Source organism: Chromatiaceae bacterium (assembly GCA_016714645.1).
Taxonomy (GTDB): domain Bacteria; phylum Pseudomonadota; class Gammaproteobacteria; order Chromatiales; family Chromatiaceae; genus M0108.
Map to the genome: position 1 here is coordinate 969,300 of JADKCI010000002.1, position 46,751 is coordinate 1,016,050.

Genomic DNA, 46,751 nt, shown 5'->3' on the forward strand with positions numbered 1-46,751 from the left:
CCTGGGCCGCCGCGGAATGGCGGGAAACACAACGCGAGGACAGGGCCAGGGATGAGGCGAACCCCCTCAACCTCAGCTTTGTCAGCCTGGAACGTGTGAGAGTCTAATCCCGCAGGGCCCCGATGGGGCAATCCAGGGTGATGGGCTCGATATCCTTCTTCTTGCGGATCGGGATGGCCGTGAGCGAACGGCCCCAGAGGCAGCCGGTATCCAGGGCCCAGATGTTGTCTTTGGCCATGTAGCCGAGGGTTGACCAGTGGCCGATGACGAGGCGGAAGTCGCTGTTCGCCCGCCAGGGGATGTCGAACCAGGGGATGTAGGGCTTGGACTGGGTGCCCACCGGGCCCTTTTCCCTGAGCCCCAGGGTGCCATCCGGCAGGCAGTAGCGCATCCTCGTCATGCAATTGGTAATGAAGCGTAACCGGTCCATGCCCTTCAGCGAGGGTGACCATTTATCCGGCTGGTTCCCATACATGGCATGGAGGAAGTCCCGATAGTCCGGCCCGCGCAGGACCGTTTCCACCTCCCGGGCACAGGCCAGGGCCTGCAGCAGGTCCCACTGGGGTGCCAGGCCAGCATGAACCATGGCGAAATCCTTGCTGGCGTCATAGTGCATGAGGGACTGGTGGCGCAACCAGTGCAAAAGATCCTCGCGATCCGGGGCCATCAGCACATCGTGGAGGCTGCTCATGAAGGCGGTCTTGTCATTACCCGCGCCCAGGGCGAGGAGATGAAGATCGTGGTTGCCCAGCACGATCACGGCGGACTCGCCCAGGCTCCTGACGTAACGCAAGACGCCCAGGGAATCTGGGCCCCGATTGACGAGATCGCCGACGAGCCAGAGCTGATCCTGACCAGGATTGAATTCAAGCTTGTCGAGAAGCCGGCGGAAGGGGTCGTAACAACCCTGGATGTCACCTATGGCGTAAGTGGTCATTAGTCCTGTCGGTCATGAAGGGCGGCCGCTGGGGAGCCAGCGGGCCTGTCAATGCAGACGCATCGGCGTGGAAAGGGAAAAGGGCTCGATCGGGGCGGCAAAGCGGGTGCCATCGTCGGCAATCATGCCATAGCTGCCGTGCATGGACCCCAAGGGGGTCTCCAGCAGGGTCCCGCTGGTGTAGCGGAAACTCTCCCCGGGTTCCAGGTGGGGCTGCTCGCCGACAACACCATCGCCCCGGACCTCCTGAACCCGGCCGTTGGCATCGGTGATGACCCAATGGCGGTCGAGGAGGCGGGCCGCCGTCTGGCCGGTATTCCGAAGGGTGATGGTGTAGGCAAAGGCATAACGGTTCTTTTCCGGTTGGGATTGCTCCAGGATATAGACGCTCTGGGCCCGGACGGAAATGTGGTAGCGAGGGTTTTGATCGGCTGGCATGGCTAGGAATCCCAAAAACATGGATGCAGAATAAGGGGCTCGTGCAGGAAATACAATGGCCTTCAAGGCCTGGCTTCCTGGCTGGGGGATGGCGCGGAGCCCTTGAGGATAACGGCAAATGCGTGGGGCGCGAGGGCCGGAAATGGGGGATAATTGCGCCCCGCTGGTTCGGTCGTCCTGTCCGCCCGTCTGCCTCGTCTCCGCTCCAGCCCCTTGTTTTCAAAATATCCTACCCTGGTTGTCCCCCGCCGCCTAATGAGTCTTAACTCCCGCCGTCGCAAGCGCGACCCCTTGAACATGCTGATTCTGGCCGTCGTGATTGGCATGGCCGTGACCCTCTTCTACCAGGTCCAGGTCTATTATGGGGCCGATCGCATCCCCTTTGTCCGGCAGGCGCCGGTCGATCGCGTTTTTGGGGGCTAGGGTATGGGCATCACCATCTCTTCCAGAGGGACCCAGCATGGCTGAAAAACTGCGTTTCGCCGTCATTGGCGTCGGTTACCTGGGGCGCTTTCACGCCCTGATCTATTCCCGCCTGCCCGGTGTGGAGTTGGTGGGCGTCGTTGACACGGATCCAGAACGGGCGCGGGCCGTGGCGGAGGAGGCGGGTTGCGCGGTCTTCAATCGCCTGGAGGACATCGCCGACCAGGTTGATGCCGTCTCCGTCGTGGTACCGACGACCACCCATCTGGCCGTGGCGGAGCCCCTGCTGCGCCGGGGCATCCACATGTTGCTGGAGAAACCCATCGCGGCGACGCGGGAGGACGGCAAGCGCATCGTCGATCTGGCGGATCAAGGCGGGGCCATTCTCCAGATTGGCCACCTGGAGCGCTTCAACGCCGGCGTCATGGCCCTGGCCGAGCATATCGATCATCCTCGCTTCGTGGAGATCCAGCGCATGGGGGAATTTGTCGAGCGCGCCACGGATGTGGACGTGGTCTCGGACCTCATGATCCACGACATCGATATCATCCTGTCCCTCATGGGTTCGGAGTTGCAGTCCGTGTCGGCGGTGGGCACGCCGGTGCTCACGAATCGTGTCGATATCGCCAATGCCCGCCTGGAATTCGCTAACGGCGCCGTCGCCAACGTGGTAGCGAGCCGGGTCTCGGATCGCAAAACCCGGCGCATCCGGGTCTTTCAGGAACGCAAATATCTGTCCCTCGACTTCATCGAGCAGACCATCGACATCGCCTATCCCTATCTGGCACCAGGCGCCACGCGGCCCGAGATCGTCCGCGAGCGTATCCAGGTCGTACCGGTCAAGCCCCTCGATCGCGAGATCGAGGCCTTCGTCGCCTGCGTCCGCGAGCATCGCCGGCCCCTGGTGGATGGACGGGTAGGCCTTGAGGCCTTGGACGTGGCGCTCAAGGTCAGGGATTGCATGGGGCACTAGGCCAGGCTAGTCCTTTGCGCAGCGATAGACTATTTCGATATTGTCCTCATGAGCCTGACGCTTGGTCACTTTAAGCGAATTTTGCCCCATTGACTTGCAATGTTCATTCGCCTTCTTGGCGGCCTCAATGTAGTTAGCGGCTAGGATTTGCCATTGGTCGGAATCAACCCGCGTCGGGCCACTACCAGTGGCGCAGGCGCTCATGACCAGGCAGATGGTCAGACTCGCGAACAGGGCATTATTGGGAATTTGCATGGTGGCACCGGATATTGGCATTTGAGTCAGAGGCGTAAGGGTACCCAATATCCGCCCGAAAAGCGTCAGGAATTGACGAAACACCAGCAACGACCGTTAGGAGTTCCTGGAATCGGGAGCTCTTCAGGACAACCCCCTAGGGCATGGATATATCCTGCCAAAATCTAAACTTCACTCACTATCGAGGCTAATGACATGCGCTTCCCATCTGAACTCAATGTTTCTATTGCGGCCCTGGCGGCTATCCTGACCATGCCCGTCAGCGCGAGCGCCGCCACCGAGACAACGCCGACCAGCCCTGCGGTTGCCACTCCGGCCGTCATGGTTACCCCCCCAATCGCCGTCCCGACGACCAGCGAGGTGGTCGCCACGGTCAATGGGGTGGCCATTAGCCGCATTGAAGTCGATCAGGCCTTACGGATGCTGCTTGCCCAGAGCCAAGCTCCCGTTCTGGCCGATTTTTAGCAGCAGCGAAAAGTCCAGGATGCGGCACTCAATCTATTGATAGATGAGGAATTACTATACCAGGCAGCTAAAGGCCTCTCGGTAGCTGACCTGGATAAGCGGGTCGAAGAGAAGTTCAATGCCGCTCAGACGCGGTTCGGCTCCCCCGCGGCTTTCGAGCAAGCGCTTGGCCAGGCGGGGCTGACCGGCCAGGAGTTTAAGGATCGCCTGGCCCGTGATCTCCTTATTGCCAACTACATTGACCAAGAGGTCACCGCCAAGATCACCCTCACCACGGAGCAGGCCAAGCAGTTTTATGACGCGAATCCGGACAAGTTCAAGCAACCTGAAACCGTCAAGGCGAGCCATATTCTGATCGGCGCCGATGCCAAGGCGACTCCCGAGGAAAAGCAGGCCGCTCAACAAAAGGCGAATGATCTCCTCGCCAAGATCAAGGGCGGCGCCGATTTTGCCGAACTTGCCAAGGCGGAGTCGACGTGCCCGAGCGCCAAGAAGGGAGGCGAGCTGGGTAGCTTCGGGCGAGGGCAGATGGTCAAGCCCTTCGAGGAGGTGGCATTTAGCCTCCAGGACGGCGCGGTGAGCGAAGTGGTGGAAACCCCCTTCGGATATCACATCATTAAGTCCCAGGGGAAGACCCCGAGTGAAACGGTGCCCTTCGCTCAAGTCGAGGAGAGGATCAAGACCCTGCTGAAGAATGAGGAAGCCAAAAAGCAGTTGGCGGTAAAAATCGAGGCATTGAAACAGACGGCAAAAATCGAGAAGCCATCTTCCGCCAATCCATAAACAAAATCGGACAGCTTCCGGGTGACGAGATAGATATTTTTTATATCTCTTCTCGTCAAGCCTGGCACGAAAAGGCCAAGGCCAGACTAGGTTATGGCTTTACGCATTCGTAAATATAGTTGGCGGAAAGGTTGCTTTTATCGCCTTCACGCATGAGGAAGCTGGTTTTGTTGTATTTACCACATTCCTCGTCGGCCATGGCCTTTGCCTCCTCTGGCCGTTTCAAACTGGCATCAACGACCACATTCTGGCCGTCCGAGAGGAGTATCTCCGGGGTGCAGCCCGACAAGAAAAATGCCATTACCACCAAAAGCGGTTTAATCGGATTTTTCATTGGGATTCTCGGCAGGATTCTCTTCGGACCCTATGCAGAAGAAGTAAGAAGCGGCCCATGGGCTTTCCGCATCCGGTTTACGCACCAACCTGGCAGTCTTATTGGATTTCGCGCACTCTTTGTCTGCAAGCACCTGTGCTGCTTCGGCGCTTACGGAAGGCGGGGCGTATATAACCACGTTATCCGTTGACGAACTGATGATTTCAGGCGTGGCCGTGCAGCCAACCAATAGGGCCGAGATTGCTGGCATGAGAAATTTCATGAAGGTTCTCCTGCTTGTTGCTGGGGAGTGAGAAATGGCGGGACCTTGGTTCTCGACAGGGCAGGGCACCACAGGTGTCTTGCGCTGGCTTTATATGCAATAGGACCGCCTGGAATGTCTGGGGAGATCCCGGCAGGCATCGGGTTTTATGCACCGAAAGTGATAGGTGGACAAGATATTAGTATCCACGGTTTGCCGCATTAATTTAGCCATCCTCTGTCCTTGGGCGCATTCTTGGTTGGCCATGGCCTTCGCCTCTTTCGATTGGTCGGTTCTGGCACTAACCACTACCAGATTGTCGCTCGATCGGATGATCTCGGTAGCGCAACCCGCTAACAGCAAGGAAACCACTAGAAGTAGGATTTTCATGATTTGGCCCGCATGGAGTGGGTAGAGGGCGTAGAGCGAGAGGATTGTACCGCGCTACGCCTACCCCACGCCCGGGCACTTGTAGGCACGCGTTGATCGGATTGCCACCAAGCCGCAAATGGTGGTGGACCTGGCAGGAAATATCGGGGGAACGTAGGCACGATTTCCGGCATACCGGAAAAAGAAAAAGCCGCAGAGTGCGGCTAAGTACTTGATCAATTGGCGCGCCCGGAGAGATTCGAACTCCCGACCCTCTGGTTCGTAGCCAGATACTCTATCCAACTGAGCTACGGGCGCTTGTTTAAGCGCCCTATTATCCCGAAGGGCCCCGGGGCCGTCAAGCGTGGCGTGGGTTTTCGCCGGAACCAGGAATGGACCCTGAACTCGCGCTTCGCTACCATGGCATCCTGGTGGTCAGACTTTTTGGATATTAGCGTGCAGTTACCTCTTACACCTTCCGAGCATTCCGTTGTGATCCTGGGAGCGAGCCCGAAACCAGCCCGCTATGCCTATCAGGCTTTGCGGCTGCTGGATGATATGGGCTATCGGGTATTGCCGGTGCATCCCAATTTCGACCGGATCGATGATATTCCGGTAACTTCGAACCTGAACGCGATCCAGGAGCCAGTTCACACCTTGACCCTGTATGTCGGGCCCGAACGCAGTCGCGACCTGATCGCGGACATCGTCGCCCTGGCGCCCGGTCGGGTGATCCTCAACCCGGGTACCGAATCTCCGGCACTCGAAGAGGCCCTGGGCCTGGCGGGTATCCCCAGCGAGCGGGCCTGCACCCTGGTCCTGCTGCGTACCGGGCAGTTTTAGGATCAAGCGGTGGCCGAGCGCCAAACCTATGGCCTGGATGACCTGCTGGGCATCCTGGGGCACCTGCGTGACCCCAATAAGGGCTGTCCCTGGGACCGGCAACAGGATTTTCGTAGCCTGCTGCCCTATGTCTTGGAGGAGGCCTACGAGGTGGCGGAGGCTATCGATCAGGAAGACATGGTGGCCCTGCGCGATGAGTTAGGGGATCTCCTCTTCCAGATCGCCTTTCAAGCGCACTTGGGACAAGAGAGCGGTCATTTTGATTTCCCTCAGGTGGTTGACGCCATCTGCGCCAAGATGATCCGGCGCCATCCTCATGTTTTTGGCGAAGTGGAACTGGGGGATGCGGCGGCGGTAAATGCCCATTGGGAGCGGCTCAAGGCCAGCGAGCGGGCGCGCAAATCGGCCGAGATTCCGCCAGGTCTGCTGGATGGCGTAGCCCAGGCCTTGCCAGCCCTGGTTCGGGCGGAAAAGCTACAGCGTCGCGCCTCGCGGGGCGGCTTTGACTGGGATCAGGCCACGGAAGTGCTCGATAAGGTTAGAGAAGAGGTCGATGAGTGCGCCGAGACCCTGGCCGATGGCGCCAGCCATCGGGCCCGGGTCCACGAGGTAGGGGATCTGCTCTTCGTCGCCGTTAACCTGGCCCGCCACCTGGGCGTGGATGCCGAGCAGGCGCTCCGCGCCGCCAATCATCGCTTCGAAAAACGCTTTCGATATATCGAGCAGGGCTTGCGCGCCCAGGGCCGAGCGCCTGGTATCAAGGTCAGGGCGGAAATGGAACGGCTCTGGGCGGCCGCCAAGGCGGTGGAGTAGGGGGTATTCCCCGGAGCCGGCTGAACCGCTGCTTTTATCATTATCTCAATGCCTGCAACCGGTTAGGCCGGTTTCATCATTTCCATTCCGCAGGGATTTATCCCATGAGCTACCTCGACCACATCCGCGCCTGCAACCGCTGGGAACCCAGCCAATTCGTCCCCTTCCGGGTCGAGGGTGAACAGGTGGGTCTGATCCGCCGCGACTTTGTTCCCCATCTGCGTAATTTCCCGGCTATCCTGAGCGCTGGCGAGGCGGGCGTGGATTGGGTCCATGCTGCGACAGGGCTGGAAGAACGATCCCGGCTGCTGCATGAAGTCATCCAGGACCTGCATGCCCAGGGCATCATTGGCCACCTCCATGGCGAGCGCTACCCGGTTGCCGCCAAGACCCGGCTCCAGCCGCGGCTGTTGATCGACCGCTCCGCCGCGCCCTATTTTGGCGTAAGGGCTTACGGTCAACACCTCAACGGCTTTGTGCGTTCGCGGGATGGCCTACAGTTGTGGGTCGCGCGCCGCGCCGCCGACCGCCGCGTGTTTCCCGACCATCTGGATAATCTTGCCGCGGGTGGTCTGCCCTGGGGCCTGGGTCTGACGGAGAATATCCATAAGGAATGCCAGGAAGAGGCGGGGATGCCCGAGTCCCTCTCGTCACGGGCGGTGGCCGTCGGGGCCGTGACCTATTGCGTGGCGGGGCAGCATGGCCTCAAGCCGGATGTCATGTATTGCTACGACCTGGAGTTGCCGGCGGATTTTCTTCCGGTCAACACGGATGGCGAGGTGGCGAGGTTCGAATTGCAACCCATCGAGGAGGTGATGGCCAGGGTCCGGGACACGGATGACTTCAAGATCAACTGCAATCTGGTCATCATCGACTTTCTGATCCGCCATGGCTTCATCGGCCCGGAGGAACCGGATTACCTGGACCTGATCCAGGGACTCAGGTCGCCCTTGCCCTGAGCCAGCGGCCCACTTCCAGCCCAGCCGCAGGACACAAACTCAACTTATTGCCAGGTCGGATATGTCTCCTCAACGCCATCCCACTACCGCCGTCCAGGTCGGTCCTGTCCAGATCGGGGGCGGCGCGCCCCTGGTGGTCCAGTCCATGACCAATACGGATACCGCAGATATCGCCGCCAGTGTGCGCCAGATCGCGGAACTGGCCCGCGCCGGGTCGGAATTGGTACGCCTCACGGTCAACAATGAAGAGGCCGCCCGCGCCGTCCCGGCCATTCGCGAGGCCCTGGACGCCCTGGGGCTGGATGTCCCGCTGATCGGGGATTTCCACTTTAATGGCCACCGGCTGCTCAGTGACTACCCCGAATGCGCGCAGGCCCTGGCCAAGTACCGCATCAACCCCGGCAATGTGGGCCGTGGCGAGAAGCGTGACAGCCAGTTCGCGACCCTGATCGAACTGGCCATTCGCTATGACCGGCCTGTGCGGATCGGCGTCAACTGGGGCAGCCTTGACCCGGAACTGGTGGCGCGCCTCATGGACGCCAATGCCCGATTGGCCCAGCCGGCGGCGGTGCGGGAAGTGACCTACGAGGCCATGGTCACCTCCGCCCTGGAGAGTGCCCGTCAGGCCGAGGCCATCGGGCTGGGGCGCGATCGTATCGTCCTCTCCTGCAAGATGAGCGGGGTCCAGGACCTGATTACCGTTTATCGCCGTCTGGCGGAGCGGGGCGATTATGCCTTGCACCTGGGCCTGACCGAGGCGGGCATGGGCGCCAAGGGTATCGTGGCCTCCACCGCCGCGCTGGCCGTGCTGCTCCAGGAGGGTATCGGGGATACCATTCGCGTCTCCCTGACCCCCGAGCCTGGCGCGCCGCGAAGCCGCGAGGTGGAGGTCGCCCAAGAGATCCTCCAGGCCCTGGAATTGCGGGCCTTCGCCCCCCAGGTCACCGCCTGCCCCGGCTGCGGACGCACCACCAGCACCGCCTTTCAGCAGCTTGCCCTGGATATCCAGAATCATTTGCGGCAACGCCTGCCGGAATGGCGCCGGACTTATCCCGGGGTGGTCGCCATGCGGGTGGCCGTCATGGGCTGTGTCGTCAACGGCCCGGGTGAGAGCAAGCACGCCAATATCGGCATCAGCCTCCCCGGGAATGGCGAGCGGCCCGCTGCCCCCTGTCTATATCGATGGCGAGAAGGTGGCGACCCTGAAGGGGGAGGGCATTGCCGAGGACTTCATTCGCCTGGTGGATCAGTATGTGGTGGAACATTACGCTACCCACCGAGAGGGGCCCGAGTCGGGTGCCTAGCTCGGGCCCCTGGGCCGGATAGCCGGCGCGACCTCAAGCCGGCAAAATTGACACCACCCGATGGTGAAAGCGTGGGGAATCCGGCGCCACCGTCAGGCCCTCGGCGTCAGCATACTGGCTAATGCCGATGATGAAGGGCGTCATCTGGGCGACACTGACCCGGCAGTGGGTGCCGTCCGGATCGATGGCGGGATGGCGCAGGGCCTCGGCCATTTGCGCGGCGGCGCGGGAGGGACCATCGTGCCGATAAAGGGCATCGTTCAGCAGGATGGCGGTCCGCGAGTCCACGCGTAGGATACAGCGGGTGTCCACCTCCGCCAGTTTCACCATGCCGCCGTAGGAGCGGGTCTTGCCGGTGGTGGAACCCCATTGGGGGGCCAGGTCGCTGAGAAAGGCGATCAGCCCCCGATCCACGATCAGGGCATTGGCCACGGCCAGCAGGCAGCGGGAATTGGCCACCGCCAGGCTTGCGCTATCCATGGGTCTTCCTCATCGTTGTGAGTTATTTTTTGCCCTTCTTCTCTTTACCTGGCTTGCCATTTTCCAGATTTTCTTTTTCTATCAGCCTCCTGCCACAGGCAACATAACCGCTGTTGTTACTAAAGCTGCCAGCATCGAGGGCTGTGCGCAGGGCATCCCGCAGCGTGGTCAAGATCTTGATGCGGGCAAAGGGCTTGTCGTCGCCCTCGACCAGGGTCCAGGAGGCGGATTCCGTGCTGGTATAGACCACCATGTCGTTGATGGCGGTGCGGTACTGGGGCGCCTTGTCCCGGTTGCGCCAGTCCTCGGCGGTGATCTTGTACTTTTTATAGGGTACGGCCTCCCGCTCCTTGAAGCGCCGCAACTGTTCCTCGTCACTGACCTGGAGCCAGAATTTGACCAGAACCACGCCGCTTTCGACCAGTTGTTCCTCGAACTGATTGATTTCGTCGTAGGCGCGGCGCCACTCGGCATCGGTCGCGAAGCCCTCGACGCGCTCCACCAGCACCCGGCCATACCAGGAGCGGTCAAAGATAGTGAGGTAACCGGAGCGGGGGATATGGCGCCAGAAGCGCCAGAGATAATGGTGGGCCTTTTCCTCGTCGGTGGGGGCGGCGATGGGTATGGCGCGGTAGAGACGGGCATCGATCGCGGTGGTGAAACGACGGATGGCGCCGCCCTTGCCGCCCGCGTCGGCGCCCTCGAAGACGATCACCAGGGAACGACGTTTTTTATAGGCCTCCCAACACAAACCATTCAGTTCGCTCTGTAGCTTGGCCAATTCGGTGCGGTAGATGTCACAAGCCAGCTTTTGCTCCAGATCGAGATGATCCAGGACCGTGATCCGGGCCTCGGGGCTGGCCGGCAGGTCCAGTTGGCCGGAGGTGGCGGGGGGCTCCATGGGCGGGGGTTCGCTCAAACGCTGCTTGATGGCATGGAGCAGGGTCTTGCCCATGGTCAGGTCACGGTAGCGGACGTCCCCGGCCTCGATCAGGTACCAGGGCGAGATACCCCGGTCAGTGTGGCGAATCATGCGCTCCGCCACATACTCGAAGTGGGCATAGTGTTCCCGCTCCTTGCCCTTCTGCGGCAGCATCTTCCAGCGGCTGCGGTCGTCGCGCTCCAAGTCCTTGAGCCGATCCTGCTGTTCTCGCTCGGACAGGTGAAACCAGAACTTGATGATCAGGGCCCCATCCTGGATCAGCATGCGCTCGAAATCGACGATGCGATTGAGTTCGCCGTCCAGTTCGGCATCGCTGCAAAGGTTATGGATCCGGTGCTCCAAGGGCGCCAAATACCAGCCGCCAAAGAGGATGGCCATCTCCCCGCGCGGCGGCATGGAGCGCCAGAATCGCCAATAGCGCGGACGCTGGCGTTCCTCGTCCGTCTCGTCCCAATAGGCGAAGGACTGGAGGCCGCGGGCATCGAGCCATTCGTGCAACCGGTTGACCACCCCGCCCTTGCCAGCCCCCTCAACCCCGGCGACCAGGATGATAACTGGCATGTCTGTCTGCAATAGCTCGCGCTGAACCAGGAGCAACTGGGTGCGCAGCTCTTCCTGTTCGGTGGTGAAGGTCTCCTTATCGACCCTGCGGCCAAGCTTGATGGCTTCAAACATAGCTGTCTCCTTTTAACATATTGATTTTATTATTTACTGGGTCTTGCGGGATGCGGCGATGGGCCTGGGTCGCCCATCGGCGCCTACGGCGACGTAGGTGATGTTGGCGACGGCCACATGATGACGGCTCTCGGGGTCCATTTCGCGGCGGGCCCAGGCCCGGATCTCGACGCTGACCGAGGTGGTGCCCAACCGCTGCACCCGGGCATAGATGTCCACCAGATCGCCCACGGCCACGGGGGAGACGAAGCGGAACTCATTGACCGCAATGGTGACCACCCGACCCGCCGCCGCCTGGACGGCCACCGTGGCTCCGGCGATGTCGGCCTGCGACATCAGCCAGCCCCCGAAGATATCACCCGCGGCATTGGTATCGGCGGGCATGGCCAGGACCCGGATGGCCAGGCGCCATTGGCTGGGATCACCTTCGTCGAAGAGGTTGGGATCGGGCATAGGGGTTCCCGCTGATCAGGGCCACCAGAACCGGGGCTTTGGCTGGCGGCGGTTGGGTATCGCGACTGGGCTAACATGGTAACCTCAATGTTCATGTATGGGGTCGGATTCTGGCGCCACCAGCGGTCCCGGGAAACATTCTGTTAGACTTTGCCCCGGTGGCTTCGCGGTGGAAGGTTGAAGGTCGCCAAGAAACCGATAGGTTAGAAGATGTTACCTCGCCCAACACCTGCGGTGAAGCAGGAGACCCAGATGCCCATCCCCCCCTCGCCCGGCCGAACCCCTTCACCCCAGATCGCGCTGCCCTACGATCCGTTTGATATCCTCGGGTCCACCCTGGCGTTACAACAAGCCTGGATTCGTCATCCCGAACGGTTGACCGCCAGCTTGCAAGACCTGGCCCTCGAATCCGCCCAGATTCGTGATCACCTCATCCAAACCGCCCTCAATCTTCCTAGCGAGCCCGCGCTGGATGCCCATGTCCGCGACGAACGTTTCCAAGATCCCTCTTGGACTGAGTTGCCCGGATTTTGCTTTCTCAAGGATATGTATCTTCTTTACGGTCGCTGGTTGCAGGATGCCATCTACGCTACCGAGGATATGGACCACAAACAGCGTGAGCGGGCGGCCTTCTGGTTGAGGCAATGGCTGGATGCCATGGCTCCCAGCAATTTTTTCTGGACCAACCCAGAAGCCCTGCGGCGCGCCATCGCCAGCCAGGGACTTAGCCTAGTCCATGGCCTCGATCATTGGTTGCGCGAGGCGATGGCGGGTGAGGTGCGGATGGTGGAGCCCGATGCCTTCCAGGTCGGCAAGGACCTGGCGATCACCCCCGGTCAGGTGGTGTTGCGTAACGAATTACTGGAGCTGATTCAGTACGCCCCGGCGACCCCCGCAGTGCATGCCATCCCGGTGGTGCTGGTGGCACCCTGGATCAACAAGTACTACATCATGGACCTGAGCCCTGGCATCAGCCTGGTCCGGTATCTGGTCGAGCAGGGGTTTACCGTCTTTGTCACCAGTTGGCGGAATCCCGGTCCCGAGGCCAAGGAGACGACCCTGGAAGATTATGTGCTGGGTGGCGTCCTGCCGGTGCTGGAAGCGGCGCGCGCCATCTGCGGCGTACCCCAGGTCCACGCCGCGGGATATTGTCTGGGTGGCACCGCCCTGGCCATGCTGCTGGCCTGGCTGGCGGCCGCCCCCGGGGGCCAGGAGACCCCTCCCAACCCCGTCCCCCATTGGTCCACCCTGACCACCCTGGTGGACTTCAGCGATCCCGGCGCCATCGGGGCCTTCCTGAGTCCCGGCAGCCTGGATTTCCTGCAAGAGCGCATGGCCGCCAGGGGCTACCTGGACGGGGCCGACATGGCCACCGCTTTCCGGTTGCTGAGACCCAACAGTTTGATCTGGCATTACGTGGTTCACCGCTACCTCTATGGCGAGGCCCTGGCCCCCAACGAGGTGCTCTTCTGGAACTGCGATGCCACCCGTATGCCCGCGGCCATGCACGACTTCTATTTGCGGGAGTTGTATCTTAAGAACCGGCTGGCACAGCCAGGAAGCCTGGAGATGGGCGGGCGCCCGCTGGATCTGGGGGCGATCCGGCAACCGCTCTACGCCGTCGGCGCCGAGCAGGACCATATCGCCCCCTGGCGATACACCTTCCGACTCTGCGGCCTGATCGGCGGGCCTGCCCGCTATGTGCTGGCCACCTCTGGCCATATCCTCGGGGTCATCAACCCCCCCGTGACGCCTCCCAAGCGGCGCTACTGGGTGGGCGACGCCACCGGCCCGCAGGATCCGGATAACTGGCTGGAAAGCCTGGACAAGCATCCGGGTTCCTGGTGGGAAGACTGGACCCAATGGCTGGGCGAACGCTGTGGCCCTTTGGTACCGCCACCCGCCTTGGGCAACGTCGAGTATCCGCCCCTGGAGGCCGCACCGGGGCACTACGTCCTGCAACAATAGCCTGAAACGTGCTCGTGAAGGCTTCCCATGGCGGGGACCCTCTCCCGGTGCGCCCTATTCCCTCGATGCCCAGCAAGTGATGTCCAGCATGATGACCAACCCTAAGCCCGCCCACGCCTCCTGGCGGGCCACCCTGCGTCCCTTTCTCGATAGCCGCGTCATCGCCATGTGTTTTCTCGGCTTTTCCGCCGGGATTCCGCTGCTGCTGATCTTTTCCTCTCTGTCCCTCTGGCTGCGTGAGGCGGGAGTGGATCGCGGGGCGGTGACCTTCTTCAGTTGGGCGGCCCTGGGCTACTCCTTCAAATTTGTCTGGGCACCGCTCATCGACCGCCTGCCGCTGCCGCTGCTGACGCGCTGGCTGGGTCGCCGCCGCGCCTGGCTGCTCGTCGCTCAACTGGCTATCGCCAGCGCTATCCTGCTTATGGCGGCCATAGACCCGGCACAGGGGGGCAGCAGTCTGACCCGCATGGCCCTGGCGGCGGTGCTGCTTGGATTCTCGGCGGCGACCCAGGACATCGTCATCGATGCCTATCGTATCGAGGCGGCGGAGACCAGCCTTCAGGCCATGATGTCGGCGACCTACATCGCCGGCTATCGGGTCGGCATGGTGGTCTCGGGGGCGGGCGCCCTCTATCTGGCCGCCGCCCTGGGTTCAACCGCCGAGCAGTATGTCTTCGCGGCCTGGCGCTGGACCTACATCGCCATGGCCGGGGCCATGCTGATGGGTATCGCCACCACCCTCCTGATCCCCGAGCCGGTATCCGGGCGGCTGGCTACCCGGCGCTACGGGGCCTGGGATTACTTCCGGCTGGTGATCGTCTTCGCCAGCGCGGCCACGGCCTTCGTGGCGACCTTCTTCCTGAGCGGTGGCGTCTTCGCGGCCCTCCAGGGGCCGATGGGGCAGGGGCCCTTGGCCGGCTTCCTGGTGGAAAGCCTGCATTTCCTGGTGGCGATCCTGATGGCGGGGCTGACCGGCTGGCTGCTGGTGCGGTGGGGGGTGGTGGACCAGGCCATGGCCCGGGAGACCTGGGTCGCGCCCGTCCAGGACTTCTTCGGTCGCTATGGCACCCGCGCGGCCCTGCTGCTCCTGGCCCTGATCGGCCTGTACCGCATCTCGGACATCGTGTTGGGGGTGATTTCCAATGTTTTTTATCAGGACATGGGCTTCACCAAGAACCAGATCGCCACGGCGGTCAAGACCTTTGGCGTCGTCGTCAGTATCGCGGGCGGCCTGCTTGGCGGTCTGATGGCCAACCGCTTCGGGGTCATGCGTATCCTCATGCTCGGCGCCATCCTCTCGGCGGCGACCAATCTCATTTACGTCTGGCTGGCCTGGGTGGGTAATGATGCCGCGGTCCTCTATCTGGCCGTGGCGGCGGACAATCTGGCGGCGGGACTCGCCAGCGCCGCCTTTGTCGCCTTTCTGTCGAGCCTGACCAGCGTCGCCTTTACCGCCGTCCAGTACGCCATTTTCAGCTCCCTGATGACCCTGCTACCCAAGGTATTGGGCGGCTATTCAGGCACCATGGTCGAGGCCATCGGCTATCCGGCCTTCTTTGTCTTTACCACCCTGATCGGTGTACCCGTGCTGCTGCTGGTCTGGCTGGCGGGACGGCACCTGCAGGCCAGACCAGTTCCATAACAGGCCCGGCCCTAGATAATGTGGATATTCAGGGCCTGGAGCAATAACCACCTAAAATAGCAGTAAAAATCTCGAAGGATTATCCAGAGATTAAATCGGGATTGCTGCGGCGCACCAAATATGCGATTGTTACGACGTTAAAGGCAGGCGGCGATAGGTCAGGCCAAGGAGTCCCCTAGACATGCTCTGCTCTCTTCGACTCGCGCCAGGTGGCTGACAACAGCGCCAGGCGCGGCTCGACAGTGGCACCTCGGGTGCCGCTTGCGGCTTGGGGCTGGACCAGGAAGGACAGGTCCCGAGGTTTGGTTAAAAAAACCGGAATGTAACGATGATTACCACCCAAAAACGACCTTTCTTTCTAAATTTAATGGTGATCAGGCTCCCGGTGGCGGGGGTCATGTCGATTGGTCACCGCATCAGCGGCGTGGCCATGGTCCTCACCCTGCCCTATTTCATCCATATCCTGGCCCTCTCGGTGTCCAACCCGGCGGGTTTTGACGCGGCGGCAACAATGGTTGCCAGTTGGCCCTTCAAGGCCTTTCTGTTCCTCTTCCTGTGGGCGCTGATGCACCATTTTCTGGCGGGCATCCGCTATCTGATGCTTGATATCGATGTCGGCATCGAGAAGCCTCTGTACCGGCAAACGGCCTGGGGGGTGCTGGCGGGTGGCCCGGTCCTGGCCCTCATCCTGTTGGGAGCACTGTCATGAGCCGTCAAGCCTCGGGACTGCGGGCCTGGATTTTCCAGCGCGTGACCGCGATCGCCCTGCTGCTGTACTTTCCCTATCTCCTCCTCTCCCTAGCCTTTGGGCCGCCGGCGAATCACGCCGAATGGATGGCCTGGCTGAGCCAGCCCCTGGTCGGCATAGGCTTCCTGATCTTCGTCGGCCTGCTCTTGCTCCATGCCTGGGTTGGCGTGCGTGACGCCATCATCGACTATGTGCACCCCACCGCCATCCGCGTCACGGCCCTGAGCCTGCTGGCGCTGGGACTGATTGGCTGCGGCCTCTGGGCCCTCAAAGTCATCGTCCTGGTGGGCTAGGGCCAGGCGAGAACTGAATGCGAGAATGATATGTCATTAAACAAGCGAAACTTCGACGCCCTGATCGTGGGCGCGGGCGGGGCCGGGCTCAACGCGGCGATCCAACTGGCCAACGCCGATCTGCGCGTGGCGGTGGTCTCCAAGGTGTTCCCGACCCGCTCCCATACGGTCGCCGCCCAGGGTGGGGTCAACGCCGCCCTGGCCAACGTCCTGCCGGACAACTGGCATTGGCACATGTTCGATACCGTCAAGGGATCGGACTACCTGGGTGACCAGGATGCCATCGAGTTCATGTGCCGGGAGGCCATCCCCACCGTCTACGAGCTGGAACATGCGGGGGTGCCCTTTTCCCGCACGGACAATGGCAAGATCTACCAGCGTCCCTTCGGTGGCATGACCCAAAACTTTGGCGGCGACCAGGCCGCCCGCACCTGCGCCGCAGCGGACCGTACCGGTCACGCCATCCTCCATACCCTCTATCAGCAGAACCTCCGCGCCAAGACCCACTTCTTCGATGAGTTCTTCGCCCTGGATCTGATCAAGGACGCCGAGGGCGTGATTTGCGGCGCCCTGGTCCTGGAGATCGAGACCGGCGAGCCCCTGCTGATCGAGGCCAAGACCACCCTGCTGGCCACCGGCGGCTGCGGTCAGGTGTTCCGCACCACCTCCAACGCTCACATCAACACCGGCGATGGCATGGCCATGGCCCTGCGCGCCGGCGTGCCCCTGATGGACATGGAGTTTTTCCAGTTTCATCCCACCGGTATCGCGGGCAAGGGGATGCTGATCACCGAGGGCGTCCGTGGCGAGGGCGGTTATCTTCTCAACGGGCGTGGGGAACGCTTCATGGAGCGCTATGCCCCCAAGGCCAAGGATCTCGCCAGCCGCGACGTGGTCTCCCGCTCCATTGTCACCGAGATCAAGGAGGGGCGTGGCGCTGGGCCCCAAGGCCGATCACGTCCTCCTCAAGCTGGATCACCTGGGCGAGAGCGTCATCGCCAAGCGCCTGCCGGGCATCCGCGAGAGCAGCCGTATCTTCGCCGGCGTCGATCCCGTGGTCGAGCCCATTCCGGTCTTCCCCACCGCCCACTACCTTATGGGGGGTATCCCCACCGACCGCTTTGGCCGCGTCATGACGCCGGCTGGTGCCGGCGAGGATGCGGTACCGGGGCTCTACGCCGCCGGTGAATGCGCCTGCGCCTCGGTCCATGGCGCCAACCGCCTGGGCGGCAACTCCCTGCTCGACATCCTGGTCTTTGGCCGCCTGGCGGGCAAGAACATCATTGATTACGTCAAGGAAAACCCCTTCCATCGCACCATCGATCCCGCCAGCCTGGATGGGGTCATGTCGCGGCTGTCGCGGTGGGATCAGCGGGGCAAGGGCCCGAGCGTCCACGAGACCCGCGAGAAGCTGACCCGCTGCATGGAGGATCATGCCGGCGTCTTCCGCACCGAGGAGATCATGTCCGAGGGCCTGGATAAGATGAAGGAGATCCGCGCCGCCTTCGGCGAGGTGCGGCTCACCGACCACTCCAAGGTCTTCAACACCGCCCGCATCGAGGCCCTGGAACTCGAGAATCTGCTTGATGTGGGCATGGCCATCGCCGCCTCCGCCCTCACGCGTCAGGAAAGCCGCGGCGCCCATTCGCGTCCCGACTTCCCCAAGCGCGATGATGTCAACTGGATGAAACACACCCTCTACTTCCAGGAGGGTGACCGGCTGGACTACAAGCCGGTGCGGACCAAGCCCCTGACGGTGGAGAGTTTCCCGCCGAAAGAGCGCGTCTATTGAGCCAGGTGGAGGGAAAACATGAAATTCCGTGTCTATCGCTATGATCCCGAGCTGGGCCAGAAGCCCCGCATGCAGGAATTCGAGGTCGAGACCCATCGCGGCATGATGCTGCGCGATGCCCTCAAGGCCATCAAGGCCCAGGACGAGACCTTCGCCTTCCGTCACTCCTGCGGCGAGGGTGTCTGCGGTTCCGATGGCGTCAACGTCAATGGCACCAACAAGCTCGCCTGTGTCACCGCTATCGCCGATCTCAAGGAACCGATCGAGGTGCGGCCCTTCCCGGGGCGGCCCGTCGTCCGCGACCTGGTCGTGGACATGACCCAGTTCTATGAGCAATACAAGGCCGTGGAACCCTGGCTCAAGCGCAAGGAACCCACGCCCGAGCAGGAGATTCCGCAGTCACCCGCGGACCGCGACAAGCTGGATGGCCTCTACGAGTGCATCATGTGCGGCTGTTGTTCCACCTTCTGCCCCTCCTTCTGGTGGAACCCGGATAAGTTTCTCGGTCCCCAGGCCCTGCTCACGGCCTATCGGTTCCTCGCCGACAGCCGTGACCAGGCCAGCGCCGAGCGCATGGACTTCCTGGAGGGCCCCTACAAGCTCTTCCGCTGCCATAGCATCATGAACTGCGTCGAGGTCTGCCCCAAGGGCCTCAATCCCACCAAGGCCATCGGCCACATCAAGGAAATGATGTTGAAGGACTCGGTCTGAGCACCTATTGGCTTTAAAGCTGGCGGGTTCCCGCGATCTGGCGTTGGAACCCGCCCCCCATATCATCCTGTTTGAGCCTCCCTGCTTCTTCGTGATCCCGGGGCCTGCCTGTGCGTCCGGTTCCGCAATTTTTCTCGAACAAGGGGTAAATCTGGTCTCGGATTAATGGGATCAAGGATTTTTTCGTCCCCGCCTGAGTCTTGGCTTTTGCTAAAATCGCTTCCTTCCGTCCCATGCCCCCTGGATAGCCATGACCGTCCGTACCCGTTTCGCCCCTTCCCCGACTGGCTATCTGCATGTGGGAGGCGCCCGTACCGCCTTGTTTTCCTATCTCTTTGCCCGCCGGCATGGGGGGCGCTTCATCCTGCGCATCGAGGACACGGACCTGGAGCGGTCCACGGCGGAGTCGGTCAACGCCATCCTGGAGGGCATGGCCTGGCTGGGGCTGGAGTATGACGAGGGGCCCTTCTACCAGACCCATCGCTTCGACCGCTACAACCAGGTCATCGACGAACTCCTGGCCAAGGGCCTGGCCTATCGTTGCGACTGCCCGAAAGAACGGCTGGACGCCCTGCGCGAGGAACAGATGGCGGCCAAGCTCAAACCGCGCTACGACGGCCTCTGTCGTCATCGCGACCTGGACCCGAGCCAGCCCCACGTCATCCGCTTCCGTAACCCGGATACGGGCCAGGTGGTGGTGGATGACCTGATCCGGGGGTCCATGGCCTTCGATAACCGGGAACTGGACGACCTCATCATCCGCCGCAGCGATGGCGCCCCCACCTACAACCTGACGGTGGTGGTCGATGACGCCGATATGGCCATTACCCACGTCATCCGCGGTGACGACCACATCAATAACACCCCGCGCCAGATCAATATCCTGCGCGCCCTGGGCAAGGAGCCGCCGCATTACGCCCATGTCCCCATGATCCTGGGCGACGATGGCTCGCGCCTGTCCAAGCGCCATGGCGCCGTCAGCGTGGTGGCCTACCGGGACCAGGGCTATCTGCCCGAGGCCCTGCTCAATTACCTAGTGCGCCTGGGCTGGTCCCACGGCGATCGGGAGATCTTCTCCCTGGAGGAGATGGTCGAGCTTTTTGACATCGGCCAGGTCAACAAGGCGGCCGCGGCCTTTAACACCGACAAACTGGACTGGCTCAACCAGCACTACATTCAGCACGCGGATCCCCGGCGTATCGCCCACCTGCTGCGGCCCCATCTGGGGGATCTGGGGATCGATCCCGCCGAGGGCGCCGACCTGACAAGCGTCGTCGCGGCCCAGGCCGCCCGCGCCAAGACCCTGGTGGAACTGGCGCGTATCAGCGCCTTTGTTTATCGGGATTTTGACGATTACGAGGAGGGCGCGGCCAAGAAGCACCTGGGCCCGGTGGCGGCGGAACCCCTGGAGCGCCTGCGCGACCGCCTGGACATGCTTGCCCTGGAGGACTGGGAACCGGTGACCCTGGAACATACCGTGCACCGGGTCGCCGAGGAACTGGGACTGAATCTGGGCAAGGTCGCCCAGCCTCTGCGCGTCGCCGCCGTCGGCCGGGCCGCCTCGCCGGGCATCGACATCACCCTGCACCTGGTCGGCAAGGAGGCGACCCTGCGCCGCATCGACCGGGCGCTGGCCTACATCCGCCAAGGAGCCGCGGTGGTCTGATGCCCACCCGGTCCGCCGTGCCGCTGGCATTGCCGCGTCCCCGCGCCGCCAGGTTGCCAGAATGAACTCAGTCCCCGTCCTAAGCATCCTGCTGCTGTTCCCGGTATTTGGCGCCCTGCTGGTGGGCATGCTACCGGGTGGTCGCATCGCCCTCATCCGCTGGACCGCCATCCTCGTCGCGCTCCTGACGCTGGTCCTGGCCTGGGGCCTGCTGGGGTGGTTCGACGCCCGGGCGGGGGGCGTTCAGTGGTTCGAGCACTATAGCTGGAATCCCCGCATGGGCACGGCCATTGCCCTGGGCCTCGACGGTTTTTCCCTGCCCATGGTGCTGCTGGCGACCCTCCTGTGCCTGGTCGCCCTCCTGGCCTCGCGGGGCATCCGGGAGCGAGTCAAGGGTTACTATGCCCTGATGCTGATCCTAGAATCGGCCACCCTCGGCGTCTTCATGGCCCAGGACTGGTCCATCTTCTATGTCTTCTGGGAACTGGTCCTGATCCCCCTCTTCTTTCTCATCGACGGTTGGGGCGGCAAAAACCGCCATGGCGCGGCGCTGAACTTTGTCCTCTACACCATGGGCGGTTCCGTCTTTATGCTGATCGCCCTGCTGGTGGTCTTCGATGCCGTGGGTGTCCATTCCTTCGCCATGGCGGACCTGGCCGCGGGTGGACCGGGCCTGAACCGGGAGACCCAGGTCATGATCTTTCTGGGTCTGCTCGTGGGCTTCGGGGTCAAGATGCCCATCTTCCCCATCCACGGCTGGCTGCCCCTGGCCCACGTCGAGGCCCCGAGCCCGGTCTCCATCCTGCTTTCGGGCATCCTGCTCAAGATGGGCTCCTATGGCCTAATCCGGGCCGCCCAGATGTTGCCGGAGGCCGTGCTGGCGCTCCAGACCCTGCTGGTAGTCCTGGCCATGATCAGCCTCCTTTACGGCGGCCTGCTGGCCTGGCGCCAGACGGACCTCAAGGCCATGGTGGCCTATTCCTCGGTGAGCCACATGGGGGTGGTGCTGCTGGGTATCGCCGCCCTCAACGTCGCCGGTCTCACCGGGGCCTTGTTGCAGATGGTGGCCCACGGACTGGTGGCGGGAGCCCTCTTCCTGCTCATCGGCCTCCTCTATGAGCGGACCCACACCCGGGAGATCGGCCATTACAGCTCCCTGGTGCGGGTCATGCCGCGCTTTGCTTTCTTCACCATCCTGGCTTTCGTTGCCGCCGTCGGCCTGCCGGGGACGGCGGGTTTCATCGCCGAGCTCCATGCCCTGATCGGCGGCTTCCAGGTCTGGGGGGGCTGGGTGGCGATTCTGAGCCTGGGCGTCCTCATCAGCGCCGCCTACGCCATCCGCACCGTCGGCCGCCTCTTCACGGGGCCCGTGCGCCCGGAGATGGCGGGGGTGCCAGACCTGGGACCCACGGAATTACTGGCCGCGGGGGTGCTCACCGCCGGTTTCCTGCTACTGGGCCTCTTTCCCGCCGCCATTCTGCAGCTCGTAGGGGCCAGCGTGGCCCGTTTTGGCGCGGTACTCGCGGCCTCCTGAAGGGGATCGAACCTTGTCCCATCCGAGTCTATCGCCCCCGGCGGAGCCCGAGACCGGCAACCGCGCGCGGATTCTGGCCGCCATCGAGCATTTGGATCACGTCCTCCCCGGTCAGGCCCCGCTCCGGGACTTTGTGCATCACAACACCCTCCACGGCTTCCAGCATCTGCCCTTTCCCGAGGCCCTGGCCCAGGCCCATCACCTGAACGGCGCCGCGGGCTATCTCAGTCAGGAGAAGTTTCGCGCTTACTATCGTCAGGGCCGCATCGAGCGGCGGGATTTGGTGCAAGTCCTGGACGCGGAATCGGCATTGGCCCCCGGCGAAATGCTGTTCGCGACCCCGACGGGTCCGGTATTGAGCCGCGACATCTACCTGCTGGCCCTGCTCCACCCCCTGGAGCCCATCGCCAATAATCAGTTGGCCTGGGAACTTGAGGAGATGGGTGCCCTGGATCGTTTCCAGGATGATGTCCCCCCGGAGGTGCGCGCCCGGCTGCTGGCCGCTAGTGGCTTAGGGCAGGGCGAGAGCATCGCCGATCTCTGGAGCGCCTGCCTTGAACGGCTGGACTTGAGCTGGTACCGGCTCCACCCTGAGGAACTGGTGGACCTGACCCCGGAACGTCTGGAGGCCATGCAAATGGAATTGCAGGGGGAGGGTGCCAGCGAGGGCGCCCATCACCTGCTCCAGCGGCGCATCAGCCGCCTGGTGCGTGACGAACTCAAGGCCCTGATGGAGCGGGTTGGTCAGGACCTCACCTTGACCGGACTCCTGAGGTTGCTGACGGGCCGCGATCTGCTGGACGAGATCCGTCCCTACCTCATTCGGCAATTGGCCAACTTCCTCGACCAGGGACTGGCTGCCTGGCATGCGGCCCACCGGGGCGCGGGTTTTTATGCCTGCTGGCGGGAACTGGCCCGGATCAACCCGGGCTGGCGGCTGCTGGGGCTGGAGGACTGGACCCGGGACCTCGACGACCTGCCCGAGGACCCCCTGGAGGCCCTGATAGCGGAACTGGAGCGCCTGGGACTGCCCCCAGACCGTTGGCCCGGCTATCTGGAACGCCTGGCCCTGGAGATGCCGGGCTGGTCCGGCATCTGGCTGTGGCGCCACCGGCATCCGGACTATAAGGGATGGAGTCAGCCGGTCGGCATGCTGGATTATCTGGCGGTGCGTCTCATCCTGGAGCGCCTCTATGCCCGGCGTCTCTGCGCCGAGGAGTGGGAAATCGCGCCCAACCTCGGCGCCCTGAACCAGCACTTCGGCAACCACCCAATGGAATTCCTGGTGCGTTGGTCCCTCTTTACCGGGCCCCTGCCGGAATATCTGGCCAGCCGCGCCCAGCGCCTGGTAAGGTCCCGGCAGGATACCCTGGAACAGGCCCGGCCCGAGCATTGGCACCCCTTGGCCCAACTCATCTGGGCCTGGCGCTGGAGCCCCGCGGCGGTGCGTCTGGGTCGGGATCTTTTTCAACGTGCCTGGCCCCTCTTCCGGCTGGCCCAGCATCTGGGGATGTCGGGCGCGGCCCTGCGGGATCTGGACCCGGCCCAGCTCTTGCTCATCTTCCAGTGCCTTGATCGCCTGGATAAGGGAACCGCCGGCTCCATCTGGCTGCGGGCCTTCGAGAATCATTACCGGGACCAAATCTTTAACGCCCTCGTCAATAATCAGGGCCGAGGGCGCTGGAATAGCCGGAATAGCCGTCCCTCCGCGCAACTGGTCTTCTGCATGGATGACCGGGAGGAGGGTATGCGTCGGCATTTGGAGGAAGTCGATCCGGGTGTGGAGACCCTGGGAGCCGCCGCCCATTTCGGCGTCTCCCACTGGTGGCAGGGCCTGGACGACGGGTCAGCCACCGCCCTCTGCCCCGTGGTCCTGACGCCCTCGCACCAGGTGCGGGAAGTGGCCCAAACCGGAGCGGCGGACCTGCTGGACCGTCATCGCCGCCGGCGCGGCTGGCGGTTGTGGCTACGCGACCTCCTGCATCAGGAACTCCGCCGCAACCTGGTGACCTCGACCCTGGGCATTCTGCTGGCCGCGCCGGTGGCGACCCTGGCCTTGGTGGGTAAGGTGGCCGCCCCCCGGGGTTTTGGCGAGTGGGTCGGTCGACTGCGGCATGATTTCGATGTGAGTGTCGCCACGGAACTGGCCGCCACGGTGGATTGCTACCAGGGGGAGCCCAGTCCAGAGAATGTCCAGGCCGGTTTCGTGACGGCGGAACAGGCGCGACGGGTGGCGGGCCTCCTGAGAGTCATGGGCCTGGATACCGGCTTTGCCCCCCTGGTCGTCATCATGGGCCATGGCTCGGACAGCGATAACAACCCCCACCTCGCCGCCTATGACTGCGGGGCCTGCAGTGGCAACCACAGCGGCCCCAACGCACGGCTGTTCGCCGCCATGGCCAATCGGCCCGAGACCCGCGCTCGGCTGCGGGAGCAGGGCCTGGATATCCCCGAGGATTGCTGGTTCCTGGGGGCTGAGCACAACACCTGCAGCGAGGCCATCCTCTGGTACGATCTGGATCGGCTCCCCGTCGCGAGGGCGGGCGACTTCCAGCGGCTGGAGATCAGTCTGGGGCGGGCGGTGCGTCTCCATGCCCAGGAACGCTGCCGCAAGTTCTTTTCCGCGCCGGCCCAGCCGACCCCGGACCAGGCCCTGGCCCACGTCATGGAACGTGGCCTGGACTTCAGTCAGGCGCGGCCGGAACTCGGCCACGCCACCAACGCCTGCGCCTTCATCGGCCGGCGGGCCATGAGCCAGGGGGCCTTTTTTGACCGTCGGGCCTTCCTCATCTCCTACGACGCGACCAAGGACCCGGACGGTACCCTGCTGGAGCCGCTGCTCCTGGCCAACGGGCCCGTGGGGGCCGGCATTAGCCTGGAGTATTACTTCTCGACCGTGGACAATGATCGTTACGGGGCTGGCTCCAAAATCACTCATAACGTCGCTGGCTTCTTTGGGGTTATGGATGGGGCCGGTTCCGACCTGCGCACCGGTCTCCCCCGCCAGATGATCGAGATTCACGAAGCCATGCGGCTGCTGGTGATCGTGGAGGCCAACACCCGGGTCTTGACGGCCATTTATGAGCGTCAGCCGCCGCTCCAGGAATTGATCGGCAATGGCTGGCTCCTGCTCGCCGCCAAGGATCCGGATTCCCCCGAGATCCGGATATTCGAACCGGCCAGGGGTTGGGTCGAGTGGCCAGGGCCAGGGCGACCCTTGGCGAGGGTTTCGCGTTCCTCCGCCCACTTTATGGGCTTCATGGAACCCCTGGACCCTATTCTGATTGGCGATTGAGTCTGATCCCATGTTCGCATTTGCCTGGCTGATACCCCTCTTGCCCCTGCTGGCCGCCACATGGATCGCCGGTGCCTATGTCCTCCTGGGTAACCGGGGCGAGGCGGGGGAACGCTGGACCGCGCGGGTCGCGGTCGGGGCAGCGGCCCTATCCCTCGGCCTGGCGGTTCTGATCGGGATTCAGGCCCTGGTGATGGGTCCCCCAGGTCAGGTTCGGGTCGGGTCCTGGCTGGTCAGCGGTGACTTGCGGGCGGATATCGTCTTCACCCTGGATGGCCTGGGGCTCTCGCTGCTCCTGCTGGTCGCTTTCGTGGCCCTGATCACCATGAAGTTCTCGGTAAACTATCTGCACCGGGAGGCGGGCTTCCCGCGTTTTTTCCTGCTGCTGTCGCTCTTCATGGGGGCCATGGAGCTGATCGTAATGGGGGGCAATGCCGTGCTGGCCTTCATCGGCTGGGAGTTGGCGGGGGTGGCCTCCTATCTGCTCATTGCCTATAACTTCGAGCGCCCCGTGGCGGTTGCTAATGCCCAGCGCGCCTTCATTGCGAACCGCATCGGCGATGCCGGATTTTTGCTGGGGATCTTTTTAGCCTATCTCTGGATGGGCCGCATCGATTGGCCCCTCCGGCCGGATCAGGCCCTGGACCCCATCAAGGGGGATCTCATCGCCCTGGCCTTTCTGCTGCCGGCCCTGGCCAAGTCGGCGCAACTGCCCTTTGCCCCCTGGATCGCCCGCGCCCTGGAGGGACCTACCCCCTCCAGCGCCATCTTCTATGGCGCCCTCATGGTCCATGCCGGGGTTTACCTGCTCATCCGTCTGGAGCCCTTGCTGGAGACGACCCCGGCCATCTCCAGCCTGATCGCCCTGCTGGGCGCCCTCACGGCCCTCTATGGCTGGCTGGTGGGCCTAGCGCGGACGGACGTCAAGAGTTCCCTCATGTTCTCCACCACCGCTCAGGTGGGCCTCATGTTTCTCTGGATCGGCCTGGGCTGGTATAGCCTGGCGGCCTGGCATCTGGCCCTGCACGCCCTTTGGCGGGCCTATCAATTCCTGCATGCCCCGGCCCTGATGCAGCGCATCAGCCGGCCCGTGCGGCCGGTCCCTGCCTGGCTGGCGCGGCGGTGCGGGCTGCAAGAGGCGGCCCTGCAGGGTTTTTGGCTCGATGCCCTGGCGGATGCCTTCCTGGCGCGACCGGCCCAGGCCATGGCCCGCGATGTCATGGACCTGGACGGCAAGGTGGTCAGTCGCATCATCGGCCTGCCTGGCCAGGCCCTCGAACTCTCCTCCCTGGGCACCTCGCTGGACGGGGAGGAGGGTTGGCTCACGGCGGAGGAGACGATCGTCCGCGGGCGAGGTCTGCTGGGACGCACCCTGGAGCGGGTGGCGAATGCCCTCTTCTGGTTCGAGCAACGCTTGGTGCTGCGGGGCGGCGGGCAGGGGTTGCTGGAGGCGATCCACCGCCTGGGCATCCAGGCCAATCAGGTCGAGGAGCTGCTCGCCCGGCCTCGCTACCTCGTCCTCATGATTCTCGCCACCTTCGCGGTCATTCTCTGAGATGAACCCAATCGCCATCCCTTGGGACAATCCGGTCGCCTGGCCGCTGCTGGCGGTCCTGCAACTCTTGCCCCTGATGGGGGCCCTGGTGGTGCTGGCCCTGCGCCGCGGGTCCCTGGCGACTCTGGTCGGGGTCATCCTGGCCAGCTTCGAACTGCTGCTGGCTATCGTCCTCTATCGAGGCTACGACCCCGCGAATGCCGCCATGCAGTTCGCCGAGCACTGGAACCTGCCAGGACTGCTGGACTACCACGCCGCCGTGGATGGCGTCAGCATCCTCTTTATCCTGCTGACCGCCCTCATCATCCTGCTGGTGTCCCTCTATGGGCCCGTGCGGGGCCTGGGACCACCCTGGCGGCTCATGGCCTTGATCCTGGCCATCGAATCCAGCCTGATGCTGATGTTCACGACCCTGAACCTGCTGTGGTTTGTGCTCGCCTCCGCCATCCAGACGGGCCTCATCGGCCTCCTGCTGAAGTTATGGGCGACCTCGCCGCGCATGGAACAGGCCATCAAAACCTATATCAAGTTCATGGGCACCGGTCTGGTCCTGCTGCTGGCCGGCACCCTGATACTGGGCTGGGGCCATACCCATGTCAGCGGCGGTAGCTGGGCCTTCGATCTCCTGGAACTCCACCGGGCCGGTGTGGGGCTGGAATTTCAGACCCTGGTCTTTTTCCTGCTTTTCTACGGGCTGGCCATCCGCACCCCGCTCTTTCCCATGCACGGCTGGCTGCCCCAAGTGGCCGAGTACGGCAACATCGCCGTGGCCCCGACCCTGCTCCTGGGACTCAAGATCGGCATCTATGGCCTGCTCCGCTTCGTCCTGCCCCTGGTGCCCGAGGCGGTTCAGTATTGGCAGCCCTTCGTGGTCGCCTTCGCCGTGGTCGGGATCTTCTACGCGGCTCTGCTGGCCATGGTGCAGGAGAACCTGCGCCGGCTATTGGCCTTCGCCGTCGTCTCGCATACCAGCCTCATTGTCCTAGGCCTTTTCACCCTGGATCATCTGGCCTTTCAGGGGAGCCTCATGCTGGCGGTGACCTTTGGCTTGGCGGTGGCGGCCCTGCTCTTCATGACGGGTCTGGTCTATCGCCGCACCAAAACCACCCAACTCAGCGAGCTGGGCGGGCTGTTCGACCAGATCCCCTTCGTCGGCATTGCCTTTCTGGTGGGAGGGCTGTCCATCATCGGCATGCCGGGAACGCCGGGCTTCGACGCCGCCCATCTGGTCCTGGAGGCCTCCATCGCGCGCTTTGGCGGCCTGCTGACCATCGCCGCCGCCCTGGGGAATTTGCTGGCGGCGGGCTTTCTGCTCTGGGCCTTCCAGCGTGCCTTCCTGGGGCCCTGCCCGGAAGGCCAGGCCCCGGTGGAACGTCTGAGTCTGGCGGAGTGGCTGGTCTCCGGGGCCGTCATCGCCGTTCTCCTGGGGGTGGGCTTCTATTCCCATCCCTGGCTGGAGTTGATCGATGTGCCGCTGGCGACCTTGAGCGCCCACTATGCACAGCCCTGATGCCGATGGCCGGCCGCGGCTAACCTCGACACCCTGCTCGCCATCGCGGCGCCGGTCGTCAGGCGTCCTGGAACCCGGCGGCGTCTTTGTAGTCTCGCCGGGGGACACCCCCCCGGCGCTTGAGGCCCACCATGCCTGATACCCCGAGCCTCCTGTCCCACTGGCCCCTCTTGAGCTGGATGTTACTGACCCCCCTCGGCGGTGCCCTAGTGGTCTGGCTGGTACCAGGGGCACGCCTATCGCGCTGGGTCATGCCCGGCAGCCTGCTGATCGCGATGGGTTTTTCCCTGGCGGTGGTCTGGCGTTTCAATCCCGCCGAGGCGGGCTTCCAGTTGGTGGAGGAGACGACCTGGATTCCGAGCCTGAACGTCCATTACCTGATTGGTGTGGATGGTATTTCAGTCCTCTTTCCCCCCCTGACCCTCCTGCTGTTTCTGGGAACCATCCTCGCCTCCTGGACCGGCGTCCGTACCCTGCGTCGCCTCCACGATAGCCTCATGCTCCTGCTGGCCAGCGCCCTGCTCGGCATCTTCTGCGCCCTGGACCTGATGTTCTTCTTCCTCTGTTGGGAGATGACCCTGATCCCCATCTATTTTCTCATCAGCCTCTGGGGACCGGGGCCCCACCGGCGTTACGCGGCGGCCAACTACAGCTTTTTCATGTTGGCGGGCGGGGTGCCCCTGCTGTTCGGCTTTATCCTATTGGCCTTCAATCACGCGGAGGTCTCCGGGGCCGGGGTCCCGGCGGGGCTGAGTTGGGATTATCGAGAATTGCTGGCGACACCCCTGGCCCAGGGCCTGGAGACCAGCGTCTTCCTGCTCCTGCTGGCCGGCTTCGCGGTCAAGACCCCCGTCTTCCCCCTGCATACCTGGCTGCCCGTGGTGGCGATGGAAGGCCCCGCCACCTTGGCGGCTCTCATCACCGGCCTCAAGGTGGGGGCCTACGGCCTGATTCGCTTCGCCTTGCCCCTGGCGCCCGGCGCGGCCCAGGAATTTCATTGGCTACTGGCCGGGCTGGGGACGGTCGGCCTCCTCTATGGGGCCCTGGCGGCCATGGGCCAGACCAACCTGCGCCGTCTGCTGGCCTATGCCTCCTTGAGCCATGTCGGTTTGGTACTGCTGGGGATTGCCTCCCTGAGCGAGCCCGGGGTCCAGGGGGCACTTTTCCAGCTCCTCAACTTCCCGCTGGTCGCGGGCGGGCTCTTTCTGCTGACCCGCTTCCTGAATCTGCGCCTGGGTTCCACCGATCTGATCAGCCTCGGCGGCGTAGCCCGTTCCATGCCCCTGCTGGCGGCCTTCTTCTTTTTTCTATCCCTGGCGTCGCTGGGGGTACCCGGCACCTCCGGCTTCTCGGCGGAGTTTCTGCTCCTGATGAGCGCGCTGCACAGTCATACCGGCGCGGGGCTTGCCGCCCTCCTGGCGATGGTGCTGGGAGCGGCCTATGTCCTCGACGGCTATCGGCGGACCTTCTTCGGTCCCTTGGGTAACAACGCCATTGCGGCCGCCGTCGATCTGCGCCCCCGGGAACTCCTGGTGGCCATCGCCTTCAGCCTCCCCATCCTGGCCGCCGGCCTTTATCCCGCTGGCGTACTGGACACCTTGAGCGTCTCCACCAGCCAATGGGTGGAGCGGTTCGCTACCCGGGCGCCTTGAGGGCTCAAGGCCGCCAGAAGGCCGGCGTCAGCAGCACCAGGAGGGTGAAGACCTCCAACCGGCCGAGGAGCATGGCAAAGCAGAGGATCCACTTGGCGCTGGTGCCGAGGTCGGCGAAATGGGCGCCGACCTCGCCCAGGCCGGGGCCCAGGTTATTGATGCTGGCGGCGACGGCGGAGAAGGCGGTGGTGAGGTCCAGGCCCGTGGCGGCCAGGGCCAGGTACATGAGGGTGAAGCTGGCGACATAGAGGGAAAAGAAGCCCCAGACGGCATCGACCACCCGGTGGTTGACGCTCCGCCCGCCCATCTTGACCGGGATCTGGGCGTTGGGGTGAACGAGGCGTTCGATCTCGCGCAGGCCCTGCTTGATGAGGAGCAGAAAGCGAATGACCTTGATGCCGCCGCCCGTGCTGCCGGCGCATCCCCCGACGAAGCTGCTGAAGATCAGCAAGATGCCCAGGAAGGCCGGCCAGTCATAAAAGGCGGTCGTGGTAAAGCCGGTGGTGGTGGCAATGGAGACGGTGTGGAACAGGCCCTGAGTCAAGGCGTCGTACCCGCCGGTGTAGGTGCCTGACAGATAGAGGCCGAGGCCAACGATCGCGGTCGTGGCCCCCATGAGGGCCAGATAAAAGCGGAATTCACTGTCCTGCCAGTAGCTTCGGAGATTTTTTCGATTCCAGGCCAGAAAATGCAGCGCGAAATTCATGCCGGAGATCAGCATGAAGATGACGGCGATCATCTCGATCAGGTCGCTGTCGAAATAGCCGATGCTGGCGTCATGGGTGGAAAACCCTCCGATGGCTACGGTAGCAAAGGCATGGCCGATGGCATCGAAGGGGGTCATGCCCGCCAGCCAGTAGGCCAGACCGCAGGCAATGGTCAGCCCCAGGTAGATATACCAGAGGGCCTTGGCGGTCTCGGTGATACGGGGTGTCAGTTTGCTGTCTTTCATGGGCCCAGGCGTCTCCGCCCGGTACAACTGCATGCCGCCGATCCCGAGCATGGGCAGGACGGCGACCGCGAGCACTATGATGCCCATGCCGCCCAGCCACTGGAGTTGCTGGCGGTAATAGAGGATGGACGGTGGCAGGTCGTCGAGACCGACTATGACCGTCGCCCCGGTCGTGGTCAGGCCGGAGACGGACTCAAAGACGGCGTCCGTGACGGAGAGGTGAGGTTCACTCGACAGGATGAAGGGCAGGGCGCCAGATAACCCCAGCACGGTCCAGAACAGCACCACCACCAGGAAGCCGTCCCGCAGCTTGAGTTCCTCTTGGCGTTTCCAGACGGGTAGCCAGATGAGAGCCCCCAGGCCGAGGAGCAGGACGAGGGCTCCGAGAAAGGGCTGGGCCGTGCCGTCCTGGTAGAGATGGGATACCAATACTGGCGGCAGCATGGTCAGGCTGAAGAGCATCAGCAATAACCCCAGGACCTTCTGAACCGCAAAGGGTGTCATACCGCCCCGCTCCTGGCCGGAACCGGGGGCTTCGGTTCCCGCGCCACGGCTCTCACAGGAAGGTCACCGGCACCTGGAACAGCTTTTCAACCTCGGCCACCCGGCGCTTGTCCTGGAGGAAGAGGATGACGTGGTCCTCGGCCTGGATGACCGTGTCATGATGGGCCATGAGGACCGCCTCGCCACGGACGATGGCGCCAATGGTCGTCCCGGCCGGGAGTTTGATCTGATCGATGGACCGACCGATGACCTTGCTTAGTTTGGCGTCGCCATGGGCGATGGCTTCGATGGCCTCGGCCGCGCCGCGCCGCAGGGAATGCACCGCTACCACGTCTCCGCGGCGCACGTGCTTGAGCAGGCTGCCGATGGTCGCCTGCTGGGGCGAGATGACCACGTCGATGCCACCGCTTTGCATCAGATCCACGTAGGCCGGACGGTTGATGAGGGCCATGACCTTGCGCGCCCCCAGCCGCTTGGCCAGGAGGGCGGAGAGAATATTGTCCTCGTCGTCGTTGGTGACGGCGCAGAAGACGTCGGTATCCTCGATATTCTCTTCCCGCAGCAGGCTTTCGTCGGCGGCATCGCCATGCAGGACGATGGTTCGCTCCAGGGTTTCGGCGATCTGTTTGCTCCGGGTCAGGTCGCGCTCGATGACCTTGACCCGAAAATCGTTCTCGGTGGCGCGGGCCAGCCGGGTGCCAATGTTGCCACCGCCCGCGAAGATGAGGCGCCTGTAGGGCTTCTCCAGCCGCTGAAGTTCGCCCATGACGGCGCGGATATGGGCCGGGGCCGCAACGAAGAAGACTTCGTCGTTGGCCTCGATGACGGTATCGCCCGTCGGCTCCAGGGCCCGGTCTTGGCGGTAGATGGCCGCGACCCGGGCCTCTACCTCGGGCATGTGTTCGTAGAGGGCGCGCAGGGCATGGCCAATCAGGGGGCCGCCCTCACGGGCCCTTACCGCCACCAGCCGCACCCGCCCGCCCGCGAAGTCCAGCACCTGGAGACTGCCGGGGTGCTCCAGCAACCGCAGAATATATTGGGTGACGAGCTGCTCCGGACTGATGCACACATTGATGGGCAGGGCACCGGGGGCAAAGAGTTCCGGATGTTCGAGAAAACCGGGGGAGCGCACCCGGGCGATGCGGGTGGGGGTATGAAAGAGGGTATAGGCGACCTGGCAGGCGACCATGTTGGTCTCGTCGCTATTGGTCACCGCCAGGATAATGTGGGCGTCCTCCGCCCCGGCCCGCTGCAAGACGTCGGGGTGGGCGCCATGCCCCAGAATGGTCCGCAGGTCGAAGCGATCCTGGAGCTCCCGGAGGATGTCGGGATCCTGATCCACGACCGTGATGTCGTTGGCCTCGCCCGCCAGGTTCGCCGCCACGGACCGGCCCACCTGACCACCGCCCAGGATGATGATCTTCATGGTTAACGCCTCTCCTTGATCTCGATCCCCAGGGAGCGCAGCTTGCGGTAGAGGTGGGTGCGCTCCATACCCGCCTCCTTGGCCATCTTGCTGACATTGCCGCCGTGCTTTTCGAGCTGGTACTCGAGATAGGTCTTCTCGAACTGCTCCCGGGCCTCGCGGAGTGGCTGGTCGAAGGACATGAGGCCCTCCAGGTTTGGCGCCGGTATGCTGGTGGCGGCCCCCAGGGTATTTTCGACCTCGTCCTGGGAGATCTCGTCGCCGGCCCCAAGGATGAGGACGCGCTGGACCAGGTTCTTGAGTTCACGGACATTCCCCGGCCAGGGGTAGTTGCGCATGTAATTCTGGGCGCCGACGCTGAACCGCCGGTAGGGCAACTTTTCGTGGGTGGCGAAGTAATCAACGTAATAGTTGAGGAGTTCCGGAATATCCTCGTTGTGGTCCCGCAGGGCGGGGACGCTCAGGGGCACCACGTTGAGGTGGTAGAAGAGGTCCTCGCGGAAACGTCCGGCCCGCACCTCGTCCTCCAGGTTGTGCTGGGTGGCGGCGATGAGGCGCACGTCGATGTTGACCGGTTCGGTGCCGCCGACCCGCAGGAAGGAACCCGTATCCAGGGCACCCAGCAACTGGCCCTGGACACCCTGGTCCATGTCGCCGACCTCGTCGAGGAGCAGGGTGCCCCCGGCGGCCTTCTCCAGGCCGCCATAGTGGACATGCCCATCCTGTTCGCTGCCGAACAGCTCCCGGGCGGCGTTGACCCGGGCGATCCCCGAGACGCCGAGGTCAACGAAGGGCCGATCCCGGCGGGCGCTCTGGGAGTGGAGGTAACGGGCGAAGGTCTCGCGACCGCTGCCGGCCTCGCCGGTGATCAGGACCCAGGTGTCGTGTTGGGCGATGCGCTTGACCTGTTCCCGCAGGCGCTGCATGGCCGTGCCGCGGCCGATGGGCTCATGGGCGATGATGGTGCGGCGTTTGAGGCCAATATTCTCGCGGACCAGCTTGTCGGCCTCCAGGGCGCGCTCCGTGGTCAGCAGCAGTTTGGCCATGGACAGCGGTTTTTCGAGGAAGTCGTAGGCCCCCAGCCGGGTCGCCTCCACCGCCGTCTCCACGGTGCCATGACCGGACATCATGATCACCGGGCAGGGCAGGCCCTCGTCCTCGGACCACTCCTTGAGGAGACTGATGCCATCCAGATCGGGCATCCAGATGTCCAGGAGAATTAGGTCGGGTCGGCGCTCGCGCAGAGAGCGGCGGGCGGCGCCGCCGTTCTCGGCGGTGGCCACCGCATAGCCCTCGTCCTCCAGAATCTCCTGGACCAGGCCGCGGATGTCGGGCTCGTCATCGACCACCAGAATGTAGGCTGCACTCATGCTCGTTCTCGGTCTGGGTGGGCGCTGGGGCCCTTGGCCGGGGGGGCCAGGGCAACCGGCGGTTCTTCGGGAATTTCCCCGTGATGTTCATCGCGCCATAAGGGCAGGCGCGTCGCCACGCGGGCGCCGCCCTTGGCGTTTTCCGCCCAAATGATACCCCCGTGTTCCTCGATAATCTTCTTGACGATCGCCAGGCCCAGCCCAGTGCCCTTGGCCTTGGTGGTCACATAGGGCTCGAAGAGGCGGTCGAGGAGGGCCGCGTCGATACCGCCGCCATTGTCCGCCACCGAGAGCTCCAACTGGGGCCGATCCTGATCATCCAGGCGCCGGGTGGCGATGCGGATCCGGGCCTCGGGCTTGTCCTCCACTGCCTCCAGGGCATTTTTGACCAGATTGTGGATGACCTGGCGCAAACGCAGCGGGTCCCCCTTGATGAGGGCCTCGCCGACCTGAAGGTCGATTTTGATCGCGGGGACGGCGCGATAGAGTTCCATTACCTCGGCCACCAGCCGGTCCAGGCGCAGGGGTTCCGGCTCCAGCTTCGGGGAGCGCGCATAGTTGGAGAAGTCGTTGACCATGGCCTTCATGGCCTCGACCTGCTGGACGATGGTATGGGTCGCGCGGTCCACCACTCGGGCGTCATCCTCCGGCAGCTTGGTCAGGAGCTTGTGGCGCAGGCGCTCCGCCGAGAGCTGGATGGGGGTCAGGGGATTTTTAATCTCGTGGGCCAGGCGCCGGGCCACCTCGCCCCAGGCGGCGTCGCGCTGGGCCGTGATGAGGCGGGTAATGTCGTCGAAAACCACCACATGGCCGCTCTCCTGACCGTCGGGATGGATCAGGGGGCTGCCGCGACACATCAGCACCTGGCGGCCCTCGGCGCCAAAGAGGACGACCTCCTGGCGCCATTCGGCGTGGCCCTCCAGATGCGTCCGCACCGCGTCCACCCAGGCCACCAGGCCAGGATGGGTCGCATTGAGGGCGTCCAGGCCCCCATCGCTCATGTCTGGTTCCGTCAGGCCCAGGATCTGATGGGCCGCCGGGTTGGCGGTACGCAGGCGATGTTCGCCGTCGAGGACGACCACCCCCGAGGAGAGGCGCCCCAGCACCGTCTCCAGATAGACGCGCTCGGCCTCGACGGCCTGCTGGGAGCGGGCCGCGGCGTCCCGAGCCCGGGCCAGGCGCCGGGTCATGGAATTGAAGGAGGCGACCAGGAAGCTGAGTTCGTCTTCGTGACCGGGCAAGGGCAGGCGCTGCTCGTAGTCCCCCGCCGCCACGGCGCGGGTGCCGCGGGCAATGGCCGCCACCGGCTCCACCAGGCGCCAGGCGGTGTGGAAGGCGGCGAGCAGGGCAGCCATGAGGCCGAACAGCAGAACCAGGGAAAGGGTGAGTGAGAAGCTCAGCTTCAGGGACTGGCGCAGATAGGCCAACTCCTTGTAACGGTTGTAGGCCTTCTCCAGATTGGCGGCCAGTTCGCTGATGCGCTCGGAGGTCGGGAAGATGGCCTGCATGACCAGATTGCGCCCCACCGGGTCCGCCACCAGCACCCGCACCACCATCTCCTGGTTGGCGGCGGTCTCCAGATCGACCTGATTGGCGCCGCCACTAGCCCGCCGAAGCAACTCGCGATCGGGCAGATTGGGTACTAGGACGGTGGGGTCCTCGCTGGAATTGCCCCGCACCTGGCCATTGGCCCCGAAGACGGCGATCTCCAGGGCCCCAGCCTGTTGCCGCAACTGGCCCAGGCTCAAGGCCAGGGCCGTGCTGGAGCTGTCCTCGATGCCCGCCAGGAGCTGTTGCGTGTAGCGCATGAGGACCCGCTGATTGAGATCCAGGGAGGCCTGATTGAGGGTGAGGGCATCGACCATGGCCTGGTCGATCTCGACGTCGAACCAGGAGTCGATACCCCGTAACAGGAAGCCCAGGGAGTAGTAATAGACGACGACAACCGGCAGCAGGGAGATGAGGGCGAAGAGCAGGACCAGGCGGCCGGTGAGGCGCGAACCGGCGACCTTGTGGCGGTAACTCTGTACCAGTCTGACCAGATTGGTGAGCACCATGGCGGCGAGTACCAGGAGGCCGACGATGACGATGAACATGAGGGGCACGAAGGCCCTGCTCAGGGACTCGGAGTTCTGAACGGCGCCGCTCATCAGGTCCAGGGCGACCAGGAGCACGGCCAGGAGGAGGATTACCGGGATCAGGCCCGGCCGGCGCCAGCGGATCAAGGTCGCAGGGGCCAGGTGGTCCAGCCGGAGGAGAGCTTCCAGGAGGGGAGGAGATAGGCCATGGGCCGCAGGGGCAGGGGCAGTTGCTCGATGTCGAGGGCGATCTTAAGATCGACCCGATAGTCCTTGTCTGCCACGAGCTCCCCCCGGTTGAGCAGGGGCAGGTCGTGCAGGTCGCCGAGGGCGGCAATGGCGGCATCACGGGTCACGTAATTATGACCGGCCCCGCCGGGCATGGGGCTCACCTGGTAGCGTTCCGCCAGGGGTTGGTAACGGATCTCGTAACGCAGACGGCGATCCACCAGGCTGGAATCCCAGACCCAGGCATCGGTTTCACGGACCTGGATGTGGGCCTCCAGTGTGAGGGGCACCCCGTTGTCCAGGGCCTCCAGGGCCACCGGGCTCAGGTCCGGGACAAAGCGGGCATCCATGACCAGTTCCTCGCCGACCGTGCGAATCTTGACGTCCTCGATTTGGAAGGCTGGCTTGGCGTTGCCCAGGCTGGGCAGCAGGAGGAAGGTCAGCCAGAAGACGAATCCCCATGGCGAGGGCTGGCCGGGGATGCGGGTCCTCATGGCGCTGCCTTGCACAGCCGGGCGAAATAGAAGCCATCGCCGCCCCCGACCATGGGCAGGGTCTGGCGTCCGCTCGTCCGCGCCAGGCCCCAATCCTCCAGGATAGGGACCTCGCTGGCGTCGTCGTGACGGGAGAGAAAGGCGCGAATCTGCCGTTCATTCTCGTCCGGCAGCAGGGAACAGGTCACATAGACCAGGGTCCCGCCGGGGGCGAGCAGGGGCCAGATGGCGTCGAGCATCTTGGCCTGGCGGGCGCACAAGGCCCCGATATCCCCGGGCCGCCGCAGCCACTTGATGTCCGGATGGCGACGGATGACCCCGGTGGCGGAGCAGGGGACATCGAGAAGGATGCGGTCGTAAGTGCACTGGGCCCAGTCTCCGCCGGGCTCGGTGGCGTCGCCAACCAGCAGTGTCGCGGCGAGGGACAGGCGCTGGAGGTTGTCGCGCACCCGGTCGATGCGCTGGGGGTCGATGTCGAGGGCGGTGAGGTCAAGCTGGCTGTCCGCCAGTTCCAGCAGGTGGGCGGTTTTGCTGCCCGGCGCGGCGCAGACATCCAGGACCCGCTCGCCCGGGCGGACCCCCAGCAGGGGCGCGGCCAGTTGGGCGTTGGCGTCCTGGATCGAGACCAGACCCGCGGCGAAGCCAGGCAGGCGCGCCATGGGCAGCGGCTGGTCCAGGACCAGGCCCTGGGGGGCATGGGGCGCCGGTTGGGCCGCGATCCCCGCGGCGGCAAGTTGCCTCAGGTAGGCGTCCCGGTCGCCGGCGAGGCGATTGACCCGTAGCCAGAGGGGGGCCTGGGTATTGCTGGCCGCGACGATCTCCTGCCAATCCTGGGGCCACTCCGTCTGAAGCCGGTCCAGCAGCCAGGTGGGAAACAGCCAGCGGGCTTCTTCGCGCTTGTCCGCCTGGGCCAGCAGGGCCTCGCGTTCGCGCTGGAAGCGCCGCAGCAGGGCATTGACGAGTTTCGCCGCCCAGCCCTTGCCCAGGACGCGGGTCGCCGCCACGCTGGAGGCGACGGCGGCGTGGGGGGGGATGCGGGTGGCGAGGAGTTGGTAAATGCCAATGAGGATGAGGGCCTCCAGGTCGCCATCCTCGGGCTTGAGGGGCTTGCTCAGCAGTTGGGCGACGATGGCGCGCAGGCGCGGCAGCAGACGCAAGGCGCCATAACTCAGTTCCTGGACCAGGGGCCGGTCGCGTTCCTGATCCAAGGGGTCAAGCTGTTCCAGGGCCTCGGTCAGGGAGCGGCCGGGACCCAGGACGGCCTGGACGACCCGCGCCGCGGCCGCTCGGGCGCGGGCGCCCTCCGAGGGGGCCACGCTGGTCTTGGATTCCTGCGGGGACTGACGGCCCGGCCAGGGGCGGGGTTGCGGATTATCCAAACTTCACCCCATCCAGACGGCGGGCGTTGAGAAATTCAGCAGCCGACATAGGCCGCTTACCCGAGGGCTGCAGGCGGGTCAAGCGCAGCACCCCGGCCCCGGTGGCGACCTCGATGCCCGCCTTGGAGGTCCCGATCACCTGACCAGGCTCGGCACCCGGCCGCGGGATCAGGTCTGGTAGGTCGCAGCCCCAGAGGCGCAGGCTGGCGCCGTCCAGTTGAGTCTGGGCCACCGGCCAGGGGTCGAAGGCGCGAATCAGGCGGTCGATGGCCACCGCCGGTTGCGACCAATCGACCTCGGCCTCGGCCTTGGCCAGCTTGTGGGCGTAGTTGGCCTGGCGGTCGTCCTGAATTTCCGGGGCCAGGCTACCAGCGGCGATAACCGGCAGGGCCTCCACCAGGGCAGCGGCCCCCAGCAGGGAGAGCTTGTCATGCAGGCTGCCACCCGTCTCGCGCGGGTCGAGGGTCAGGCGCCTGATCAGGTACATAGGGCCCGTGTCGAGCCCTGCCTCCATGCGCATGATGGTGACGCCGCTCTCGCCATCCCCGGCCAGGATGGCGCGCTGAATGGGCGCCGCGCCGCGCCAGCGGGGCAGCACCGAGGCGTGGACATTGACGCAGCCGAGTCGGGGGATATTCAGGACGGCCTGGGGCAGGAGCAGGCCGTAGGCGACCACCACCACCAGATCGGCGCCCAGGTCTCGCAGGGTGGCGATGGCCTCCGGGTCGCGCAGGGTCGGGGGTTGGTGAATGGGGAGTCCGAGGGCCGCCGCGGCCTCCTTGACGGGACCCGGGCTCAGCTTGCGGCCCCGGCCCGCGGGTCGATCCGGCTGGGTGTAAACAGCCACGACCTCATGGCCGGCGTCCCGCAGGGCCCGGAGGCAGGGTACGGAGAAGTCCGGTGTCCCGGCGAAGATGATCCGCAGCGGTGACATCAAATGACCGCCCGCCGGGGCTCGGCGGTTTCCGGCTTACGCTGCCGGTCTTCCTTCTCCAGTTTCCGGCGGATGCGCTGGCGCTTCAGGGAGGAAAGATAATCGACGAAGAGCTTGCCATCCAGATGGTCGATTTCGTGCTGGATGCAGACCGCCAGCAAACCATCCGTTTCCAGTTCAAAGGGTTGGCCCTGGCGGTTCTGGGCACGCACCCGCACCCGCTCCGCCCGCGTCACCGGCTCCCAAAATCCGGGCACCGAGAGACAGCCTTCATCCATCTCCTCCTCGCCCTCGCGCCACAGGATCTCGGGATTGATGAGGCACAGGGGCTCATCGTGATGCTCGGAGATATCGATGACGATCATCCGCAGGGGGATATCGACCTGAATCGCCGCCAGGCCAATGCCGCGCGCGGCGTACATGGTCTCGAACATATCGTCAATCTGGCGGCGAATGCGGTCATCGATTCTGGCCACTGGCTTTGCCACGTTACGCAGACGTGGGTTAGGGAAGGTGAGAATTTCAAGTTGACTCATTGGGGAGTCCCTACTGGATTGTCGCTGAGGGGGCGAGCCGGGGCTTGACAGCCACTCTTCACCTCTAGCCCCTTGTCATCTTAAAGGTCGGGCACCCCTGGCAAGGTCGGTGAATGCTCGCTAGTATGCCCCGGCATACTACACTGCCGGTCAGGGTCCCGCAAAAACAAGGCTGCGTCTTGGCGAGGCAGGCCCCGGCAGGTATCACCCGCCAACCATTCCTGGGGTTGCTCATGTCCATTTTCCAGCCCGCCCTGTTCCAGCCATCGCTGGGTGGCATGCGCCTGATCAGGCTGGCCCTCGTCCTCCCCTTGCTGCTGGCCGTCCCGCCCGGCCGGGCCCAGATGGAGCCACAAATCGGGCAGGCGCCGCCCCGGGGTGGGTCCGCCGACAAAAATCCGCCCAGGACCCTCAAGCTGTCGCCCAGGACCCGGGTCACGCCCCTGGCGGCGCCTGATGCCGTCATCCCCATCGGCGCCATTCGGCCCTTCATCGAACACGCCTACGTCCTGGACGCCCGGGAAATCGAACAGGCCCCCTATGTGGTCGCCTTTCCGGATCGGCGCGTCCTGGGCGAGACCGGTGACAAGGTTTATGTCCGCGGCCTGGACGCCGGGGCCCAGGGGCGTTACCGGCTGGTGAGGCCCGGGGGGCCCTATCGCGACCCCGCCTCCGGCGAGGTCCTGGGCTATCAGGCCCAGCAGGTGGCCGAGGCCACCCTGGAACGGCCCGGCGACCCCGCGGTCCTGCGCATCGACAACATGAGCCAGGAGATTGCCACCGGTGACCGCCTGGTGCCGACGCGGGGTAACGAGCCCCTGCCGACCTTCCAGCCCAGGCCCGGACCCCGGGGTCACCAGGCCCAGATCCTGGCCGTCCTCAATGGTGTCTCCCAGATCGGCAGTCTGAACGTGGTGGTCATCGACCTGGGCACCAACCAGGGCGTGGCGCCGGGCCACCTTTTCGATATTTATAATGGTGGCGAGCAGATCAAGGATCAGGTGCGGGCCCAGGCGGACGACTGGGATTGGAAGGACCAGAAGTTCTGGTCGGAGGACTTCTGGTACGGGGATTTCCGCACCGACCGCTGGATTAGCGATGAACCCGATCCCAATATGCCGCTCCCCCTGCATCGGGGCGCCAGCCCCCTGGGCGAGGATTTTCTCCTGCCCCTGGAAAAGGCCGGCACCCTCATGGTGTTTCGCGCCTTTCCGCGCCTGAGCTTTGCCCTGGTCATGGAGGCCACCCGGCCTATGCACATCCAGGACCGGGTCCTGGCGCCGGGGAATTGATGGCCATGGGCCAATTAGTGGGGGCCGCCACCCTGGACCCGGAGGGCCTGCGTCCTTGGCTGACCCTGGCCACCGCCCCAGGCGCTGGCCCCCGGGGAGTCAACCGGCTGTTGGCCCATTTTGGTGGTCCAGAGGCCCTACTGGGGGCTCCCGACGCCGCCCTGGCCTCCGCCGGGGCCCGGCCCAGCCTCACCAAGGCCCTGCGCACCCCCCGGCCCGACTTGGTGGAGGCAGCCCTGGCCTGGGCCCAGGGGGAGGGCACCCATATTTTGACCCGCTCGGATCCCCGCTATCCCAGCCGGTTGGCGGAACTGGTGGACGCCCCCCTGGTGCTGTACGTCCGGGGCGATCCCGATGTTCTGCGCGATCCCCAACTGGCCATGGTCGGCAGTCGCAACCCCACCCCCGGGGCGCGCGAGACGACAGTCGCCTTCGCCCGCCACCTGGCCGCCTGTGGTCTGACCATCACCAGCGGCCTGGCGCTGGGCATCGATGGCGCCGCCCACGAGGGCGCCCTGGAGACCGGCCGTACCCTGGCCGTCATGGGCACGGGTCCCGACCGCGTTTATCCCGCCGCCCATCGCCAACTGGCGCGGCGGATCGCCGCCCAAGGGGTTCTGGTCACCGAGTTCCCTCCCGGCATGGGGCCCCGGCCCGAGAACTTCCCGCGCCGCAACCGCCTCATCGCCGCCCTCAGCCTGGGCACCCTGGTGGTGGAGGCCGCCCCCCGCAGCGGCTCCCTCATCACCGCCCGCCTGGCCGCGGAGCAGGGCCGCGAGGTCTTCGCCATCCCCGGCTCCATCCATAACCCCCTGGCCCGGGGTTGCCATGCCCTCATCAAGCAAGGCGCCAAACTGGTGGAGACCGCCCAGGATATTCTGGAGGAACTGGCGCCCCTGCTGGTGGGCTACCTGCGCCCAGACTCATCGGTTGCCCTGGATGCCGAGGGCGATGACGGGACCCCAGGCACCGGCGGTGGTGGAGCTGGGCTGGACGCCGACTATCGCCGCCTCCTGGAGGCCATGGGCCAGGACCCGGCGCATGTCGATCTCCTCGTCCGGCGCACCGGCCTGGCGGCGAACGACATCTCCTCCATGCTGCTCATGCTCGAACTGGACGGCTGGATCGCCGCCTCTCCCGGCGGGCGCTATAGCCGGGTGGGTGGACGCGGGGCCTGAAGAAACGCGGTCAGTTATAGGGCCCGATACAGATCTCCAGGGAATGATCCAGGCGCTGGTAGCAGACGAAGTCTTCGCCCAGGTTGCCTTTGCGCAGCCGGGCAGGTCCCCCTTGCAGGCTGTAGGCATCCTCCTCGATATTGACCGGATGCGGGCGCCGGGTGATGGCAAACACCTTGCCATCCGGCGTTTTCACCTCGACATCCAGTTTTCCGCATTTCAGGCAGCCCGTTGAGATACAGGTGGTGGTGACGGGCTTGCGACCCTCGACCTGGATCGTGCAGGCGTTCTGGTGGGTAAAATCCAGGCCCTGGCTGGCTAGCGGCACCAGGACCAAGCAGGCGGTTATCAGCGGGTTTTTGCCCTTCATCCTCTTTCTCCCCTGGCTAAATCCGCCGGTGAGGAGGGGCTTCAGCCCGCCCCGGCCGGCGATAAAGACGCGGCATCATCACCGGAACCCTGGCATTCCTCAACTCCTTGCCGGAAAAATCTTGCCAGAAAAAATCCACCCCTGGCCCATCTTCCCCTTGACGGGGTGCCGGGGAATCGTATTACCTAAGAGCCTTCCAGGCGACTTCCGTCAGGGCCAACCCTGGCCGGAGCCGCTTCCAGAACCCCCTAACCCTGCTCGGATGCGCCTCATCCTATGAATCTGGTCGTTGTCGAATCGCCTGCCAAGGCCAAAACCATCAAGAAATACCTGGGCCCGGACTTCGAGGTCGTCGCCTCCTATGGCCATGTCCGCGACCTGGTGCCCAAGGAGGGGGCGGTCGATACGGCGGATGGCTTCGCCATGAAGTACCAGGTCATCGAGCGCAACGAAAAGCATGTCCAGACCATCGCCAGCAAGCTCAAGGGGGCCGAGGCCCTCTACCTGGCGACGGACCCGGACCGCGAGGGCGAGGCCATCTCCTGGCATCTGATGGAGTTGCTCAAGAAGCGGCGCCAGTTGGGCGATCGGCCGGTGTACCGGGTGGTCTTCAACGAGATCACCAAGCGCGCCGTCCAGGAGGCGGTGGCTAATCCCCGGGAAATTTCCACGGACCTGGTCAATGCCCAGCAGGCCCGGCGGGCCCTGGATTATCTGGTGGGCTTCAACCTCTCGCCCCTCCTGTGGAAGAAGGTGCGGCGCGGGCTCTCGGCGGGGCGGGTGCAAAGCCCGGCCCTGCGCCTGATCGTCGAGCGTGAGCTGGAGATCGAGGCCTTCAAGACCCGCGAATACTGGACCATCGCCGCGGATACGACCAAGGAGGGCAAGGGCTTCGAGGCTCGTCTGACCCAGTTCGAGGGCGGCAAGGTCGAGCAATTCACCATCGGCGACGAGGCCCGGGCCCGGGAGGTCGAGCGGGGTCTGATCGCGACCGCGGGCGGCCAACTCAGCGTGGATCGTGTCGAGCGCAAGCAGCGCAAACGCAGTCCGGCCCCGCCCTTCATCACCTCCACCCTGCAACAGGAGGCGGCGCGCAAGCTCGGCTTTACCACCCTGCGCACCATGCGCGTGGCCCAGCAACTCTACGAGGGGGTGGATATCGGCGGTGGCGCCGTCGGTCTTATTACTTACATGCGTACCGATTCGGTCAATCTGGCCAACGAGGCACTGGACGAGATCCGGGGCTTCGTGGTCGAACGGTTCGGGGCGGATCATCTGCCCCCCCAGGCCCGTCTCTACAAGACCAAGGCCAAGAATGCCCAGGAGGCCCACGAGGCCATTCGGCCCACCTCGATTCGTCGCCAGCCGACGGAGATCCTGGCTCATCTGACTCGGGAGCAGGGGCGGCTCTACGAACTGATCTGGAAGCGCACCCTGGCCTGTCAGATGGAACAGGCGCTGATCGACCAGGTCGCCGTGGACCTGGGGGCGGGGCCGGGCAACGTGCTGCGCGCCACGGGTTCCCATGTCGCCTTTCCCGGCTTCATGAGCGTCTATCTGGAGGGCCGGGACGATGCCCGGGAGGCGGATGACGACGAGGAGCGCCAGTTGCCCAACCTGGTGGAGGGCGAGCACCTGGACCTGCTGGGCATCCGTCCCGAGCAGCACTTCACCGAGCCGCCACCCCGCTACTCGGAGGCCAGCCTGGTCAAGGCCCTGGAGGAGTACGGCATTGGCCGGCCCTCCACCTATGCCAGCATCATTACGACCCTGCAGGAGCGGGAATACGTCCTACTCGACAGCAAGCGCTTTCTGCCCACCGACGTGGGCCGGGTGGTCAATCGCTTCCTGACCGAACACTTCACCGCCTATGTGGATTATGACTTCACCGCCCGGCTGGAGGACGAGCTGGATGCGGTCTCCCGGGGCGAGGGCGAGTGGGTGCCCCTGCTGGAACAATTTTGGCGGCCCTTTAAGGAGCGCATCGACCACATCCAGGAGCATGTCAAGCGCAGCGACGTGACCCAGGAGGCCATGGACGAGGCCTGTCCCCAGTGCGGCGAGCCGCTTTCCATCCGCCTGGGTCGTCATGGCCGCTTTATCGGCTGTACCAAGTACCCCGAGTGCGATTACACCCGCGATCTGGGCGATGGCAAGGATCAGGAAGCGACGGCCCCGGAACTGGTCGAGGGCCGGGCCTGCCCGGACTGCGGCTCGGCCCTCCAGATCAAGCGCGGCAAGTACGGTAAGTTTATCGGCTGCACGGGCTACCCCAAATGCCGGCACATCGAACCCCTGGAGCGTCCCGAGGACACGGGTCTGACCTGTCCCCAATGCGGCAAGGGTACGCTGCAGAAGAAAAAGTCCCGGCGGGGCAAGATCTTCTTTTCCTGCTCCACCTATCCCAAGTGCGATTACGCCACCTGGAACGAGCCGGTGGCGGGACCCTGTCCCCGCTGTGGCTGGCCCATCCTCACCATCAAGGTTACCAAAGCCAAGGGCGCCGAGATCGTCTGCCCCCAGCCTGAATGTAAGCACAGCGAACCCCTGGATGACGCGGCCCAGGCCCCGCGCGCGGCGGGTGACGATGACGCCAACGCTTGACGGGGCCCGTGCCCTGGATGCCGGCCTGGGGCAGCGGCTGCGGCTCGCGGCTCACTGGATCAAGGCCGGCGGCGTCGTCGCCTATCCCACCGAGGCCGTCTATGGCCTGGGCTGCGACCCCTGGAACGGCGAGGCAACCCGGCGCATCCTGACCCTGAAGCAGCGACCCGAGTCCAAGGGACTGATTTTGATCGCGGCTGCTCTTCAGCAGTTGACCCCCTTCGTGGAGCTTCTGGAGGCGGAGCGTATGGCGGCGATCCTGGCGAGCTGGCCTGGCCCTCACACCTGGCTGCTGCCGGCGCGACCCGAGGTCCCGCCCTGGCTGAGGGGCGAGCACGCGACCCTGGCGGTGCGGGTCACCGCCCATCCCCTCGCCGCCGCCCTCTGCCGGACCGCGGGCCAGGCCCTGGTCTCCACCAGCGCCAATCGCGCTACTCGCCATCCGGCCCGCACCGCCCTGGAGGTTCGGCTGCGCCTGGGCGAGGCGGGGGATTACCTCCTGGCCGGGCCCTGCGGCGGCCGGTCCCAGTGCTCCAGCATCCGGGATGGGCTTACCGGCCGTCTGCTGCGGCCCTGATCTTCTTTTAGGGAGTTAGTCCATGGGTGTGTTGGTTGGGGATATGGGGGGCACCAAGACGATCCTGGCCCTGGCGGAGCGGGTGCAAGGCCGTCTCCACCTGGACCGGGGGCTGAGCTTCCCGAGCGGCGAATTCGGGTCCCTGGAGGCGCTGATCCGCCACTATCTGGCGGAGACGGGTCTGGCACCCGACCGGTCGGCTTTCGCGGTTGCCGGTCCTGTGCAGGATGGCCACAGCGAGATCACCAATCTCCCCTGGCTCATCGACAGCCGCCATCTGGCGGCGGAATTTGGTTGGGGCGAGGTGGCTCTCCTCAACGACCTGGAGGCCGTCGCCTGGGGCATCCCGGCCCTGGGCCCGAAGGATCTGGCGGTCCTGCATCCGGGGGAGGAGGGCGCTCAGGGCAACGCCTGCGTCATCGCCGCTGGCACCGGGCTGGGGCAGGCGGGGCTCTTTTGGGACGGTCAGCGTCATCACCCCTTTGCGACCGAGGGCGGCCATGGGGATTTTGCCCCGGCGACGGCCCAGGAAGAGGCGCTCCTGGGTTGGCTGCGCCAGCGTCATGGCCATGTGAGCTGGGAGCGGTTGGTCTCGGGGCTTGGGCTGCGCAACATCTACGAATTTCTCCTGAGCCGGGATGGTCAGGGCGGCGGCGTAGTGGAGGACGCGGGCGAGGACCTGGGGGCGGCCATCGCGGCGGGCGCGGCCTCCGGGGCCTGTCCCCGCTGCGTCGAGACCATGAGCCTGTTCGCCAGGTTTTACGGTCGGGAGGCC

The 46,751-nt window shown here is 64.5% G+C and carries 41 protein-coding genes, 1 tRNA gene and 2 pseudogenes (1 of these 44 only partly in view); 26 read left to right on the forward strand and 18 right to left on the reverse strand.

Annotation, left to right across the window (positions count from 1 at the left end; genetic code table 11):
* On the forward strand, window positions 1–107 hold the 3' end of the coding sequence (locus tag IPN92_11505; protein MBK8638868.1) for a dihydrofolate reductase. The gene continues 406 nt to the left of window position 1, outside the view; 107 of the gene's 513 nt are visible here — the last part of the coding sequence; its start codon lies off the left edge, out of view; the stop codon is at window positions 105–107.
* Here the strand turns inward: IPN92_11505 and IPN92_11510 are convergent.
* Both IPN92_11510 and apaG read right to left on the reverse strand, forming a co-directional pair.
* A complete protein-coding gene (locus IPN92_11510) occupies window positions 104–937 on the reverse strand; it encodes a symmetrical bis(5'-nucleosyl)-tetraphosphatase (GenBank protein MBK8638869.1) in 834 nt (277 codons plus the stop codon). The genes IPN92_11505 and IPN92_11510 overlap by 4 nt on opposite strands.
* 48 nt (window positions 938–985) lie before the next feature.
* A complete protein-coding gene (gene apaG, locus IPN92_11515; GenBank protein ID MBK8638870.1) occupies window positions 986–1,375 on the reverse strand; it encodes a Co2+/Mg2+ efflux protein ApaG in 390 nt (129 codons plus the stop codon).
* A 255-nt stretch (window positions 1,376–1,630) separates the two neighbouring features.
* Here apaG and IPN92_11520 point away from each other — a divergent pair, with 255 nt between their 5' ends.
* Complete coding sequence (locus IPN92_11520) at window positions 1,631–1,798, forward strand: hypothetical protein (protein ID MBK8638871.1); 168 nt, start codon at window positions 1,631–1,633, stop codon at window positions 1,796–1,798.
* A 37-nt stretch (window positions 1,799–1,835) separates the two neighbouring features.
* Complete coding sequence (locus IPN92_11525; protein MBK8638872.1) at window positions 1,836–2,771, forward strand: Gfo/Idh/MocA family oxidoreductase; 936 nt, start codon at window positions 1,836–1,838, stop codon at window positions 2,769–2,771.
* Window positions 2,772–2,777: 6 nt separating this feature from the next.
* Here IPN92_11525 and IPN92_11530 read toward each other — a convergent pair whose 3' ends face one another.
* The gene (locus IPN92_11530) at window positions 2,778–3,026 is read right to left on the reverse strand and encodes a hypothetical protein (GenBank protein MBK8638873.1); all 249 of its coding nucleotides are present in this window, start codon (window positions 3,024–3,026) and stop codon (window positions 2,778–2,780) included.
* Between the two features lie 195 nt (window positions 3,027–3,221).
* Between IPN92_11530 and IPN92_11535 the strand changes: the two genes are divergently transcribed.
* A complete protein-coding gene (locus tag IPN92_11535; protein ID MBK8638874.1) occupies window positions 3,222–3,491 on the forward strand; it encodes a hypothetical protein in 270 nt (89 codons plus the stop codon).
* 36 nt (window positions 3,492–3,527) lie between these two features.
* Complete coding sequence (locus tag IPN92_11540) at window positions 3,528–4,274, forward strand: peptidylprolyl isomerase (protein ID MBK8638875.1); 747 nt, start codon at window positions 3,528–3,530, stop codon at window positions 4,272–4,274.
* A gap of 91 nt (window positions 4,275–4,365) precedes the next feature.
* Here IPN92_11540 and IPN92_11545 read toward each other — a convergent pair whose 3' ends face one another.
* From IPN92_11545 to IPN92_11555, 3 genes are all read right to left on the reverse strand, one after another.
* Complete coding sequence (locus tag IPN92_11545) at window positions 4,366–4,608, reverse strand: hypothetical protein (GenBank protein MBK8638876.1); 243 nt, start codon at window positions 4,606–4,608, stop codon at window positions 4,366–4,368.
* Entirely contained in the window at window positions 4,592–4,870 is a 279-nt protein-coding gene (locus IPN92_11550; protein ID MBK8638877.1) for a hypothetical protein, read from the reverse strand. The genes IPN92_11545 and IPN92_11550 overlap by 17 nt, the downstream gene beginning before the upstream one ends.
* Before the next feature lie 589 nt (window positions 4,871–5,459).
* Window positions 5,460–5,536 (reverse strand) — tRNA-Arg (locus IPN92_11555).
* Window positions 5,537–5,638: 102 nt separating this feature from the next.
* On the opposite strand from IPN92_11555, the gene IPN92_11560 reads away from it, so the two are divergent.
* From IPN92_11560 to ispG, 4 genes and pseudogenes are all read left to right on the forward strand, one after another.
* Window positions 5,639–6,061 (forward strand): CoA-binding protein, encoded by a 423-nt coding sequence (locus IPN92_11560; GenBank protein ID MBK8638878.1) that lies wholly within the window; start codon window positions 5,639–5,641, stop codon window positions 6,059–6,061.
* 9 nt (window positions 6,062–6,070) lie between these two features.
* Window positions 6,071–6,874, forward strand: a complete 804-nt coding sequence (gene mazG, locus IPN92_11565; protein MBK8638879.1) for a nucleoside triphosphate pyrophosphohydrolase — start codon at window positions 6,071–6,073, stop codon at window positions 6,872–6,874.
* Between the two features lie 104 nt (window positions 6,875–6,978).
* Window positions 6,979–7,833, forward strand: a complete 855-nt coding sequence (locus tag IPN92_11570; protein ID MBK8638880.1) for a DUF4743 domain-containing protein — start codon at window positions 6,979–6,981, stop codon at window positions 7,831–7,833.
* 61 nt (window positions 7,834–7,894) lie between these two features.
* Window positions 7,895–9,137, forward strand: a pseudogene (gene ispG, locus IPN92_11575) (flavodoxin-dependent (E)-4-hydroxy-3-methylbut-2-enyl-diphosphate synthase).
* 33 nt (window positions 9,138–9,170) lie between these two features.
* Here ispG and IPN92_11580 read toward each other — a convergent pair.
* The 3 genes from IPN92_11580 to IPN92_11590 are packed head-to-tail and all read right to left on the reverse strand — an operon-like array spanning window position 9,171 to window position 11,688.
* Window positions 9,171–9,617 (reverse strand): hypothetical protein, encoded by a 447-nt coding sequence (locus IPN92_11580; GenBank protein MBK8638881.1) that lies wholly within the window; start codon window positions 9,615–9,617, stop codon window positions 9,171–9,173.
* 22 nt (window positions 9,618–9,639) lie between these two features.
* Window positions 9,640–11,235 (reverse strand): polyphosphate:AMP phosphotransferase, encoded by a 1,596-nt coding sequence (pap, locus tag IPN92_11585; protein ID MBK8638882.1) that lies wholly within the window; start codon window positions 11,233–11,235, stop codon window positions 9,640–9,642.
* A gap of 33 nt (window positions 11,236–11,268) precedes the next feature.
* Window positions 11,269–11,688 carry an acyl-CoA thioesterase gene (locus tag IPN92_11590; GenBank protein MBK8638883.1) on the reverse strand — a complete coding sequence of 140 codons (420 nt, stop codon included), beginning with the start codon at window positions 11,686–11,688 and terminating at the stop codon, window positions 11,269–11,271.
* A 252-nt stretch (window positions 11,689–11,940) separates the two neighbouring features.
* Between IPN92_11590 and IPN92_11595 the strand changes: the two genes are divergently transcribed.
* The 12 genes and pseudogenes from IPN92_11595 to IPN92_11650 all read left to right on the forward strand — a co-directional run bounded on the left by IPN92_11595 (window position 11,941) and on the right by IPN92_11650 (window position 30,054).
* The gene (locus tag IPN92_11595) at window positions 11,941–13,656 is read left to right on the forward strand and encodes an alpha/beta fold hydrolase (protein ID MBK8638884.1); all 1,716 of its coding nucleotides are present in this window, start codon (window positions 11,941–11,943) and stop codon (window positions 13,654–13,656) included.
* Between the two features lie 91 nt (window positions 13,657–13,747).
* Window positions 13,748–15,298: an MFS transporter gene (locus IPN92_11600; protein ID MBK8638885.1), complete on the forward strand. Its 1,551-nt coding sequence runs from the start codon at window positions 13,748–13,750 to the stop codon at window positions 15,296–15,298.
* Window positions 15,299–15,626: 328 nt separating this feature from the next.
* Window positions 15,627–16,007 carry a succinate dehydrogenase, cytochrome b556 subunit gene (sdhC, locus tag IPN92_11605; GenBank protein MBK8638886.1) on the forward strand — a complete coding sequence of 127 codons (381 nt, stop codon included), beginning with the start codon at window positions 15,627–15,629 and terminating at the stop codon, window positions 16,005–16,007.
* Window positions 16,004–16,339, forward strand: coding sequence for a succinate dehydrogenase, hydrophobic membrane anchor protein (sdhD, locus tag IPN92_11610; protein ID MBK8638887.1), 336 nt, complete (start codon window positions 16,004–16,006; stop codon window positions 16,337–16,339). The genes sdhC and sdhD overlap by 4 nt, the downstream gene beginning before the upstream one ends.
* A 30-nt stretch (window positions 16,340–16,369) precedes the next feature.
* Window positions 16,370–18,131, forward strand: a pseudogene (gene sdhA, locus IPN92_11615) (succinate dehydrogenase flavoprotein subunit).
* An 18-nt stretch (window positions 18,132–18,149) separates the two neighbouring features.
* Window positions 18,150–18,842 (forward strand): succinate dehydrogenase iron-sulfur subunit, encoded by a 693-nt coding sequence (locus IPN92_11620; protein MBK8638888.1) that lies wholly within the window; start codon window positions 18,150–18,152, stop codon window positions 18,840–18,842.
* 250 nt (window positions 18,843–19,092) lie between these two features.
* Complete coding sequence (gene gltX / locus IPN92_11625; GenBank protein ID MBK8638889.1) at window positions 19,093–20,508, forward strand: glutamate--tRNA ligase; 1,416 nt, start codon at window positions 19,093–19,095, stop codon at window positions 20,506–20,508.
* Window positions 20,509–20,569: 61 nt separating this feature from the next.
* Window positions 20,570–22,042, forward strand: coding sequence for an NADH-quinone oxidoreductase subunit M (locus IPN92_11630; protein ID MBK8638890.1), 1,473 nt, complete (start codon window positions 20,570–20,572; stop codon window positions 22,040–22,042).
* A 91-nt stretch (window positions 22,043–22,133) separates the two neighbouring features.
* Window positions 22,134–25,337: a DUF2309 domain-containing protein gene (locus IPN92_11635; protein ID MBK8638891.1), complete on the forward strand. Its 3,204-nt coding sequence runs from the start codon at window positions 22,134–22,136 to the stop codon at window positions 25,335–25,337.
* A gap of 10 nt (window positions 25,338–25,347) precedes the next feature.
* On the forward strand, window positions 25,348–26,892 hold the full coding sequence (locus tag IPN92_11640; GenBank protein MBK8638892.1) for a hypothetical protein: 1,545 nt from the start codon (window positions 25,348–25,350) through the stop codon (window positions 26,890–26,892).
* Window position 26,893: 1 nt separating this feature from the next.
* Window positions 26,894–28,402 carry an NADH-quinone oxidoreductase subunit M gene (locus tag IPN92_11645; GenBank protein ID MBK8638893.1) on the forward strand — a complete coding sequence of 503 codons (1,509 nt, stop codon included), beginning with the start codon at window positions 26,894–26,896 and terminating at the stop codon, window positions 28,400–28,402.
* Between the two features lie 131 nt (window positions 28,403–28,533).
* On the forward strand, window positions 28,534–30,054 hold the full coding sequence (locus IPN92_11650) for an NADH-quinone oxidoreductase subunit M (GenBank protein MBK8638894.1): 1,521 nt from the start codon (window positions 28,534–28,536) through the stop codon (window positions 30,052–30,054).
* Window positions 30,055–30,058: 4 nt separating this feature from the next.
* On the opposite strand, the gene IPN92_11655 is transcribed toward IPN92_11650, so the two are convergent.
* The 8 genes from IPN92_11655 to IPN92_11690 form a co-directional block, all read right to left on the reverse strand.
* On the reverse strand, window positions 30,059–31,510 hold the full coding sequence (locus IPN92_11655; GenBank protein MBK8638895.1) for a potassium transporter: 1,452 nt from the start codon (window positions 31,508–31,510) through the stop codon (window positions 30,059–30,061).
* Between the two features lie 52 nt (window positions 31,511–31,562).
* A complete protein-coding gene (gene trkA / locus IPN92_11660) occupies window positions 31,563–32,936 on the reverse strand; it encodes a Trk system potassium transporter TrkA (protein ID MBK8638896.1) in 1,374 nt (457 codons plus the stop codon).
* A gap of 2 nt (window positions 32,937–32,938) precedes the next feature.
* Entirely contained in the window at window positions 32,939–34,306 is a 1,368-nt protein-coding gene (locus tag IPN92_11665) for a sigma-54-dependent Fis family transcriptional regulator (protein MBK8638897.1), read from the reverse strand.
* Complete coding sequence (locus tag IPN92_11670; GenBank protein ID MBK8638898.1) at window positions 34,303–36,456, reverse strand: HAMP domain-containing protein; 2,154 nt, start codon at window positions 36,454–36,456, stop codon at window positions 34,303–34,305. The genes IPN92_11665 and IPN92_11670 overlap by 4 nt, the downstream gene beginning before the upstream one ends.
* A gap of 71 nt (window positions 36,457–36,527) precedes the next feature.
* On the reverse strand, window positions 36,528–37,106 hold the full coding sequence (locus IPN92_11675) for a DUF4390 domain-containing protein (GenBank protein ID MBK8638899.1): 579 nt from the start codon (window positions 37,104–37,106) through the stop codon (window positions 36,528–36,530).
* A complete protein-coding gene (rsmB, locus tag IPN92_11680) occupies window positions 37,103–38,422 on the reverse strand; it encodes a 16S rRNA (cytosine(967)-C(5))-methyltransferase RsmB (GenBank protein MBK8638900.1) in 1,320 nt (439 codons plus the stop codon). The genes IPN92_11675 and rsmB overlap by 4 nt, the downstream gene beginning before the upstream one ends.
* Before the next feature lie 55 nt (window positions 38,423–38,477).
* Complete coding sequence (locus tag IPN92_11685) at window positions 38,478–39,419, reverse strand: methionyl-tRNA formyltransferase (protein ID MBK8638901.1); 942 nt, start codon at window positions 39,417–39,419, stop codon at window positions 38,478–38,480.
* The gene (locus tag IPN92_11690; GenBank protein ID MBK8638902.1) at window positions 39,419–39,955 is read right to left on the reverse strand and encodes a peptide deformylase; all 537 of its coding nucleotides are present in this window, start codon (window positions 39,953–39,955) and stop codon (window positions 39,419–39,421) included. The genes IPN92_11685 and IPN92_11690 overlap by 1 nt, the downstream gene beginning before the upstream one ends.
* A 233-nt stretch (window positions 39,956–40,188) precedes the next feature.
* Here IPN92_11690 and IPN92_11695 point away from each other — a divergent pair, with 233 nt between their 5' ends.
* Window positions 40,189–41,247, forward strand: coding sequence for a LysM domain-containing protein (locus tag IPN92_11695; protein ID MBK8638903.1), 1,059 nt, complete (start codon window positions 40,189–40,191; stop codon window positions 41,245–41,247).
* A gap of 5 nt (window positions 41,248–41,252) precedes the next feature.
* Window positions 41,253–42,425, forward strand: a complete 1,173-nt coding sequence (dprA, locus tag IPN92_11700; GenBank protein MBK8638904.1) for a DNA-protecting protein DprA — start codon at window positions 41,253–41,255, stop codon at window positions 42,423–42,425.
* 10 nt (window positions 42,426–42,435) lie between these two features.
* Here dprA and IPN92_11705 read toward each other — a convergent pair whose 3' ends face one another.
* Window positions 42,436–42,795, reverse strand: a complete 360-nt coding sequence (locus IPN92_11705; protein ID MBK8638905.1) for a hypothetical protein — start codon at window positions 42,793–42,795, stop codon at window positions 42,436–42,438.
* Window positions 42,796–43,071: 276 nt separating this feature from the next.
* Here IPN92_11705 and topA point away from each other — a divergent pair, with 276 nt between their 5' ends.
* The 3 genes from topA to IPN92_11720 all read left to right on the forward strand — a co-directional run.
* A complete protein-coding gene (gene topA, locus IPN92_11710) occupies window positions 43,072–45,399 on the forward strand; it encodes a type I DNA topoisomerase (protein MBK8638906.1) in 2,328 nt (775 codons plus the stop codon).
* Window positions 45,347–45,976: a Sua5/YciO/YrdC/YwlC family protein gene (locus IPN92_11715; GenBank protein ID MBK8638907.1), complete on the forward strand. Its 630-nt coding sequence runs from the start codon at window positions 45,347–45,349 to the stop codon at window positions 45,974–45,976. The genes topA and IPN92_11715 overlap by 53 nt, the downstream gene beginning before the upstream one ends.
* A gap of 22 nt (window positions 45,977–45,998) precedes the next feature.
* Window positions 45,999–46,751 (forward strand): glucokinase (locus tag IPN92_11720; protein ID MBK8638908.1); only part of this gene is annotated, 753 nt, incomplete at its 3' end.

What these genes read in the sequence shown, in the direction of transcription:
- IPN92_11570 (MBK8638880.1), top strand. Translation starts at nt 6,979, where the DNA reads ATGAGCTACCTCGACCACATCCGCGCCTGCAACCGCTGGGAACCCAGC.
- IPN92_11670 (MBK8638898.1), bottom strand. Translation starts at nt 36,456, where the DNA reads ATGAGCGGCGCCGTTCAGAACTCCGAGTCCCTGAGCAGGGCCTTCGTG.
- sdhC (MBK8638886.1), top strand. Translation starts at nt 15,627, where the DNA reads ATGATTACCACCCAAAAACGACCTTTCTTTCTAAATTTAATGGTGATC.
- IPN92_11675 (MBK8638899.1), bottom strand. Translation starts at nt 37,106, where the DNA reads ATGAGGACCCGCATCCCCGGCCAGCCCTCGCCATGGGGATTCGTCTTC.
- IPN92_11535 (MBK8638874.1), top strand. Translation starts at nt 3,222, where the DNA reads ATGCGCTTCCCATCTGAACTCAATGTTTCTATTGCGGCCCTGGCGGCT.
- IPN92_11655 (MBK8638895.1), bottom strand. Translation starts at nt 31,510, where the DNA reads ATGACACCCTTTGCGGTTCAGAAGGTCCTGGGGTTATTGCTGATGCTC.
- IPN92_11600 (MBK8638885.1), top strand. Translation starts at nt 13,748, where the DNA reads ATGACCAACCCTAAGCCCGCCCACGCCTCCTGGCGGGCCACCCTGCGT.
- IPN92_11525 (MBK8638872.1), top strand. Translation starts at nt 1,836, where the DNA reads ATGGCTGAAAAACTGCGTTTCGCCGTCATTGGCGTCGGTTACCTGGGG.
- pap (MBK8638882.1), bottom strand. Translation starts at nt 11,235, where the DNA reads ATGTTTGAAGCCATCAAGCTTGGCCGCAGGGTCGATAAGGAGACCTTC.
- IPN92_11595 (MBK8638884.1), top strand. Translation starts at nt 11,941, where the DNA reads ATGCCCATCCCCCCCTCGCCCGGCCGAACCCCTTCACCCCAGATCGCG.
- apaG (MBK8638870.1), bottom strand. Translation starts at nt 1,375, where the DNA reads ATGCCAGCCGATCAAAACCCTCGCTACCACATTTCCGTCCGGGCCCAG.
- IPN92_11560 (MBK8638878.1), top strand. Translation starts at nt 5,639, where the DNA reads ATGGCATCCTGGTGGTCAGACTTTTTGGATATTAGCGTGCAGTTACCT.
- IPN92_11550 (MBK8638877.1), bottom strand. Translation starts at nt 4,870, where the DNA reads ATGAAATTTCTCATGCCAGCAATCTCGGCCCTATTGGTTGGCTGCACG.
- IPN92_11715 (MBK8638907.1), top strand. Translation starts at nt 45,347, where the DNA reads ATGACGCGGCCCAGGCCCCGCGCGCGGCGGGTGACGATGACGCCAACG.
- IPN92_11530 (MBK8638873.1), bottom strand. Translation starts at nt 3,026, where the DNA reads ATGCAAATTCCCAATAATGCCCTGTTCGCGAGTCTGACCATCTGCCTG.
- IPN92_11520 (MBK8638871.1), top strand. Translation starts at nt 1,631, where the DNA reads ATGAGTCTTAACTCCCGCCGTCGCAAGCGCGACCCCTTGAACATGCTG.
- gltX (MBK8638889.1), top strand. Translation starts at nt 19,093, where the DNA reads ATGACCGTCCGTACCCGTTTCGCCCCTTCCCCGACTGGCTATCTGCAT.
- IPN92_11695 (MBK8638903.1), top strand. Translation starts at nt 40,189, where the DNA reads ATGTCCATTTTCCAGCCCGCCCTGTTCCAGCCATCGCTGGGTGGCATG.
- IPN92_11620 (MBK8638888.1), top strand. Translation starts at nt 18,150, where the DNA reads ATGAAATTCCGTGTCTATCGCTATGATCCCGAGCTGGGCCAGAAGCCC.
- IPN92_11665 (MBK8638897.1), bottom strand. Translation starts at nt 34,306, where the DNA reads ATGAGTGCAGCCTACATTCTGGTGGTCGATGACGAGCCCGACATCCGC.
- IPN92_11510 (MBK8638869.1), bottom strand. Translation starts at nt 937, where the DNA reads ATGACCACTTACGCCATAGGTGACATCCAGGGTTGTTACGACCCCTTC.
- topA (MBK8638906.1), top strand. Translation starts at nt 43,072, where the DNA reads ATGAATCTGGTCGTTGTCGAATCGCCTGCCAAGGCCAAAACCATCAAG.
- IPN92_11645 (MBK8638893.1), top strand. Translation starts at nt 26,894, where the DNA reads ATGAACCCAATCGCCATCCCTTGGGACAATCCGGTCGCCTGGCCGCTG.
- sdhD (MBK8638887.1), top strand. Translation starts at nt 16,004, where the DNA reads ATGAGCCGTCAAGCCTCGGGACTGCGGGCCTGGATTTTCCAGCGCGTG.
- dprA (MBK8638904.1), top strand. Translation starts at nt 41,253, where the DNA reads ATGGGCCAATTAGTGGGGGCCGCCACCCTGGACCCGGAGGGCCTGCGT.
- IPN92_11640 (MBK8638892.1), top strand. Translation starts at nt 25,348, where the DNA reads ATGTTCGCATTTGCCTGGCTGATACCCCTCTTGCCCCTGCTGGCCGCC.
- trkA (MBK8638896.1), bottom strand. Translation starts at nt 32,936, where the DNA reads ATGAAGATCATCATCCTGGGCGGTGGTCAGGTGGGCCGGTCCGTGGCG.
- IPN92_11690 (MBK8638902.1), bottom strand. Translation starts at nt 39,955, where the DNA reads ATGAGTCAACTTGAAATTCTCACCTTCCCTAACCCACGTCTGCGTAAC.
- IPN92_11685 (MBK8638901.1), bottom strand. Translation starts at nt 39,419, where the DNA reads ATGTCACCGCTGCGGATCATCTTCGCCGGGACACCGGACTTCTCCGTA.
- IPN92_11630 (MBK8638890.1), top strand. Translation starts at nt 20,570, where the DNA reads ATGAACTCAGTCCCCGTCCTAAGCATCCTGCTGCTGTTCCCGGTATTT.
- IPN92_11705 (MBK8638905.1), bottom strand. Translation starts at nt 42,795, where the DNA reads ATGAAGGGCAAAAACCCGCTGATAACCGCCTGCTTGGTCCTGGTGCCG.
- IPN92_11590 (MBK8638883.1), bottom strand. Translation starts at nt 11,688, where the DNA reads ATGCCCGATCCCAACCTCTTCGACGAAGGTGATCCCAGCCAATGGCGC.
- IPN92_11580 (MBK8638881.1), bottom strand. Translation starts at nt 9,617, where the DNA reads ATGGATAGCGCAAGCCTGGCGGTGGCCAATTCCCGCTGCCTGCTGGCC.
- IPN92_11650 (MBK8638894.1), top strand. Translation starts at nt 28,534, where the DNA reads ATGCCTGATACCCCGAGCCTCCTGTCCCACTGGCCCCTCTTGAGCTGG.
- IPN92_11545 (MBK8638876.1), bottom strand. Translation starts at nt 4,608, where the DNA reads ATGAAAAATCCGATTAAACCGCTTTTGGTGGTAATGGCATTTTTCTTG.